This is a genomic window from Comamonas squillarum (genome assembly GCF_025309455.1).
Lineage (GTDB): Bacteria > Pseudomonadota > Gammaproteobacteria > Burkholderiales > Burkholderiaceae_C > Comamonas > Comamonas squillarum.
In genome coordinates this window covers 228,248-284,741 of sequence record NZ_CP104377.1, presented here as the reverse complement: position 1 = coordinate 284,741, position 56,494 = coordinate 228,248, and the positions used below count along the sequence as shown (strand labels likewise).

Sequence of the window (56,494 nt, the reverse complement as noted above, 5' to 3'; positions counted from 1 at the left end):
AAGCACGCGGCGCGCGTCGGTCAATGGATGGATGACAACCGTCGTGTCCTGCCTGGCCTCCACCACCTCATCGAGGTAGCAGATGGCACCGTAGCGCACGGCCATGGTGAGCGGCCCGTCGTGCCAGGCCGTGCCATCGGCATCGAGCAGGTAGCGGCCTACCAGGTCAGAGGCGGTCATGTCTTCGTTGCAGGCCAGCGTGATGAGCGGGCGCCGAAGCGCCCAGGCCATGCGCTCGACAAAGCGCGTCTTGCCGCAGCCCGTGGGGCCTTTCAGAATCAGCGGCATGCGGTGGCGGTAGGCCTGCTCGTACAGCGCGATCTCATTGCGGGCGGGCCGGTAAAACGGCTCTTGGGCCAGGCGGTACCCGGCCAGCGGGTCGTCGCCGCGAGCGGCTAGCAGAGGGTCTTTTGCGTTCATCATGTTCACCATTTCCCCATCAACAACATCAAGCCTGGAATCCAGCAGGTCACGATGCCCACCAGCACCGTGTAGGCCGGCAGAAAGCGCAGCTGCCTGCCGAGCCCCAGCGCAAGAAAGAAGAAAAACCACAGGCTCGACCAGACCAGCCACATGGCGATGACGCGGACATCTGCTGCGGCTGCGGCAAAGGCCAGCGCACTGAGCGCTACAAACAGGCAGTACCAGCCCAAGCCCACGCCTTTGAGCGCCCACCACTGCACCACCGCCAAATACAGGTAGGTGAAAGCAAAAAGCAGGCCGCCTGCGGCAGCGAAATAACCAGCGTCCGTATCTGCACGAAGCATGCCCATGGCATTGAGGAACAAGGCCAGCAAACCCACGAGCAGATTGAAAGGCGCAGAGTCCCGCGCGTCGATGCGGCCGCTCAGGCCCACACCGTTGACGATCAGCACCGCGCCAATGAAAAAAAGTGCAATACCCAGCATGTTGTCTCCTTGTTTTTTATCGGATGGCATGGCTGCGCGCTACCGGGCGGCCATGCCCACTGGGGTTGCGGCTTTAGCGGTGCTGGGGCGCTTCGTGAGGAATCCCTTCTATCGGGCATTCAGGGGTGCCCACCGTCGTGCGGGTGAAGGACTCGACCATCTCCCGCGTCCCTTCGGGGTCGTTGACCCACTGGCTGTAGAAGCTGTAGGGGCAGGCGGCAACGCCCTTGTCGCCATCGCCAGAATTGATGGTGCCGGTGTAGCCGCGGTGCACCAGTTTGAAGAGGTGGTTTTGTGACTGGCCGTTCTTGCGTGCATCGCGGATCAGCGATTTGGACAGCTCCGCGTACTGGATGCCCATCTCCTCTTCGCCGGTCTCGCCCAAGGTGCGGCCGTCAAAACCGATGATGGCGGAGTGGCCAAAATAGGAGTAGACGCCATCAAAGCCTGCCGCATTGGCCACGGCCACATAGGTGTTGTTCATGAACGCCATGGCCTTGGACACCAGGATTTGCTGCTCCTTGGCCGGGTACATATAGCCTTGGCAGCGGACGATCAGCTCGGCGCCACGCATCGCGCAGTCGCGCCAGATCTCCGGGTAGTTGCCATCGTCGCAGATGATCAGGCTGATCTTCATCCCCTTGGGGCCTTCGCTCACGTAAGTGCAGTCGCCCGGATACCAGCCTTCGATGGGTACCCAGGGCATGATCTTGCGGTATTTCTGCACGATCTCGCCCTGGTTGTTCATGAGGACCAGGGTGTTGTAGGGCGCCTTGTTGGGGTGCTCCTCATGGCGCTCGCCGGTGAGCGAGAAAATCCCCCAGACATTGGCCTTGCGGCAGGCATCGGCAAAGATGGCCGTCTCTTCACCGGGAATGGCAGAGGCGGTCTCGTACATCTCCTTGGAGTCGTACATGATGCCGTGCGTGGAGTACTCGGGAAACACCACCAGGTCCATGCCCGGCAGTCCTCGCTTCATGCCCACCACCATGTCGGCGATCTTGCGACAGTTGTCCAGTACCTCGGCCTTGGTATGCAGGCGTGGCATCTTGTAATTCACCACCGCTACGCCTACGCAATCATTGCTGCTCGAAATATCTCCGTGTCTCATGGCTGTGCTCCAAGTTAATGAGAAAAAAGTGCGACCTGTCCGGCTGGCAGCCGCAGCGCAGGGGTTTCAAAGCAGCGTAGGCAAAGCTCCGCCAGCGAACCAAAGGCCTGGTCCGAAAAACGGGAATACCAAAAAACGAACAAAAAAAAGCCCGAATCGACTCTGGAATGAATCGATTCGGGCTTTATTGCCGGACATCTGCGCTGGCAACCTTGGCAGCTGATGTCAATATCTGCAACGAAATCTGCGTGGCGTTTGTCCGCCGCCAGACCATGTTAGAGCGATTGTGGCCATGGCTGCCTAGAACATCTACCGGTTGCAGCGTTTGAGCGATGGTGGTAGTTGGCGAGCCGCGCAGCGAGAAAATGGGCAAGAACCATGCGAGCCTGGAACAAATCCGTGGCGCATCTTCGTGCAACGGCCCGCATCGAGCCCATCGGACTTCTTGTTTATCGGCTACATTCGCGATCGTGACCAGCAGCAGTTGGCCAACCATCTGCCGATAGCACCATCCCTCCATAGCATCGCAAGGGAATCTCTTCCACCATGAGCCTTGTCACCGATCTTCTCGCCGGCGTTGCGGAGTTCTTCGCCGATGTGTTGGTGCTCAGGCGCCAGCGCGAAAAGCGAGGCCATGTCAGCCGCGACATCGCCGATGACGCCATGGCGGTCGCGCATTTTGATGTCGTCAGCTTGCTGTGGATTGCCCTGGTCTGCGTTGGTTTGATGTTTCTGCTGATCTTCGGCTTGGGGGTGCCTGTGGGTTGGGGCGTCGGCATTGGCGTGGTCGTTGCAGCGGCGTGGGGATACAGAAAATATTCTCAGATGCTCCGCGAGCCTTGATGGCTTGGGTACTCAGAGCCCAGCCCATCTGCTGCCAGCGCTGATTGGCCAAAAAACCGCCCTTCCCTCACAAACGCAGAACCCGGCGTTTTGCCCGCCAACCTTAGGGCAAGCCGGGAATTTCCACCCAAGGTCGCAGGGCTAAATAGCAACCATTTACAAAGCCGTTACAATCGCGGCTCTCTCCTCCCCAGCAACAGATCCGCCCCGGCGGTCTCAGCCAAGCCAGGAGTTCTCTTCTTGTCTTCCGGCTGAGGTGTGTCCGTGCCCGAGCGCTACTACAGAGAACTGCTGCGGTATTTCACACGCAGCGCAGGTGACGGTGATGTCGCCGCCGACTTGGTGCAAAGTGCCTATACCCGCATTTATGCAATGCAGCGTTCTGGTGGAACGGTGCTGGATGCGCGCGCCCTGCTCTACAAGACGGCGCGCAACCTGGCAGCCAGCGGGGCCAACCGCAGGCTGGCCGAGCAGCGCGTGCTGGATGCACTGAGCCTGGTCGCACCGACCAGTGCACCCTCCGCAGAAAGCACGGCCATGGCCCGTGAGCAGCTGAACCTGTTTTTGCAGCGGCTCGAAGCCATGCCGCGCAAACGCCGCGATGTGTTCATCCTGGTACGCATCTACGGCTTCAGCTACCGGGAAGCCGGCGAGCACCTGGGCATGACCGAAACCAATATTGAAAGGCATGTCATGCGCGGCATCCTGGATTGCGCAGCATATGCGCCCTCTCGCGCCTGAGAACGCAAGCATTGCAAGACCATGGCATCTTCTGAACCCCCTCGCAAACTGGTGGAAGCAGCCTTGCTGCTGGTGGGCCGCGTCCATAAGGGCAACAGCGATGCAGCGCTGGCGGCCGAGCAGGAATTGGCAGCGCACTGGCGTACCGGCTCCCCCGAATGCCAGGCCGCACTGGAGACCGCCGAGCGCCTGTGGGCCAGCACCGATGGCAGCCATCTGCAAGCCAATGTGCCGCCCCCTTCGCGCCAGGATTCCCGTCGCGCCCGGCGTAATACCTTGGGGCTGCTGAGCCTGGGCGGCTTGACGGCGGTGCTCTGGGGCGGTGGCCGCTGGGCCTGGCAGCGGCCAGTTTTTGAACAAGAGTTGCAGACCGCACATGCGCAGCAGCGCGACCTCAGCCTGCCCGATGGCTCCGAACTGAGCCTCGCGCCGAACACCCACACGCGGATCGCCATCTACCGCGATCGCCGCGAGGTGCAACTGCTGCGCGGTGAAATGCGCTTCCGCGTGGCCCCGGACACGGACCGCCCCTTCAGCGTGACGACCGACTGGGGTGGCGTGCGCGTGCTGGGCACGGTGTTCAGCGTCAGCGTGCGAGAGCAGCAAATGCGGGTGGCGGTGGCAGAAGGCCGGGTGGCGGTATGGCCTGCCGAGCGCCCTGGTGCAGCCGTGGACATGAAGGCCGCGCCGCCGGTCACGCTGACAGCCGGCGACGCGATTGCGGCCGACCAGCGCGGCCTGGGACCGCGCTTGCAGGTACCTGCGGACAGCGTGGGCGCCTGGCGCAGCGGCTGGCTGGTGTTCCACAACACGCCGCTGGACGAGGTGCTGGACCAATGGAACGACTACCTGGCACGCCCGCTGCGGCTGGGCAGCCATCCGCAGCTGCGGCAATTGCGGCTGTCAGGGAGCTTCCCTTTGCGCCAGCCCCAGGCCTTTTTGACGGGCCTGCCCGACATGCTGCCGGTGCGCGTGCTGCGCAATGGCGCGGGTGATGTCAGCGTGGAGTTGCGCTGACTGCGCCCTCGCGCAGCGCCATTTGGCGCAGTTACAAATATTTTTTGGGATTTTTGTCAGGGTTGAAGCCCTTCGTTGGTCTTCTGCTGGAAACCCTCCACTGGAAGCAGCTTCTCATGACCCGACCCTCTCTGCCAGCGCGCAGCGCGCGATTCTTTGCTCTATCCCCGTTGGCCTTCGCAGCGCTGACGGCTGCCGCGACCTTGACCGTGTTTGGCATGGCTCCCACCGCCTGGGCCCAGGCGCCTGCTAGCGAGCAAAGCCTGCAGACCGCTGTACCGGCCCAGTCCCTGGCGCTGACGCTCAACGCCATCTCTCGGCAAACGGGCATCGCCATTGGGGCCGATGCCGCGCTGCTGCAGGGCAAAACCGCACCCGCAGTGCCCAGCGGCCTCAGCCTGCAGCAGGCCATCGACCGCGCCCTGGCGGGCAGCGGCCTGGTGTCCGTGCGCAGCGGGCCGGGCACGATCTCCATCCGCCCCCAACCGCCGGTGGCGCAGGACACCGTCACCTTGCCAGCGGTGACGGTCACCGCTGCAATGGATACAGAACGTGCGAACGGCCCCGTGTCGGGTTATGTGGCGCGGCGCGCCACGGCGGGCAGCAAGACGGACACGGCCATCATCGATACGCCGCAGTCGGTATCGGTCATCACGAATGACGAACTGCGCAGCCGCCAGGCCGAGACCTTGTCGCAGGCACTGAACTACACCCCGGGCGTAACCACCCAGCCCACCAGCTTCAGCCGCACGGCCGACCGTTTCCGCATCCGTGGCATGGATGTGGAGTCCGCCAACAGCGGCTCGATGCGCGATGGCTTGCGCTTGCAAAGCAACTCCTACGACGGCATCCAGGAACCCTATGGCCTGGAACGGGTAGAGGTGCTGCGCGGCGCGGCCTCGGTGCTTTATGGGCAGCTGTCGCCCGGTGGGGTGGTGAACGCGGTCAGCAAGCGCCCCACGTCCGAGCCCATCCGGGAGCTGGGCTTGCAGCTGGGCAACCACAACCGCCGCCAGCTGACGGCAGACTTCAGCGGCCCCGTGGGCAGCAGTGACACGCTGGACTACCGGCTGACCATGCTCGGCCGCGACAGCGGTACCGCCAACCGCTACATCCCGGACGACAAGCTCTACATCGCGCCCGCCCTCACCTGGCGGCCCAGCGCGGACACCTCGCTCACCTTGCTGTCCTTCTACCAAAAGACCAATACGCGCTTCTCTGCACCCTTGCCCTACCAACTGGTGGAGGGCGTGGGCAAGGGCCCCTATTTCATTGGCCGGGGCGACTTCATTGGCGAGCCCGACTACGACAAGATGAAGGGCGAGATGTTCACGTTGGGCTATGAGCTGAGCCATGCACTGAACGCGGACACCCGCCTGCACCACAGCCTGCGCTTCTTCGAATCCAAGGTCACCTGGAACTACCTGCAGGCCCAAACGAGTGCGGCAGCCATTGCCGAGGCCGCCTCCACCGGTGTGCTGCGCCGCCAGTACAGTGACCGGCGCGAGCATGCCAAGGGCCTGGTCTCGGACTCCCGCATGGAGTTCAACCGCCCACTGCTGGGTGCCGACCACAAGCTGCTGGTCGGCCTGGACCTCTACCGCATGGACTATGACTCGGAGAACTTCCGCGCCAATACCTCGTCCATCAACCTCGGCAGCTACAACTATGGCCAGCCCGTCACCGTGAACCGCGATTCGGCGTTGGACCGTGGCTCGCGCCGCAAAACCACGCAAGCCGGCCTCTACCTGCAAGACCAGGTCAGCCTGAACGACCGCTGGACCGTGCTGGCAGGCCTGCGCCGCGACTGGGCACAGCAGGACCAGACCGCACACCGCGACGGCAGCCAGGCCAAGCAAAAAGATGGCGCCAACACCTGGCGGCTGGGTGTCGTCTACAAGGCGCCCAACGGGCTGGCACCGTACCTGAGCTACAGCGAATCCTTCTTCCCGGTGTCGGTGTCTGAAGTCTCGGGCATGAGCTTCCGGCCCACCACGGGCAAGCAGTACGAAGCCGGCCTGCGCTACCAGCCCGAGGGCAGCCGCACCCTGCTCAGCGCAGCCATCTACGAGCTGGTGCAAGACAATGTACTGAAGTTCGATGCTGGCGAGAACAGCTACCGCCAGACGGGACAGGTCCGCTCACGCGGCCTGGAGCTGGAAGCCAAAACCGAAGTCTCGCGGGCGCTCAGCGTGATCGCCTCCTATGCCTATACCGATGCCAAGATCACGCGCAGCACCATTGCCAGCGAGATCGGCCAGCGCAGCGAAGACACGCCCTACCACCAAGCCGCTCTTTGGGCCGACTACAACTTTGCCTCCTGGGGCCTGCCACAGCTGCGCCTGGCCGCCGGCGCACGCTACAAGGGCAGCACCCGCGCATCAGGCATTGCCACCGGCATGCCCGCGTACACCGTGGTTGATGCGCTGCTGGGCTACCGCTTTGACGCGCATTGGGATCTCAGCGTCAATGTGAGCAACCTGATGGACAAGAAGTTCACCCAATGCGAGTTCGCCATCTGCCACTATGGTGACGACCGCCAGGCCAGCGCCAATCTGACCTACCGCTGGTGATGCCACGGCATAAAGCCACGCTGCGGGGCTGGCTGGTCGTGGCCCACCGGCTTGCCGGCCTGAGCCTGGCGGCCTTCTTGGTCATGGCCGGGCTGACCGGCAGCCTTCTGGTGTGGAACGGCGAGCTGGATGCGGCGCTGAACCCGCACTGGTTCCGGACCACGGCCCAGGACGCCAGCCCCCAGCCCATCGATGCGCTGGCGCTGCGAGACAAGGTGCAGGCGCAGCACCCCCATGCCCTGGCCGTGCGTGTGCCACTGGCGCAGGAGCCCGGCCAGGCCATGGTTTTTATGCTGCGCCCACTGCCAGGCAAGGGGCCGCTGGAGAACGACCAGGTCTTTGTCGATCCCACCAGCGGCAAGATCCTGGGCGAACGGCGCTGGGGCGACATCACCCAGACCTGGCGCAACCTGATGCCGTTTCTGTACCGCCTGCACTATTCGCTGGCGCTCGGAGCGGTAGGGACCTGGGTGCTGGGCCTGGTGTCCTTGCTCTGGATGGTCGATAGCGTCATTGGCTTTTGGCTGACCTTGCCGGTTAACGCGAAGAGCACGCAGCGCCCCTGGCTGGGACGCTGGGCGCGGGCCTGGAAGCTGGACATGCAAAGCCGCTGGCGTGCCACCTTCGACCTGCACCGCGCGGGCGGCCTGTGGCTGTGGCCGCTGCTGCTCGTGCTGGCCTGGAGCAGCTTTGCCCTCAACCTGCCGCAGTGGCACGACCCGGTCCTGCGGGCCTTCAGCGCGCAGCAACCAAGCACCGCCGAACTGCCCCGACGCAAAACGCCGCTGTGGCAACCCGCGCTGGATTGGCAGGCCGCCCACGCGCAGGCCCACAGCCTCATGCAGCAACTGGCCCAGCAACAACAATTCCAAGTGCTGGCAGAAAGCTCCTTCGCCTATGACCCCCGACTGGGCCTGTACCGCTACGACGTGCGCAGCAGCCTGGACATCAAGGACGAAGGCGGCAGCACCCGCTTGTTTATGGACGGCGACAGCGGAGTCCTGGTCGCCACCTGGTTCCCGACCGGCACGGCGGGCGCGGACACCTTGATCACCTGGATCAGCAACCTGCATATGGCCAGCGTCGGCGGCTTGGCCTACAAGCTGCTGATTAGCTTGACAGGCGTGGGGGTGGCGATGCTCAGTGTGACGGGGGTGTTGATCTGGTTGCGCAAACGCGCCGCGCGTAAAAAGAGCTGAGCTTGGCTTAGTCAGCCACGGACAAATGCACTCAAAAGTTCCTATGCAGCAATGGCCCCACCAGGCGCGGGTCACGCAGCTTGTCCACCCACCACTGCAGCGCGGGCCCCGCGCGGTGCGAATGCCAGCCGACAAACAGCAGGTTGGGTTCGCGCGGGTCTTGCGTGGCCAGGGCCACCAGGCTGCCTTGGGCCAGGTGATCGCGCACTTTCTCCAGCGGTAGCCAGCCAACGCCCAGGCCCGCGACCTGCGCGGCGATCTTGGCGCGCATGCTGGGCATGGCCAGGCGCTCCTGGTGCGTCTGCACGCCATAGCTGCGCGCGACCGCCAGGCGCGAGGTATCGGCCACCACGACCGAGCGGTACGCGGCAATGGCCTCCACCGACAGGGGCCGCCCGTCTTGTGCCTTGCGTGCCAGCGGGTGGCGCGGCGAGACGGCAAACACCCATTCGAGCTGCGCCAGCTCAAACCATTGCAGATGCGCCATCGCGGGCGGCTCGTTGGTGGCAGCCACCACCAGATCGGCGCGCTGGTCCAGCAGGGCCTCCCAGGTGCCGCCCAGCACCTCTTGAGCAATGCGCAGGCGCACGCCGCTGTTGAGCGCATCAAAGTCGGCGATCAGCGGCAGCAGTGCCTCGGTATTGGCCAGCTCGTCGGTCACGATGCGCAGCTCCGACTCCCAGCCCCGCGCCACCTGCTTGACCCGCTCCGTCAGCCGCCGCGCCTGGGCATGCAGCTGCGCGCCCTGCTCCACCAGCAGCAAGCCAGCTGGCGTGAGCGCGATGCGGTAGCCCGCACGGTCAAACAGCAGAGCATCCAGCCGCTCTTCCAGCTGGCGCGCGGCATAGGACACGGTGGACGCAGCCTTGCCCAGGCGCTCAGCCGCGCGCGACAGGCTGCCCGTGGCACGCACCGCTTCGAGAAGCTGCAAATCTTCGAGACTCAACATGTTCGATATTTTTGCACGAGTTCATCGAAATGCTGGTGTCTGTAGCGCCACCCATCGTCAGATACTTCATTCATCGGCTCTACAACTGGGCTGATAACCCAGCAAGATATCAACGAAACAACCGAAGGAAATACCATGAACCGCTTTGAAGGAAAGAATATTTTGGTCACCGGTGGCAGCAGTGGCATTGGCGCCGCATCCGCCATCGCCTTTGCCCGTGAAGGCGCCCGCGTAGCGATCACCGGCCGCGATGCCGAGAGCCTCGCCCGCGTCAAGGCCGAGCTGGGCCCCAACGCGCTGGCCTTGGTCAGCGAAGCCGGTGATGTATCAGCCCAAGCCGAGCTGGTCGCCGAATTACAAACGCAGATGGGCGTGATCGATGGCGTGTTCATCAACGCCGGCGTGGCCAAGTTCGGCCCGCTGCCGCAGATCGATGAAGCGCTGTGGGACAGCAGCTTTGACACCAATGTCAAAGGCCCCTACTTTCTGATCCAGCGCCTCGCTCCGCTGATGACGCGTGGTGGATCCCTCGTGCTGAATGGCTCGATCAACGCCCACATCGGCATGCCCAACTCCAGCGTCTACGCCGCCAGCAAGGCCGCGCTGATCTCCCTGGCCAAGACCTTGTCGGCCGAGCTGCTGCCACAGGGCGTGCGCGTGAATGTGGTGAGCCCCGGCCCCGTCAGCACGCCGCTCTACGGCAAGCTGGGCCTGGCACCCGACCAGGCCAAGTCCATGGCCGCCGACATCCAGGCGCAGATCCCGCTGGGCCGTTTTGGCACGCCGGAAGAAATCGCCGCCACCGTGCTGCACCTGGTGTCCAAGGAGTCCGGGTTTATTGTGGGCACCGAGATCATTGCGGATGGGGGCATGAGCCAGATGTGAAGCGGGGGGCAGCGGGTTCCAGAGCGATGGTTTGGAGCTGCTGCGTCGCAAGAACTACCTTGAGCCAGAGGTTGCAGTTATAGTTTTTGCGGCCAGTGACAGCTTCTGGCTGCGAATTCAACCGATCGACGCAACCCGCGCTACGTGGATCGTTGGTGTCCGCCACTCTGAACTCCAGCCTTGCTGGACGCTCCGCTGAAAGAAGTGGATTCACTTCGGAAAAGACCCATGCACGCGAAACTGTATGAATAAACAGTAAAATTCTGACCTTGGTAGTTTTCACAAAGGTCCAGAAATGTCCGAAGAGCTCCAACAAGAAGCTGCATCAGTCTTCGAAGATCGCCTTTGGCATCACAACGGCTGGGAGGCCCGCGTCATCAAGAATGAAGACGACGATGGCTGGGCGGTTGCCATGACCCAGGACGGCCAGGCCGAGCCCAGCCTGGTCGGCCCATGGACGATGGGCCGTGACAAGAAGAACCCCAAGCCACTTGACGTCTCTGCCTTCAACACCCTCGTCAAGACTGCCCACGAAGTCATGCGGCGGCATGAGCAGCACCTGGCGGCCCAGCTGCACAAGGACATCCAGATCCTGGTGAATGGATCGCGCGTGACCATCTCTCTCGATATTGAGCCCGACGAGGACAATCCCTCCGCGACCCTTACCGCCACCGCAGAGGATGGCAGTGAGTTGGCCAAGGTTCGCGTCAGGCCGGACCATAGCCTCAGCCGAGCGTCTGCGCAACGTTGGGCAGAAGCAGGCTATCCACCTCCTGGCGAGGAATGAGCTTCAGGCCGCGCCGACTTGCGCGGATGCTTGGGTCGGCAGCGCCTATTCATCGGCCGCCATAGCGGACTTCTAGGCGTTTACTGGATCTCTGTCGGTGACTCACGCCGGCCGAGCTGCTGCCCCAACGCGTGCCCTGAGATAGCGAAAGTTCGTCCGACCTCTTTCGAATAGCGTGGACTACTTCAGAAAAACAGGCGCCCCATGTGCATGGAACGCCTGGCTTGCTACTCAAGAAAGCCCTCACCGCTCCCCAAAAATCCCACCTCAGCCCACCGCCCCCTGGCTAGGCTGCCCATCCACCAACCGCCACAGCCCCAGCGCATTGTCGTTTTGCAAAGCCACCGGTCGCAGCGCATCGGGCAGGTCCTGGTAGCAGACCGGGCGCAGGAAGCGGTCGATCGCGCTGGCGCCAACGGAGGTGTACATGGCGTTGGAGGTGGCCGGGAACGGGCCGCCGTGGACCATCGCGTGGCTCACTTCCACGCCGGTCGGGAAGCCATTGACGAGGATGCGGCCACATTGGCGCTCCAGCACCGGCAGCAGGGCGCGGGCGCTGTCGTGGTCGCCCTGCTCCAAGTGCAAGGTGGCGGTGAGCTGGCCTTCCAGGTGCTGGGCGACCTGCAGCAACTCCTCCACACTGCTGGCTTTGACGACGATGGAGGCGGGGCCAAACATCTCCGACTGCAAGGCTTCATTCGCCAACAAGGTTTGCGCGCTGGTCACATACAGCGCGGCCTGGGCTGCGTTGTCATGGTCTGCGGCCACGCCGGCGGCCAGCTGCTCCACACCAGCGGCGGCTTGCACCTGCGCACGGCCGGCCTCATAGGCTTGGTGGATGCCGGCGGTCAGCATGGTTTGCGCGCCCTTGGCACGGATGGCCGTAGCTGCCGCACTGATGAAGGTCGTGAGCGCAGGGCTGTCGACGGCCAGCACCAGGCCGGGGTTGGTGCAGAACTGCCCTGCCCCCATCGCCAGCGAATCGGCAAAGCCCTGGGCCAGGGCCTCGGGCCGCGCGGCCAGCGCCTGGGGCAGCAAGAAGACGGGGTTGATGCTGCTCATCTCGGCATACACAGGGATGGGCTCGGCGCGGCTGTTGGCGATGCGCAAGAGCGCCAGCCCGCCTTGGCGCGAGCCGGTAAAGCCAACGGCCTTGATCTCGGGGTGAGCCACCAGCGCCTCGCCCAGCTCACGGCCTGCGCCCACCAGCAGCGAGAAAACGCCCTCGGGCATGCCTTGGCGCTGCGCGGCCTTTTGCACCGCCCGCGCCACCATTTCGGAGGTGCCCAGATGCGCGCTGTGCGCCTTGACGATCACCGGCGCGCCAGCGGCCAGTGCCGATGCGGTATCGCCACCGGCCACCGAAAACGCCAGCGGGAAATTGCTGGCGCCAAACACCGCCACCGGGCCCAGCGGGATCTTGGCCAGGCGCAGATCGGCACGGGGCAGCGGTTGGCGCTCGGGCTGGGCGGTGTCGATGGTGGCGCGCAGAAAATGGCCATCGCGCACCACCTGGGCAAACAGGCGCAACTGGCCCACCGTGCGGCCGCGCTCGCCCGTCAGCCGGGCAATCGGCAGGCCGCTTTCCGCATGGGCGCGCTCGATCAGCGCATCGCCCAGCTGCAGGATTTCTTCGGCAATCGCCTCCAAAAAGGCAGCGCGCTGCGCTAGCGGCAGGTTGCGGAAAGGGTCGAAAGCGGCAGCGGCCAGGCTGGCCGCCCGCTCGACTTCGTTTTTGCCACCCAGGCCGAACTCGGGCTCGGCAATGGGGGCATTCAGTGTGGGGTTGAAGGCGCGCTGGCTGCCTGCGGTGCCGCGCACGGTGCGGTAGCCAATGACCATGTCTCCAGTGATCTGCATGGAGGGTTTCCTCAAGAAGTTGTTTTGGGGGGAATAGATGAATGGGGGCGCTAAGGCCGCCCGGAATGGCTAGACCCACCGCAGGCCAGCAGCGCTGCGGCAGGTCCGGCCAGCATTCAGGCCATCACTCGTCCAGCGGCAGGCCGCTGCGGTCGCGGGCAATGCCCACGGCGACGATGGAGACCAGCGCACAGAGCACCAGGAAGATGACGACCGGCACATAGCTGCCGCTGTAGTAGGCGATCAGCGCGGTGGCGATCAGCGGCATCGGGCCGCCCACCAGGGCCGCACCAATCTGGTAGCCCAGCGACATGCCGGTGTAGCGGATGTCAGGCGGGAAGGCTTCGGCCAGCAAGGTGCCGATCATCGCGCCATAGCTGGACCAGATGATGCCCAGGCCCACGCCGACAGCCAGCGCCGCGGCCCAGACGGATTTTTGATCGAGCAGCCAGAAGTACGGGAAGATCCAGAGCATGAAGGCGATGCTGCCGCCGATAAAGACTTTCTTGCGGCCGATCTTGTCCGACAGGTGCCCGAAGAACAGCATGCAGGGGAAGGCGATCAGCGCGCAGACCAGCACGATATTGAGGATCGTCGCGCGGGCAAAACCGTGGTCCATCATGTACGAGATGGTGAAGGTGGCGTAGAGGAAGAAGGTCGAGGTCTCCACCACCTTGGCGCCGATGGCGATCAGCACTTCGCGCCAGTGGAACTGCAGGGTCTGCTTGATCGGAATGGGCGCGCTGCTGCGGCTGGCCTGGATTTTCTTGAACGATGGCGTCTCGCCCACTGCATTGCGGATCCACATGCCCACCATCACCAGCACGATGGAGCCCACAAACGGAATGCGCCAGCCCCAGGACAGGAAGGCCTCTTCGCTCATGCTCGCGCTCAGCAGCGAGGTGATGATATTGCCCATCGCCAGGCCCAGCACTGCGCCAGTCTGCGGCACCGCGCCGTAAAAGCCGCGCTTTTTGCGGGGCGAGTATTCGACCGCCAGCAGCACGCCACCGCCCCACTCGCCACCCAGCGCCAGGCCTTGCATCAGACGCAAAACGGTCAGCAGGATGGGAGCCAATAGGCCGATTTGCGCATAGTTGGGCAGCAGGCCCATCAGCACGGTTGACAGGCCCATCATCGACAAGGTCATCGCCAAGGTCTTCTTGCGGCCAATGCGGTCGCCGATGTGGGAGAAGATCACGCCGCCAATCGGGCGGATCAGGAAGGCCAGCGCAAACGTGGCCAGCGACAGCATCTGGCTGACCAGCGCGTTGTCGCTGGGGAAGAACTGCTTGGCAAAAATGATGGACGACATGGTTCCGTAGAGGAAGTAGTCGTACCACTCGATGGTGCTGCCCACGGCGCTGCCAATCAGCGCGCGCTTGCGTTCCGCATCCGGAACCATGGTTTCCTTGTCGGCCATCGTGGCCGTGTGATTCAGAGAGCTGCTGCCCATGTCTCCACCTCGGGTTGTTGATTTATGAATGTCTGCCTGTGCGCAAGCCTGCGGCCTGCCGGCCGTTGCGGCGGCGGGCCGGGCTTGCGTCTGTTTTGTAGAAAAAGCCGGATTACATTGACTGGCGCAGCATCTCGACGTAGTCGTCTGCGCTGGCCTCACGCGGGTTGGTGCGGTGGCTGTGGTCGGCCAGTGCGCCCTTGACGATGCGCTCAAACAGGTCCTCGCTCACACCCAGCTCGGCCAGGCCCGTGGGCAGCTGCAGCGCGCGGGATTTGGTGACCAGGGCTTCCTCCACCGACACGCCCTCGGCCAAGCCCATGGCCTGTGCCAGGCGGGCGATCTTGTCTTCACGCACCACCGACTCTGCACCCCGGTTGAAGCGGATCACCGCCGGCAGCAGGATGGCGTTGAGGGTGCCGTGGTGCAGCTTGGGGTTGATGCCGCCCAGCGAATGGCTGAGGCTGTGCACGCAGCCCAGGCCCTTCTGGAAGGCCAGCGCGCCTTGCAGCGAGGCACTCATCATGTTGGTACGCGCCTCCACGTCGGCGGGATCGCGGAAGGCCACCTCGATATGGCGCCAGGCGCGCCAGAGGCCATCGAGCGCAATGCCATCGGCCGGCGGGTTGAAGGACGGCGCCAGAAAGGTTTCGATGCAGTGTGCAATCGCATCCATGCCGGTGGCGGCCGTCAGGCCTGCGGGCAGGCCCAGGGTCAGGTTGGGGTCGCAGATGGCAACCTTGGGAATCACATGGGGCGAAAGGATGCCGACCTTGCGGCCATCGTCCAGGATGATGATGGCGCCACGCCCTACCTCGCTGCCGGTGCCCGCCGTGGTGGGCACGGCAATGATGGGCAAGGTGGCCGCGGTGATCTTGAGTGCGCCGCCCTCGATCAGCGCAAACTGGCGCAGCGGGCCTTCATGGCGGGCCGATACTGCCACGGCCTTGGCCAGGTCAATCGACGAGCCGCCGCCCACGGCGATGATGCCGTCGCAGGCGCTGCTGTTAAGCGCTTCGACGCCAGCGCGCACGGCCGTCTCCGACGGGTTGGGCGGCGTGCCATTGAACACGCCGAACCGGGCCGTGCCCAGCGCCTGCTTGACCTGGTCGATGATGCCGGCCGCCTCCACACCCTTGTCGGTCACGATCAAAGGATTGGTAATACCCAGCTTCTCGCACACTTCCTTCAGTTCCGCCAGCACACCGGCGCCAAAGCGCACTTCAGTCACATAGTTGATCAGAGCCATAACGTTTTAACAGTTATATCCATTGCTATCAGAAGGCCCGAAGTCTAGGCAGCACGGCCCATTCGGTACACTGACGGCTTCCCATACCGATATAACTTTTATTCATGGCCAGCAGCATCCCCAGCCTCAATTCCGTCATGTCGCGCCTGCATGCCAAGCAGCTGCGCCTGCTCATCGCCATCGAGGAAAGCGGCTCCCTGCTTGGCGCTGCGGACAGAGTCGGCCTCACCCAGCCGGGCGCCAGCAAGGCGCTGCGCGAGCTGGAATCGACCTTGCAGGTGGACCTGTTCGAGCGCACCAACCGAGGGTTAATCCCGACGGAGGCCGGGCACTGCGCGCTGCGTTTTGCCCGCCTGATCCAGTCGGACATCAACCAGCTGCGCTTTGAGCTCGATGCCATCGCCAGCGGCGTGGGCGGCCACCTGGCGATTGGCACCATCATGGGCGCGGTGCCGCTGCTGTCCGACGCGCTGTCGAACGTGCTGGCGCGCCAGCCGCATATGTCGGTGGAGATCATCGAGGACACCAGCGAGACCTTGCTGGGCATGATCGAGCGCGGCCAGATCCATGCCGCCATCTGCCGCTCCTCGGTCAGCCGCACGCCCGAGGTCTATGAGTCGCTGTTCATCAAGCAGGAGTCGCTGTCGGTGATCGCCAGCGTGCGCCACCCTGCGATGGGCGCCAAGGCCGTGCAGTTGCAGGACCTGCAGGACAGCCGCTGGCTGGTCTACCGCGCCCGCATGCCCATGCGACGCTTGCTCGAGCGCGAGTTCCACGAAGCGGGGCTGCACTTCCCCTCGCACCTGATCGAGACCACGTCGGCCCTGGCCACCGTCACCATGCTCGGCCGCAACAACGACCTGGTGGCCCTGGTCTCCGACGACATCGCGACCTATTTCTCGCGCAATGGCCTGGTCGGCACCATCGATCTGACCCTGCAATCGCGCAGCGAGCCCTATGAGCTGGTGCTGCGCAAAGGCGCCCCCCAAAGTGCCGCGCTGGGGCTGTTGGTGGAGGCGCTGTGCGGCGGCGCGGCAGAGGCGTGACGGACGCCTAAGCCTGTGGGCCAAACCATGAGACAGCGCGACCCCGCCCCTATCGATGGGGTCTTACAGAGATTGCCTGTGTACAGGAGATTGCTGGCGCATGTGCACTTAATACACTTATTAGCTTCACTAATGAGTTGCAGCGATGGCTTCGTTGAGAATTGAGCAGAAGAAACCCCCTGTGGTGCGCCATGCATCGCGCCCACCTGATGAAAGAGCTGCCTGTGCCTCCGCATGATTTCAACGCTCCGCGCTGGGCCGGGAGGCTGGCCGTCAGCCCCCCGCCCAGGCCACGCAGATATGCAGCGGTCTAGCCAAATGCTGCAACCCCTCCGCCCCACGGTCCTTGTTTTGGCCGCAGGCCAAGGACGGCGCTTTGCGCGTTCGGGCGGCACCACGCACAAGCTCGACGCGATGCTCGGCGACGTGACGGTGCTGGAACAGGTGCTGCGCAGCGTCGTTGCATCGGGGCTTGCCTACTATGTCGTGCGCCCCGCTGCGGCCCCGCCGGCTGCCCACATCGATGGCATGGGCCACTCCATCGCGCGCGGCGTGGCAGCGACTGCCGACGCCAATGGCTGGCTTATCCTGCCCGGCGACCTGCCCCTGGTTCGCACGCAGAGCCTGATGGCGGTAGCGCTGAGCCTGGCCACCTATCCAGTGGTGGTGCCGCAATGCGGACAGCAGCAAGGTCACCCGGTCGGCTTTGACAGAACATGCCGTGAGGCATTGCTGCAGCTGAAGGGCGACACGGGGGCCAGCGCCGTTGTGCGCAGCCATCGGCAAGCGGGAACGGCGCACACCTTGCAGCTCGATGATCCCGGCATCGCCATCGATATCGACACCTGCGATGACCTGGCGCGGGCACAAGCGCTGCTGACCAGCGGAAACTTTGGGCAGGAGGCCAGCCTTGGAAAACGTTGATGCACGGGTGTTGCGCAGTGCGCGCGACTGGCTGGCCAGCGGGCACCGCGTGATGCTGGTCACGGTGGTCAAAACCTGGGGGTCATCACCCCGTCCGGTGGGCTCGATGATGGCCCTGCGCGAAGACGGACCGTGTGTCGGCTCGGTGTCAGGCGGCTGCATTGAGGACGACCTGGTCCATCGCTACACCAGTGCCTATGGTGACGCCTGCATGCGGCAGTCCAGGCCCGAGCTCGTGCGTTACGGCGTAACGGCAGACGAGGCCCACCGCTTTGGCCTGCCTTGCGGCGGCACCCTGGAATTGCTGCTCGAGTTTGCGCCTGCGCTCTCGGTGATGGACGACCTCGTGCAGCGCCTCGATGCCGGGCAACTGGTGCAGCGCACGGTGGACTGCCACTCTGGTCTGGTCCGCCTGGCAGAGACCTCATCGCCGGCGGCTGTGCATTTTGATGGTGCGAGCCTGTCGGTCACGCTCGGGCCCCAGTACCGCATGCTGCTCATCGGCGCGGGCGCGCTGGCAGAGTATGTTGCCGTGATGGCGCTGTTCAACCATTTTGAGGTGACGGTCTGCGATCCGCGCATCGAGCACCACGACACCTGGTCGGTGGCAGGCGCCAAGCTCAGCACCGAGATGCCGGACGACGCCGTGCGCAGCATGCAGCCGGACACGCGCAGCTGCATTCTGGCGCTGAGCCACGACCCCAAGCTCGATGACCTTGCGCTGCTTGAAGCGCTGTACAGCCCTGCCTTTTATGTGGGTGCCATCGGATCGCGGCGCAACGCACACAGCCGCAAGCAGCGCTTCAGCGAGCATTTTGACGCGACAGAGGATGCGCTGCAGCGACTGCACTCTCCCGTAGGCCTGCATATTGGCAGCAAAACCCCCGCCGAGATCGCGGTGAGCGCCATGGCAGAGGTGTTGGCAGTCAAGAACGGCATCTTGCGACACAGCGCCTGACTGCGCCCAGGTTGGCCGCAGCGAGCCGGTGCACGGCCCGACCCTCTGCGCTTACAGCAGTTTTTCCGGGGTGATCGGAAGACTGCGGATGCGCTTGCCGGTGGCGTGGTAGACGGCATTGGCGATGGCCGCCGGGATGCCGACCATGCCAAGCTCGCCCATGCCTTTGACACCCAGCGGGTTGACGATGGTGTCGTCTTCCTCCACAAAAACGGTCTCGATCGCATGGATGTCCGCATTGACCGGCACATGGTAGTGCTGCAAATTGGCGGTCATCAAGCGCCCCGTGCGGTGGTCCACCTCGGTGGCCTCTTCCAGCGCCATGCCGATGCCCCAGACCACGCCTCCGATTTCCTGGCTGTGCGAGGCGAGCGGATTGAGGATCTTGCCGCAGGCGGTGATCTCGATGACCCGGGTGACCTTGACGGTCCCCAGATCGGGATCCACCTTCACCTCGACAAACTGTGCGCCATGGGCGAGCGATGCGTACTTGTCACGCTCGGGCGACGGTGTTGACTTGTAGACCTCGGTGATTTCGCTCGTACCGGTGCTGCGCATGACATCGGCGATCTCCACCCCGCGCGCAGCATCGCTTTTGAGCCGCAAGCGGCCGTCGAGCATCTCCACGTCGTCAGCGCTGGCACCCCGCAATGGCGAGCTGGCATCGCGGTTGGCCAAATCCAGCAGCTTGGCGGTGATCGTCAGCGCCGCACCGCGCACGGCCGATCCGACACTGGAGGTGGTCCAGGAGCCGCCCTGCGCCGGTGCCTGGGGCTGGCGCGTGTCACCCAGCTCAAAGGTCACCTGGTCCAGCTTCAGGCCCAGAAACTCTGCAGCGATCATGCTCATCACGGTGTAGGTGCCCGGGCCGATATCGCTGGTCGCGCTGGACACGGTGGCCGTCCCATCCTGGCGGAAGGTGATCTTGGCGCTCGCGGGCATCTGCATGGCCCCCCACACGCTCGATGCCATGCCCCAGCCGACCAACAGCTTGCCGTCGCGCATCGAGCGGGGCTCGGGCTTGCGGTTCTTCCAGCCGAACTTCTCGGCGCCCAGGCGGTAGCACTCGCGCAGCGCCTTGCTGGAAAACGGCTTGCCGCTGACCGGGTCCACCTCGGCATAGTTGACCAGGCGCAGCTCCATCGGGTCCATCTTCAGCGCATACGCCAGCTCGTCCATGGCGCTCTCCAGCGCAAACATTCCGCTGACAGCGCCGGGCGCACGCATCCAGGTGGGGGTGGCCAGATCGGTGGCGGCCACCTTCAGCGGCATGTCCAGGTTCTCGCAGGCATACACCTGCTTGAGAAAGCCGGTGGTGTTGTCCGAGAACACCTCGAACGAGGAGGTGTTATGGAAGGCCTCCTGAATGATGGCTTGCAGCTTGCCGTTAGCGTCCGCACCCAGCCTGACTTTCTGGATCGTCTGTGGCCGGTAGCCGTGGCCGGTGAACATCTGCGTGCGCGTCAGCACCAGCTTCACTGGCCGCTTGAGTTCGCGGGCCGCCATCGCTGTCAGTGAGGGGTAGTAATTGGGCTTGAGCGATGAACCAAAGGCGCCGCCGACAAACGGTGACACCACGCGGATGTTCTCTGCGGGCACGCCCAGCCCTTCGGCCAGGTGCTTTTGCACGCCATACACGTTCTGGGTCTTGTCAAAGACGGTGAGCTTGTCACCCTCCCAAAATGCGATCGCGGCATGCGGCTCGATCGGATTGTGGTGGTTGATGGGGATGTGGTACTCGGCGTTGACCTGAACCGCCGCTGCCTGCAGTGCCTTTGACGGATCTCCGCGTGGGGGTGTGTTGTCCGACGAGGGCTTGGCCTGGTCCAGCACCGTCTCCAACGCGGTGGTAGGGGGCTCGCTCTGGTAGCTGGCCTGGACCAGCCGCGCCGCATAGCGCGCCTGCTCGTAGCTCTCGGCCACCACCAGCGCGATCGGCTGGCCGTTGAAGAACACCTGGTCCGACTGCAGCGGCCAGGCCCATTGCGGAGCGGCATCGGCAGCGGGCGCCTTGCCCAGCCGCCCGGCATTGAGGTGGGTAAAAACGCGCACCACGCCTGCGGCCTGCTCGGCGGCGCGGGTGTCAATCGCGGTGATGCGCCCCTTGGCCACCGTGCTGAGCACAACAAAGCCATAGGCGACATGCGGCACCTGGAACTCAGCTGCGTACTTGGCCTTGCCGGTGACTTTGGCGACCCCGTCCACGCGGGTCGTCTCTTTACCTAGATAACGTGCCATGGTGATTCTCCTTCGCCCTTAACCGAGTTTGGCAGCACGCATCAGCGCGCGCACCACGGAACGTTGAGCCAGCTCCACCTTGTAGCCGTTGTGGGCCAGCGGTTTGGCACCGCTCAGCGCCGCCTGGGCCGCCTTGGCGAAGGTCGCCTCGTTGGCACGCTGGCCCACCAAGGCCGCCTCGGCCTCCGCGCTGCGCCAGGGCTTGTGGGCAACACTGCCCAGCACCACGCGCGCCTGGCCGATGGTGCCGCCCTCCAGTTGCAGCGCTGCAGCCACCGACACCATTGCGAAGGCGTAGGAGCTGCGATCACGCACCTTGAGGTAGTGCGAATGCTGGGCAAATTGCGCAGCCGCGACCGGCAACTCAATGGCCAAAATCAGCTCGCCATGCTCCAGGTTGTTGTCCCGCTGGGGTGTATCGCCTGGCAGACGGTGGAACTCCGTGATCGGGATCAAGCGCTCGCGCCCGTCGGTCGCCCGCACCCGAACACTGGCATCCAGCGCAACCAGCGCATTGGCCATATCGCCGGGATAGGTGGCAACGCAGGCATCGCTCCATCCGAGCACGGCATGGATCTTGTTGAGCCCTTCGCGCGCGCCGCAGCCTGTGCCAGGCTCGCGCTTGTTGCAAGGCGTGGCGGTGTCGTAGAAATAGTTGCAGCGCGTGCGCTGCAGCAGATTGCCGCCATTGGTCGCCATATTGCGCAACTGCCCCGAGGCGCCAGCCACGATGGCCTGGGTCAGCAGCGGGTAGTTCTCGCGGACCAGCGGATGGTTGGCCGTCTCGGTATTGGTCGCCAACGCACCCAGAGACAGACCCGCGCGGCTGCGCTGAATCTGCCGAAGCGGTAGCTGGCGGATGTCGACCAGGCGCGTGGGCCGCTCCACATCTTCCTTCATCAGATCGACCAGATTGGAACCGCCAGCGAGAAACCTGGCTCCCGGCACGCCCACCATCGCGGAGGCAACAGCGGCAGCATCGGCCACCCGCAGATATTCAAACGGTCGCATGGCCATCCTCCTTGCCTGCCGAGGCAGTTTGCGTCTCCGTGGCATAGCCCCAGGTCTTGGCAGCTTGCCTGCCTGAATGGACCTCTTGCACGGCAGCGACGATGCCCGGGTAGGCACCGCAGCGGCAGATGTTGCCACTCATGCGCTCCTTGATCTCGTCGTTCGTCAGGCGGGTCGTGGTTTTGCGCACATCACCTGTGACATGGCTGACATGGCCGCGTTGGGCCTCCGCGAGCACGCCAACGGCCGAGCAGATCTGCCCTGGCGTGCAGTAGCCACACTGAAAGCCGTCATGCTTGATGAAGGCCGCTTGCACTGGGTGCAGTTGATCGCCTTGGGCCAGGCCCTCGATCGTGGTCACCTCGCGCCCTTCCAGCGTCGCCGCCAAGGTCAGGCAGGACAGCACCCTCTGTCCGTCTACCAGCACCGTGCAGGCGCCGCATTGCCCTTGGTCACAGCCTTTCTTGGAGCCCGTCAACGCGAGCCGCTCACGCAACGCATCCAGCAGCACTACCCGCGAATCGAGCTCCAGCGTTTGCGGCACGCCATTGACCTGGAAAGCCACCTTGACGACGTTCTGCGCTTTGATGGGCGCCACCGCCGCGCCTTCGGCCAGCGGCATCTGCGCCAGGGCGGCCTCCTGCGCCAGCAGATCTGCGGCAAACAGCCCCACACTGCCTGCAGCCGAATGGATCATGAAGCTGCGCCTTGCCTGGCCCACCCCCTGGAGTTGCGGCATTTCTTGGAGCAAGGCTGCTTCGTCGGCGCTCAGCTCGACGGGGAAATCAGCATCATCGGAATGTGTCATCGTGGTTTCCTTGATTGCGCGCCGGGAGGCGCTTGCGATTCGGCAGGGCGGGCCCCAAGCGGCTACGTTCTTGGCGACGCATGCGGGCTTGGCGTGCTGCGGGGCAACGGATGTCAGAAGCGGTACCTCCGGTCTCCAGTGCCCCAAGCGGCACATGGAGCTGGAGTCCGACCTGGGCTTGCGCGACGCCACTGCCCAGCAACAGACAACCTGCAGCGCAAGCCGTTAGATCCTAGTGCTGGATGCTGGGCGCGCCAGTCAGACAGCAGCGCAGCTTGTGCGGCGGGTGGTCGTACACGGGCGCCGGTGCTTCCAGACCTGGCCATGGGCCTATCTTGAGATCCTCTGGCCTCTTTGACTAGCTAATGAAACCTTCTAGACCTTATTAGCCTTGCTAATCAATTGCCCGTGCGACACTTTCGCGATGGTCAAACGCAACCTCAACGATCTGCTGTACTTTGTCACGGTCGCCCGTGAGGGGAGCTTCACGCGCGCGGCCTCGGTGCTGGGAGTGACCCAATCGGCACTCAGCCAGGCCGTCAGCAGTCTGGAGGCGAGGCTTCATATTCGCCTGCTCACACGCACCACGCGCAGCGTGTCGGTCACGGCCGCCGGCGATCGGCTGCTGAGCGCGATTGGCCATCGCTTTGACGAAATCGACGCCGAGCTGCACCAGCTCACCGAAATGCGCGACAAGCCCAGCGGCTTGGTGCGCATCACCTGTGGCGAGCATGTCGCGCGCGCCACACTGGTGCCAAAGCTGGCGCCCTTGCTGCTGCAGTACCCTGACATCAAGGTCGAATTCGACGTCAACTACGGATTGCGCGACATCGTTGCGGACCGCTTCGATGCAGGGGTGCGCTTTGGCAACACCATCGACAAGGACATGATCGCTGTGCCCATCGGACCGACATTGCGCATGGCGGCCGCCGCATCGCCGGCCTACTTCCAACGCCATCCGCTGCCCAAGACGCCAGGCGATCTGATCACACACAACTGCATCAACATGCGTATGCAGACAGCAGGAGGCTTGTGGACCTGGGATTTTGAGCGCCGGGGCAAGCCGCTGAGCGTTCGGGTGGACGGGCAGGTCATCTTCAATACCTCTCCCAGCATCGTCGATGCAGCACTGGCCGGCATGGGCATAGCGCATTTGCCCGAAGACGAGTTTGCCCCCCACCTGGAGCAAGGCCGCTTGATACGGGTGCTGGACGACTGGTGCCCACCCTTCCCCGGATACTACTTGTACTACCCCAGCCGACGACAGCCTTCACTCGCCTTTTCTTTGGTGCTCAATGCGCTGCGGGTCACACCGCTGCCCCTTGCCATCGCTGCGGGTTCAGCATAGCGGGGGCGATGGTCTGCACGCAGTCGCCAGCCACATCTGGCGCAGCACCCCTTCGCGCCCCGATCCCCCGCCAATCTTGACCTGGTGCCGACCGCTGGCAGTCCCGCCTATAGTCAAGAGCGCGTCAACAACGCTAGACTGCCGGCTTGCGAGGCGGTCCTGCCGCAACGCACGTTCTGATGATCACAACGGAGGAAAAGAGATGTTTGACCATATCGGCATCGGTGTCAGCAACCTGAATGTGAGCCAATCCTTTTTTCTCCCATCGCTGCTCCCTTTGGGCGTTGGGCTTGCGATGGAGGGGCCCGGCAGCATCGGTCTGGGCCGCAACGGCAAGCCTTCGCTTTGGTTGACGGAGTCTTCGCAGAAGCCGACCCCTGTGCACATCGCCATCACCGCCCAGACCCGAGCGGAGGTGGATGCCTTTTATGCAGCAGCGCTGGCGGCCGGTGGGCGTGACCACGGCGCTCCCGGCTTGCGGCCGCACTACCACGCCAACTACTACGCGGCCTTTGTGCTTGACCCCGACGGCCATAACATCGAGGCAGTGTGCCATCAGCCCGTGCTCTGAATACGCTGCGCTGGGCGCCTGTCACAGGCTGGGGCGCAGCCTGATGCCCATGGCAAAGGCCAGAGCACATTCAGCCCCCCAGCACACCATCACATGCTGCGTGGACTTGGCCAGCGCCGCCTATATTGAACGCCCCACCATCTCGGCACCGACAAACTGGCTAAAGACGGTATCGCCAAAGCGGCTGGCGATGCCGGGACTGTGGAAGTGGCCCAGCCCGGCCTTTTCGCCAGGCCACCCGGGCTGCCCATCGGCACGCGGGTCATCGATTCGACGCCGGCTGCAATGACCATGTCCATCGCGCCCGACATTACCGCCTGCGCGGCAAAGTGTATGGCCTGCTGCGAGGAGCCGCATTGGCGGTCAATGCTGGTGCCGGGCACCGATTCGGGCAGCCTGGAGGCCAGCACCACATTGCGCGCCACATTGCTGGACTGCTCGCCCACCTGGCTGACGCAGCCCAGAAACACATCGTCCACAGCGGCCGGGTCGGCATCGACGCCCTCGACCACCGCATTGATGACCTGTGCGGCAAGTCCACCGGATGCCAGCCGGCCAGTTGGCCACCCCGGCGGCCACCGGCCGTGCGTTGTGCCGCCACGATAAAAGCTTCGGACATGGGTCTCCTTTGTCTCGTCATTGTGTAGAAGATGATCGGGAAGAGTTTAGGCGCGCAGCCAGATCACCCACCCCCCCATAACGGGTGGCCGGCGAAGTTTGGCGGCAGCGTGCAGCCCCCTCGTCCTACAGACGGCCCGGCGGCGATTGGCGAAGATGGCGACCCATAATTACCGGGGAACCGCATGGATAGCATCAACAACAACACAGCGGCCGATCCGACGCCTCCTTCGCCGCCGCTGATCCCGACCCAAAGCGGCACCTTGGAGCTGCATGACATCACCATCGTCGACAAGGTCAAGCTCAGAAAGGCGATTTCTGCCGCTGCGCTGGGCAATGCCATGGAGTGGTTTGACTTTGGCGTCTATGGCTTTGTCGCCTTTGCGCTGGGCAAGGTGTTCTTCCCCGATGCATCGCCCAGTGTGCAGATGATTGCCGCGCTGGGCACTTTCTCGATTCCCTTTCTCATTCGGCCGCTGGGTGGCCTGTTCTTTGGCGTGATGGGTGACAAGTTCGGGCGCCAGAAGGTGCTGTCGATCACCATCATCATCATGGCGGCCAGCACCTTCTGTATTGGCCTGATACCGTCCTACGCGAGCATCGGCATCTGGGCGCCGATCCTTCTGCTGCTGTGCAAGCTGGCGCAGGGCTTCTCGGTCGGCGGTGAATACACCGGCGCCGCCATCTTTGTCGCCGAGTTTGCGCCCGACCGCAAGCGTGGCTTTCTGGGCAGTTTTCTGGACTTTGGCTCCATCGTCGGTTTTGTCACGGGCGCGGGTGTCGTCGTCTTGCTGCAAAGCCTGCTGAGCGAGGCGCGCTTTCTCGACTGGGGCTGGCGCGTGCCCTTCTTCCTGGCAGCGCCCCTGGGCCTGGTAGGCCTGTACCTGCGCCATGCGGCGGAAGAAACGCCTGCCTTCCAGCAGCAGCTCGACCAGATGGAAAAGGACGACCAGGAGGATGTGGAGAACCGCCCGCGCATCTCCTTCAAGGAAATCGCGACGCGCTACTGGCGCCCCTTGCTGGTGTCGGTGGGCCTGGTGCTGACCACCAATATCACCTACTACATGCTGCTGACCTACATGCCCAGCTACCTGTCGCACAACCTGCACTACTCCGAAGACCATGGCGTGCTGATCATCATCGCGGTGATGATCGGCATGCTCTTTGTGCAGCCGGTGATTGGCCTGGCCAGTGACCGCTTTGGCCGCAAACCCTTTGTGATCGTTGGCTCGATCGGCCTCTTGGTGCTGGCGATTCCCGCATTCCGGCTGATCATCAACGGCCAGATCGCGCTGATCTTTGTCGGCCTGTTCATGCTGGCCATTGTGCTGAACTGCTTTACCGGCGTGATGGCCTCCACCTTGCCTGCGATGTTCCCGACCCGCATCCGCTACAGCGCGCTGGCCGCCTCGTTCAACATCGCCATCATCGTCGCCGGCCTCACGCCCACCATCACCGCTGCGCTGGTCGACTCCACCGGCAGCCTCTACCTGCCTGCCTACTACCTGATGTTTGTCGCAGTCGTCGGCATCATCACCGGCATCTTCATGAAGGAAACCGCCAACCGCCCCTTGCGCGGCGCCACGCCAGCGGCATCCAGCAGGCAAGAGGCCAAGGAGCTGCTGATCCAGACACTGGACCATATCGAGCAAAGCGTGGACGACATCGACGCCGAGATCGCCAAGCTGCAAGAGCAGATCGCGGCGCTGGAGCTGCGCAAGCAGAAGTATGTTGATTTGCATCCTCGGCTGGATTGAGGAGCGTACCGCTTAGGCACTACCAACATCGCACCACAAGGCCCTGCAAATTGCCTATTTGCAGGGCCTTGTTTCTTCTGAACCCGCTCACCATGCTTTCACCGCTCACCCGGGCTCCAGTGCGACACCAGAGCTGGGTACTTGCCACCCAGATCCGGCGAGCACTACCATTCGCCAAGATGACACCGCCGCCGGCGCAATACTGCTGTCACCCGTGTTGGGGGTACGGAGGGGTGGCGTCGCTAGACTGCAGTGCAAACAAGCTTTCGTGCAAGGAGACAACCATGCAACGCCGTACTTTTGCCGCTGTCGCAGTCAGCATTGCCGTTGTAGGCGCTGCGGGTTTTGCCGCGCCCGCCATGGCACAAGCTGACTACCCTAACCGGCCTATTGTGCTGATCGTGCCCTATGGGGCGGGTGGTGTGAGCGATGTGGTGGCGCGGGCGCTGGCTCTGTCGATGGGCAAGCAGTTGGGCCAGTCCATCATCATCGAGAACAAGCCGGGTGCCGGGGCGTCGATGGGGGTGATGGATATGAAGAATGCCAAGCCCGATGGCTACCGGCTGACTTTGAGCCCGGTGGCTATCTTTCGGCAGCCCCATATCCAGAAGGTGGCCTACGATCCAATTGCCGACCTGACCTATGTGGCGGCCTATATGTCATACGACTTTCTGCTGGCCGTGGCGCAGGATTCGCCATTCAAATCGGTCAAGGACATTGTGGATCAGTCTAAGAAGCAGCCCGGCTCGGTTGACTACGGCACACCCGGCAAGTTTTCGGCCAATCACGTGCTGATGGCCTTGCTGGAGAAGAAGGCGGGTGTACAGTTCACCCACGTGCCGTACAAGGGCGATGCCGAGGCGGTGAATGCCTTAATTGCGGGCCACACCAAGACGGGGGTGTTTGGCAATACGGTGCTACCGCATATGCAGTCAGGCAAGCTGCGTGCGCTGGCCATTGCGTCAGAAACGCGCCCGCCAGCCTTTGCCAATGTGCCGACCTTCCGTGAACAGGGCTATGACGTAGTGACGCCATCGCCGTTGGGCATTGCCGGGCCCAGGGGCCTGCCGCCCGAAATCGTGCGCAAGCTCGAAGCCGCCGTGAAGTCTGCCATGGACGACCCCGCCTTTCAGCAGGCGGCGGCAAACTATGGCGTACGGCTGGAGTACCGCAATGCCCAAGATTACAGCGCCTTCGCGAAGAAGGCCTTCGCCGAAGAAGGCGCGACTGTGCAGAGCATCGGGTTGGATTAAAGCGTCGCCGGTAGATTGACAGGTGCCGGGGTGAGTGCCGGATCAGTAATCAGCTTTTTTGCAGACTGACCATGTTGGCCCCATCCCACCACACTCCAACAAGAAGCGATTCAGCGATGCGTGAAGAGCATCCCACCCAGACGAAGAAAAACCCCTGAGTGCGAACACTCAGGGGTTTGATTCTTGGCGGAAACGGAGGGATTCGAACCCTCGATGAGGCTCTACACCCCATACTCCCTTAGCAGGGGAGCACCTTCGGCCACTCGGTCACGTTTCCAATACAGCTATTCTAACCTGAAAATTTAGGCCGATTTGGAAACTTCTTCAGAATCCAGACCAAAAGCAGTGTGCAGGGCGCGAACGGCCAGTTCCAGGTACTTCTCATCGATCACGACCGAGGTCTTGATTTCGGAGGTGGAGATCATCTGGATGTTGATGCCCTCTTCAGCCAGCGCGCGGAACATGGTCGATGCCACGCCCACGTGGCTGCGCATGCCGATACCGACGATGCTCACCTTGCAGATGTTGGGGTTGCCGATGACTTCGTCAGCGCCGAGCTTGGGCACCACTTCTTCGCGCAACAACTCGACCGTGCGGTTGAAGTCGCCTTGGTTGACGGTGAAGCTGAAGTCAGTCTTGCCGTCCTTGCCGATGTTTTGCAGGATCACGTCCACATCGATGTTGGCGTCGGCCACCGGGCCCAGGATCTGGTAGGCAATGCCGGGGGTGTCAGGCACGCCACGGACAGAGATTTTGGCTTCGCTGCGGTTGAAAGCGATGCCCGATACGAGGGCCTTTTCCATCTTTTCGTCTTCCTCAAATGTGATCAGAGTGCCCGATTTGGCCTCTTCATCCAATGCAATATCCCAGGGCGTGAAGCTCGACAGCACACGCATTGGCACTTTGTACTTGCCGGCAAATTCCACCGAGCGGATCTGCAGCACCTTGGAGCCCAGGCTCGCCATCTCCAGCATTTCCTCAAAGCTCACGGTCTTGAGGCGCTGTGCGGCCGAGACCACGCGCGGGTCCGTGGTGTAGACACCGTCGACGTCGGTATAGATCAGGCACTCGGCGGCCTTCATGGCGGCTGCCACGGCCACGGCCGAGGTGTCCGAGCCGCCACGGCCCAAGGTGGTGATGTTGCCGTTCGGGTCAATGCCCTGGAAACCGGTCACGATCACCACGCGGCCCGCGTCCAGATCGGCCCGCACGCGCTGGTCGTCGATCGATTCAATGCGCGCCTTGGTGTAGCTGTCGTCGGTGCGCACCGGCACCTGCCAGCCGGTGTAGCTCACCGAGGGCACGCCTTCGGCCTGCAGCGCAATGGCCAGCAAGGCCGACGAGGCCTGCTCGCCGGTGGCGGCCAGCATGTCCAGCTCACGGTAATAGGACTTGTCTGCGCGGCTGGGTGCCAGCTCGCTGGCCAGGCCCAACAGACGGTTGGTTTCGCCACTCATGGCGCTGGGCACCACCACCATCTGGTGGCCAGCCCTTGCCCACTTGGCGACGCGTTTGGCGACATTGCGGATGCGCTCGGAAGAGCCCATCGACGTGCCGCCGTACTTATGAACGATCAGTGCCATTGAATATCACGATGACGAAACACGAAGCTCGGCGTTGATGCAAAGTGTTTTGGCACGCCGTCGGAATCGTACATTAGTCAGACCAAAACTGGCGGATTGTACCAATCGATGACATCTCTGTGGCGCTGTATATACCCACGGCCCACTTTTATATGGATTTGGTGGCCCCGCGTGGTGCAGCGCTGCAGCTGCTGCTGCAGTTGCGCCAGCTGTGCAGCGCTCGGCGTCTGGCCATGGGCCGTGCGCAGCCAGTAGCGCAGCACATTGGCCATGCGCGCCTCGCTCAGCGCCTGCAGCGCGCCGATGCGCGGCGGCGCGCCGGTGGCCTGCAGGTCGATCTGCGCCAGGTCATCGAGCAGCTCGGCCGCCTGCGCCGCGTTTGCGCTGCTGCGCGCCACCGTATGCGCGATCTGCGGAAAGGCCTGCGCCAGGCCGGGCATCACCTGCTGGCGGATGCGGTTGCGTGTGTAGCGGGTGTCGGTATTGCTCGGGTCTTCCACCCAGGCGATGCCCAGCGCAGCCAGGTCAGCGCGGATCTGCGCACTGCCCAGGCCCAGATAAGGCCGCGCCCACTGAAGACCGGCGCGCTGCCACTGCGGGCGCATGCCCGCCAGGCCGGCCACCCCAGCGCCGCGCGACAGCGCCAGCACCACGGTTTCGACCTGGTCATCGGCATGCTGGGCCAGTGCGATGGTCTGGATACGGCCCTGCCCTGCATCGGCGCAAGCCAGCACGGCCTGGGTCAGCGCCTGGTAGCGCGCAATGCGGGCCGCGTCCTCCGGGCTTTGGCCGGGCTGCGCATGGGCATTCACTGCCACCACCTGCAGCGGCACCCCCCAGGCCGCGCACTGGGCGCGGCAATGCGATTCAAACACCGCGGCTGCGGCCTGCAGCCCATGGTTGATGTGGAGGGCATACACCTGGCCGGGAAAGCGCTGCAGGCAGGCCCAGAGCAAGGCGGTGGAATCGGCTCCACCGCTGTAGGCCACAGCCAGCGGCAGTGCGGGCTGCCAGCCGTTCAGCGCAGCAACAATAGCGGGCTCAGCCATGGCCCGCGCCCCACAGCAAAAAGCCTCCGCTAAGGGAGGCTTGGCAGCAACGGCGCAGCATCAGCGGCGGCCGGCAGCGCGTATCAGTGCTCAGCCTTGGTGTCCGAGAAACGGCCATAGCTTTGCAGGCGCTCGTAGCGGCGGTCCAGCAGCTCAGCGGGTTTCAAATCAGCCAGCTGGCGGAAGGCATCGCTCAGGCCGCGCTTGAGCAGCGCCGCCATTTGCTTGTGGTCACGGTGGGCGCCACCGACGGGCTCGTGGATGATCTTGTCGATCAGGCCCAGGGCCTTGAGGCGGTGGGCGGTGATACCCATGGCGTCCGCCGCTTCCTGGGCCTTGTCGCTGGTCTTCCACAGGATGGAGGCGCAGCCTTCGGGGCTGATGGTCGAGTACACCGAGTACTGCAGCATCAGCACCTGGTCGGCCACCGAGATACCCAGCGCGCCGCCCGAGCCACCTTCACCGATGATGGTGGAGATGATCGGCACTTCCAGCTGCGCCATTTCATAGATGTTGCGGCCAATGGCTTCGGACTGGCCGCGCTCTTCGGCATCGATGCCGGGGTAGGCACCGGGTGTGTCGACAAAGGTGAACACCGGCAGCTTGAACTTCTCGGCGGTCTTCATCAGGCGCAGCGCCTTGCGGTAGCCCTCGGGCTTGCTCATGCCAAAGTTGCGCAAGGTGCGCTCCTTGGTGTCACGGCCCTTTTGGTGACCCACTACCATGCAGGGGTTGCCATTGAAACGTGCCAAGCCGCCCACGATGGACAGGTCGTCGGCAAAGTGGCGGTCGCCATGCATTTCGACGAAATCGGTGAAGATCTCGTTCACATAGTCCAGGGTGTAGGGACGCTCGGGGTGGCGTGCGATCTTGGTGATCTGCCAGGGGGAAAGCTCGCTGTAGATGTCCTTGGTCAGCTGCTGGCTTTTCTTGCTGAGCTGATCAATCTCTTCAGAGATATCCACTGCGCTTTCGCTTTGCACATAGCGCAGTTCATCAATTTTGGTTTCCAGCTCCGCAATCGGTTGCTCGAAATCCAGGAATGTTCTTTTCGCCAAAATGATTCTCCTCGAGAAAAGCCGCAGGCAGCCTTCTCATAACGACCGACAGTGTAACCGCATGCGGCCAAACCAGATCAATCTGCATCCTGCCCCAGTGGCATGGCATTCTGGGAGCGCCAGATCAGCCAGGCCGCGACACTCGCCCAGGGTTGCCAGGCCTGCGCCACCTCGCGCGCATCGCTGCGGCTGACGGCCTCGCCCGAAAAATAATGGTCGCTGATGCCCTGCAGGAGCGCCGCATCATCAATGGCCAGCACATTGGGCCGGCCCAGATGAAACAGCAAAAACATCTCCGCACCCCAGCGCGCCAGCCCGCGCTGCGCCATCAGCTGCTCGATGACTGCGTCGTCATCGACATGCACCCAGGACAGCGCGTCCTTGGGCTCCTGCACAAACCATGCAGCCAGATCACGCAGATAGCCCAGCTTGCGCTGCGGCAGGCGGATGGCCTTGGCCGCCTCGTCCGTCAGGGCCAGCATGGCCTTGGGGCTAGCCGACCCAAGCGCCGCCACCAGCCGCTTCCACAGCTGGCGCGCCGAGTGGTCCGACAGCTGCTGCCAGACCACCGAGCGCACCAGCAGCGCAAAGCCGTCTGCTTCGCGGCGCAGCATCTCGCCGGCATACAGCGGGGTGAGCCGGCGCATCACCCGGTCCTTGCGGGCCAGGTGCTTGCAGGCCACGGCCCAATCCTCCGCTGACAGCGGCTTGTTGCTGATACCAGGCATACGGCTAGACGCTCGGCTTCAATGCCAATGCCGGGTTCACACCACCCAGAGCGCGCATCAGGCGCCCGCCTGGACTACCGTCCAGGTCGTGCCTTGCGCAGAGTCCTTGAGCTCCACCCCCTGGGCCAGCAGCTCGGCGCGGATGCGGTCCGATTCCGCATAGTTCTTGGCCGCCTTGGCAGCGGCGCGCAGCGCAATCTGCGCCTCCACATAGGCCGCATCCACGCTGGCGCCCGCTTGCAGGTAGGCGGCAGGTTCGGCCTGCAGCAGGCCCAGCGTGGCCGCCAGCGCCTTGAGCAGGCCAGCCACCGCAGGCGACTTGCTGCGGTTGACCTCGGCAGCCAGCTCAAACAGGACCGCCACCGCTTCGGGCGTGCCAAAGTCCTCGTCCATCGCCGCCTTGAAGCGCGCCGCACTCGGGTGGCTCCAGTCGATGGCCACCGGCTCGGCGGCGACCAAGCTCAGCGCGGTATAGAGGCGCTTCAACGCATTGCGGGCGTCGTCCAGGTGCACATCGCTGTAGTTGAGCGGGCTGCGGTAGTGGGTGCGCACGACAAAGAAGCGGATGGTCTCGGCGTCGTAGCGCTTGAGCACATCGCGGATCGTGAAGAAATTGCCCAGCGACTTGGACATCTTCTCGTTGTCCACATTGATGAAGCCGTTGTGCATCCACATCTTGGCCAGCGGCTGGCCGTGCGCGCCCTCACTCTGGGCAATCTCGTTTTCGTGGTGGGGGAACTGCAGGTCAGCGCCGCCGCCATGGATGTCGAAGGTCTCGCCCAGCAGCGCGCAGCTCATCGCCGAGCACTCGATGTGCCAGCCCGGCCGGCCCGTGCCATAGCTGCTTTGCCACTTGGCCTCGTCGGGCTCAGTCGGCTTGGCGCTCTTCCACAGCACAAAATCCAGCGGGTCGTCCTTGCCGTCCTGCACGGCCACGCGCTCACCGGCATTGAGCTCGTCGAGCGACTTGCCCGACAGCTTGCCGTAACCGGGGAACTTGCGCACGGCATAGTTCACATCGCCGCCTTCGGTGCGGTAGGCCAGGCCTTTTTCTTCCAGCTGCGAGATGATGGACAGCATCTGCGGCACGTATTCGGTGGCACGGGGCTCATGCGTGGGCCGCTCGATGCCCAGCGCATCGGCATCCTGGTGCAGGGCCTCGATCATGCGGTCGGTCAGGCTGCGGATGGTCTCGCCGTTTTCCACGGCGCGGCGGATGATCTTGTCCTCAATGTCGGTGACATTGCGCACATAGGTCACCTTCAGGCCGCTGACGCGCAACCAGCGCTGCACCACATCAAACGCCAGCATCGAGCGCGCATGTCCCAGGTGACAGAGGTCATAGACCGTCATGCCGCATACATACATGCGGACATGGCCCTGCTCAATCGGAACAAATGACTCCAGCGCACGCGAAAGCGTGTTGTAGATGCGCAAACTCATGAAAAATTAGCGTGGTTGTGGTTGAGAGAGGGAAAGGCGCCTGGCGCCCTACCCCGGTCCGCCCCCGTCCCCCTGGGAGATGCTTGGGCGCAGGTTGTGCAGCGCCTGCCTGGGCACCGCCGCCCGGCAGGAACCGCCGAACCGTGTATGGTAGCTGATGCCCGAGACCATGCCCTGCAAACCATGGCCGCCCGTCGTTCCGGGGCGCCAGCCCCCTCAGCTACAATGCGCTGCAGTATAAGCCTGCAGGCCACTTGCACGCGCCCAGCGCGCCCGAACCCTATGAAGTTAGTCAGTTGCCTTTTCTCCCCCCTGATGCCCCGTGCCGCCTTGCTGGCGCTTGCGCTGAGCTGCGGCGCCGCCTATGCGGACGATTACTCGGCCGTGGAAAAGCTGATCCAGTCGGGCCAAAATGCCCTGGCACTGGAGCAGTTGGAGCCCAAGATCCAGCAAGCCCCGCGTGACCCGCAATGGCGCTTTTTGCAGGGTGTGGCCCAGATGAATGCAGGCCAGCGTGACGAGGCCACGGCAACGTTCGAGAAGCTGGTGCAGGAATACCCCGAACTGCCCGAGCCCTACAACAACTTGGCCGTGCTCTACGCCCAGAACAACCAGCTGGAAAAAGCCAGCCGCGCGCTGCAAGATGCGGTGCGGGCCAACCCCGGCTATGCCACCGCCTATGAAAACCTGGGCGATATCTATATTCGCCTGGCCGAGCAGTCGCTGAGCAAGGCCAGCACGCTGGCGCCGGCCCAGCAAGCCAGGCTGCAGCCCAAGATCAGCAGCCTGCGCCTCTTGGTAACCCGGGCCCAGCCTGCCGCTGCTGCAGCACCCGCTGCCGCCGCACCGGCTGCCCCGGCAGCGGCGCCCGACGCAAAATAGTAAGGGCCTTGCCTTGAATCTTGCACCGTTGGCCCTCAACTCGGTGCAAACGCACACCGTGCAACGCACACGATGCAACGCACACCGTGCACCGCCCAAGATTTGCGCGCAGCGCAGGATGCCTTGCGGACCCCGCAGCGCCCTGCACTGGACATCTACCGTATACAACGACAGAGGAAACCGATGCCTTCCAAACGACACACTCTTTCCATTCTGGGCGGCCTGGCACTGGCCGGCGGCATGTTGCTGACCAGCGCCGCACAAGCAGCGGACCAGCCCCGCGTGAAGCTGGCGACCTCGATGGGCGACATCGTGGTCGAGCTCAATCCAGAAAAAGCGCCCAAGACGGTGGCCAACTTCCTGCAGTACGTGAACGACAAGTTCTATGACGGCACGATCTTCCACCGCGTGATCGGCAACTTCATGATCCAGGGCGGCGGCTTCACCCCCGATATGCAGCAAAAGCCTGCACGCTCGCCGATCCCGCTGGAGGCCAACAATGGCCTCAAGAACAACACCTATACCATCGCGATGGCCCGCACGGCGGTTCCCGACTCGGCCACCGCGCAGTTCTTCATCAATGTGCAGAACAACGATTCGCTGAACGCCCCCAACCCCGATGGCCACGGCTATGCGGTGTTTGGCAAGGTCGTCAGCGGCAATGATGTGGTCGACAAGATCAAGGCCGTGCAAACCGGCAATGCCGGCCCGCACCAGAACGTGCCCAAGACCCCTGTCATCATCAAGTCGGCTACCGTCGTCAAGTAAATGGCCCTGCCGCTGGCCCCCAACCGGGCTGCGGCGCCCTTCCCACCTTTCTCAACAGGAAACACACCATGAGCAATCCACAAGTTGAACTGCATATCAAAGACTACGGCGTCATCACGCTGGAACTCGACGCAGACAAAGCCCCCAAGTCCACCGAGAACTTCCTGAGCTACGTCAAGAGCGGCCACTATGACGGCACGATCTTCCACCGCGTGATCAACAGCTTCATGATCCAGGGCGGCGGCTTTGCATCGGGCATGGACCAGAAGTCCACCCAGGCGCCGATCCAGAACGAAGCGCAAAACGGTCTGAAGAACGACCAGTACACCGTGGCCATGGCCCGCACCAGCGATCCCCATTCGGCCACCGCCCAGTTCTTCATCAACGTCGCCAAGAACGACTTCCTCAACCACACCTCGCCCACCCCTAGCGGCTGGGGCTATGCCGTGTTCGGCAAGGTGGTCAAGGGCAACGACGTGATCGACAAGATCAAGGCTGTGAAGACCGGCTCCAAGGGCATGCACCAAGACGTGCCCAAGGAAGAAGTGCTGATCGAAAAGGCTGTGGCCCTGTAATAGGCGCCTCCATTGGCATGGACAGCCCGACCGACACCCGCGCCGCAGACCCCCATGAGGCGCTGCGCGCCCAGTTGGCCACCACGGCAGTCCATGCCTTCGCTGCGCCCCCCGCCTGGCGCAGCATCGAATTCATCTCCGATCTGCATCTGCAACCCCAGCTACCACAGACCTGGCACAGCTGGCAGCAGTACCTGCAAGCCAGTACGGCAGATGCGATCTTCATGCTGGGCGATTTGTTTGAAGCCTGGGTCGGCGACGATGCGCTTGACGAGGCCGGCAGCTTTGAAGCGGCCTGCGCCCGGAGCCTGCGCGAGGCCAGTGGCCAGCGCGCCCTCTTCTTCATGCACGGCAACCGCGACTTTCTCATCGGCGCGCAGTTTGCCGAGCGCAGCGGCATGCAATCGCTGCCCGATCCCAGTTGCCTCACTTTTCTCGGCCAGCGCTGGCTGCTCAGCCATGGCGATGCGCTGTGCGTGGAAGATACCGAATACCAGCGTTTTCGTGCGGTGGCACGCAGCCCCGCCTGGCAGCAGCAGATTCTGGCCCAGCCGCTGGCCCAGCGCCGCCAGCTCGCTGGCGCCATGCGCAGCCAGAGCGAGGCGCGCCGCATGCGCGAAGTGATCACCGCCGATGTGGATACCCAGGCCGCCCTCGCCTGGTTGCAACAGGCCCAGGCGCCTACGCTGATCCACGGCCACACCCACCGCCCTGCCCGCCACGCGCTGGATGCGGGCCACGAGCGCCTGGTGCTGAGCGACTGGGACACCGACCTGGAACCCGCCCGCGCCGAAGTGCTGCGCATCAACGCCACCGGCCAGCAGCGCATCGCGCTGGCCGATTACCTGGCCCGGCCTCCACAGCCCGGCGCGCACTGATCCCATGGCTTGGCTGCACCGCACCTGGTCACGCCTGCGCGCGCTGGCGCGCCCCGTGCCCGAAATCCCTGCCGCCCTGTGGTTGCAGGTGCTGCAAAAATACCCGTTCCTCGAGGCGCTGTCGCTGGAAGAAAAAGCCAAGCTGCGCGCCTTGAGCGCACTGTTTCTGCGCCAAAAGCAGTTCTCCGGCGCCCATGGCCTGGTGGTGAGCGATGCGATGGCGCTGACCATTGCGGCACAGGCCTGCGTGCCGCTGCTGCACCGAGGCGATGCAGAACAGGCCATCGCCCTCTATGATGATTTTGTCGGCATTGTCGTGCACCCGGGCACGATGGTGGCTGCGCGCGACATGCATGACGAGGCGGGCCTGGTATCGCACCGGCGCATGATGCTCGAAGGCGAAGCGATGCAGCATGGCCCCGTCACGCTCAGTTGGGCAGCCATTGCGCAAGATCCGCTGCAGCAAAACGCGCGCGGCACCAGCGTCGTCATCCACGAGTTCTGCCACAAGATCGATATGCGCAATGGCGGTGCCGATGGCTACCCCTCGCTGCCCGGCCATTTTCTGGGCCTGGCGAACGCCGCCGAAGCACGCCAGACCTGGGAGCGCACCTGGGCATCGGCCTTTGCGGCCTTTGGCCATGCGATTGCCAAATCCCAGCGCTTTGGCGAGCCCGCGCCCTGGCTGGACAGCTATGGCGCCACGGCCCCGGCCGAGTTCTTTGCGGTGGCGTGCGAGGCCTTCTTTGTCAACCGCAGCCAGTTCGCACAGGAATGGCCGCAGCTCGACCGCATGCTGGCCGGGCTGTTCCGGCCGGACGCTGGCTAAATACTGACCTTAGCCGCGCTGCGCCTGCGTCAGAGCCTGCAGCCAGGCCATGCTGTCCTGCAGCTCTTGCGGGTGCAGCTCATGGCGGCAGGGGTACTCGTGGTACGCCAAGTCAACAGGCGTAGCTTGCAGCGCCGCGCGAATCGCATGGGCCTGCGCCAGTGGAATCACATTGTCGGCGGTGCCATGGCTGATCCAGGCTTGGTGGCCAGCCAGTTGCGCGGGCGCGACCTGCTCGGCCGCAATCTCGGGCAACAGGCGGCTGTGCCACACCATGATGGCCTGCAGCAGCTGCGGCTGGGTCAATAGCGCCGAGAGCGACATGATGCCGCCCTGGCTGAAACCACCCACCACCAGCCGCTGGGCCGGTATCTGCAAGGCCTGTGCCGCCTCGGCGCAGGTCTGGGCGACGAGCGCGCGGCTGGCTTTCTCCTGCGCGGTATCGATGGTGCGGCTGCCGTCGGGGTTCACGCCAAACTGGAACCAGGCATAGCTGCTGGGCCCCAAGGTGTAGGGCGCGCGCAGGCTCAGCACATGGAAAGCCGGCGGCACCATGCCCGCCAGGCCAAACAGATCCTGCTCATTGCTGCCCACGCCATGCATCAGCACCAGCAGCCAAGGTGCTGGGGTATCCACCGCAGCGGCGCGGTACAGGTGGTGAAGGGGAAGGTTCAACATGGCAGCCCTGGTCAAAAAAAATTTGGCTGCATCGTACCGCAGCCCTGGCAACCATGGTGGCAACCACAGCAAAACGCGTTGCGGTGGGCGCCATTGCCAGCGACGGCAGCCCCCTACCCAGCGCTGATGGCTTATTTCTTCGGGTGCAGAGCCACCCAGGCCAGAAAGCGCTCCATGTAGCTGCGCAAAAACTTTTCGCTGGCCTCGGCCACCTTGCCATCGGCACTGATCAGGCCATCGGTCCAGCGGATAAAGCCCTCGGGCTGCGCCATCGCCGGCATGTCCAGAAACACCAGAATATTGCGCAAATGCTGCTGGGCCATCGAGGTGGCCGGACCACCGGTCGAGGTGCCTATGATGCCGGCGGGGATGCCGTTCCATGCGCCACTGCCATAGGGGCGGCTGGCGCCGTCCAACGCGTTTTTCAGGTAGGCCGGCACCGAGCGGTTGTGCTCGGGCGTCACAAACAGGATGCCGTTCTTGCTGCGCACCTTGTCTTTGAAAGCGGTAAATGCCGCCGGATAGGCGTCGGCATCGTCGTCGCGGTTGTAGAACGGCAGCGCGCTCAGGTCCAGGAACTCGAAGTCCGCCTGGTTCTGCACCAGGTTGACCAGGCCATGCGCCAGTTGCTTGTTGATCGAGGTCTTGCTGTTGCTGCCAACGATCACGCCGATTTGGGGTTTTGCCACAGTCATTCTCACTTTCAGGACATGCAGAGGATAGAAAAGCCTCTGGTTATACCCCTGCTTGGTGACAACCGATGTAGGCCAACGCGAACAGCGCGGCCATGGCCGCGCTGTGACTCAACGGCCCGTGCCTCGGTCGCAGGCCTGGCCCGCCTGCAATTGCCAGACCTGGGTGCTGCCCAAATGCAGGGCCGCTGCGGCAGTGGCCAGCGCCGGCATCTGGCGCTGGGCCGCCTCGGCGCTGCCAACGACCCACAGGCGCTGCTGCGGATGCGCGCAGGCATAGGCTTGCAAGCTCTGCGCATCCAGCAAGACACGGCTGCCCAGCTGCGGCGCAAACTGCGCAGCATCGCTCAGCTCCTTCTTCCAGTTGTCGGCCTGCTGGTCCTCGGTGCTCCAGTCGTCCACCACCAGCGGATCGGCCATGGCGGGCAGGTAAAAAGGCACTTCGTAGTACAGGTGCTCAAGCATCACCACGCGGTCCGCCGACTGCACCGGCAGGCTGCGCAGTGCGCGCCATTGGGCCTTGGCAGGCACAGCCACCGTGCCCAGCGCCACGGCCAGCGCCACACACAACAGCGCGGCCAACGCCGCCGTATGCCGGCCCCAGCGCTGCCAGCCAGCGGCTTGCACCAGCCGCACCACCGCATAGGCCAGCGGTGGCAGCGCAGGCAGCACATAGCCCACGATCTTGCTGTGCGGCACCGAGAAGAACAGCACAATGACGGCAAACCAGACCAGCATCAGCCGGTCCAGGCTTTGCACGAAGGCCTGCGTTGCTGGCAGTGATACCGATGCGGCACGTTGTTTGCGCCTCCAGCTGCGCCAGCCAGCAGCCAGCGCCCAGCCCGTCCAAGGCAAGGCGGCCAGTGCGATCACCGCACCATAGAACCACCAGGGCTGGGGGTTGTTGAAGCTGCTGCCGGTGTAGCGCTGAAAGTGCTGGGTGACAAAAAAGTAGTGGAAAAAGCCGCTGTGGCGCTCTTGCGCCATGAACACCCAGGGGCCGGCAATCAGCAGCACCGGCAGCCATGCCGCGGCATGCAAAGGCAGCCACCATTGGCGCCAGCGCCGGTCCCAGACCAGCCAGAGGGCCCAGACCATGCCGGGCAGCACCAGCGCAATCAGGCCCTTGGCCAAAAAGCCCAGCCCGGCCCAGGCACCGGCCGCAGCCAGCCAGCCCATCCACGCCATGCCCCGGATGCGGCCCGACGCCTGGCGCGCCTCCAGGGTCGCCATCGCAGCGCTGCAGATGCAGGCCGTCAGGCAGCCGGCCAGCAGCATGTCCATATTGGCGTACTGCGCGGCCAGGTAGGTGTAGGGCATGGTCACCAGCACCACGGCAGCAGCCACGGCTACCGACTGGCTGGCATAGCGTTTGAGCAGGGCGAACAAGGACATTGCCGCCAGCCATGCGCCCAGCAGCGACGGCAGGCGCGCCACCCATTCATGGACGCCCGCGACCTGCAAGCCCGTAGCAGCGAGCCAGTAGTACAGCGGCGGCTTGTGGAAAAACGGCAGGCCGTTGAGCGCAGGCGTCACCCAGTCGCCGCTGCGCAGCATCTGCAAGGCAGCCACAGCGTACCTGCCCTCATCCGGATCGCTGAGCGGCCGCAGCCAGGCCAGCGCCAGCAGCCACAGCGCTAGCAAGAGTGCCATGCGGACCTGGATCGACCAAGCAACGCGGGCAGGCACGGCCCGCGCAGAAGCGAGACTGTTCATGCCTTATTCCACCGATGCGGGTAGCGGCGATGGGCGTGGTGCTGCAGCGCCCTGCAGAGCTAGGTCAGCAGGATCTTGCACCACCGGCCCGGCATGCCGCCACAGCCAGCCGAACAACAGCGCGATCACCCCGCCCAGCGCAGCGCCGGCTGCAATATCGAGTGGAAAATGCACGCCGCAATACACCCGGCCCCAGCTCACCGCCAGCGCCACGGCCACGATGGCCGCGCCGCCCAGGCGCAACTGCCGCAACCACAGCAGGCAAAATCCCAGGGTAAAGAGTGCGCTGGCATGCGCGCTGGGCAGTGAGCCCCGGGCGGCATGGTCAATATAGGCGGGGCTCAGCCCCATCACAAAGGGGCGGGGATGCCCCAGCCAGACGGCGAGCCGGTGCGCCAGCAACACGGCAGCGGCGCAGCACAGCATGCTGCCCAGCAGGTACAGGCGGTCCGCCGGCCGCTTCCACCACAGCCACAGCAGCGCCGCCCCGGCCAGCGCCACGCCGTCCATGCCCAGCCAGCGGGCCAGCGCCAACACCCAGGCGGTGGGCCCAAAGCCCCCAGCCATCCATGCAAACCATTGCAGATTCAATGCATCCATCGCAAGCCCCTCGCGCAGAAGGCCGCTCTGGATGGGAGTTCACCCGGCAACAGCGCAATCTGTAGGTGGGCACTGTGGCGGGCGGAGCTTACCGATGTCTTAATGCATAAAAAATGACGATAAAGAATTTAAATGCGGCTGTCTTGCACGACGGCGCCGGCGGCGATAGTGATCACGCGCTGGCACTGGGCGGCAATGGCGCGGTCGTGCGTGACCATGATCAGGGTCGTGCCCGCCTCGCGGTTCAGGTCCATCACCAGCTGCATCACCGCTTCGCCGGTGGCAAAGTCCAGGCTGCCGGTGGGCTCGTCGGCCAGCAGCACAGCGGGCTGCACGACAAAGGCGCGGGCCAGTGCCACGCGCTGCTGCTCGCCACCCGACAGCAGCTTGGGGTAGTGGGCGAGGCGCTGGCCCAGGCCCACACGCTCAAGCATGGCAGTCGCCTGCTTGCGGGCATCGCGCTGGCCAGCCAACTCGAGGGGCAGCATCACGTTTTCCAGCGCCGTTAAATTGCCCATCAATTGAAAGTTCTGAAACACAAATCCCATCGTGCGCGCACGCAGCGCTGCCCGGTCGTCTTCGCTCAGCGCAAACAGGTCCTGGCCAGCAATCCGCACCGTGCCCACGCTGGGGGTATCGAGGCCCGCCAGGATCGACAGCAAGGTGCTTTTGCCCGAGCCCGATGCACCGACAATCGCCACGGTTTCCCCCTGCGCGATGCTAAAGTCCACATCACGCAGAATGGTCAAACTGCCGGTCGAATCCGAGACCGATTTACCCAGGCCCTGGGCCACCAACACCGCCTCAGGCGCCTGCGATTGAGAAAGCACTGCATCTGTCATGACAACCAATCTTTCCTCCAATGATCGAACACCCGTCACGCGACGCCGGTGTCTGCGCAGCATCGTAGCGTTGTCAATGATGACCTCCATCGCTATAGGTTTTACAGCACAGGCTGCTGCACCACAGGCGCCTGCCACGATTTTGGTCGTGGGCGACTCGATCAGCGCCGAATACGGCATTGCTCGCGGCACCGGCTGGGTGGCGTTGCTGCAGGACAAGCTCGAACAAAGCAAAAACGCAGGCGCCTACCAGGTGCACAACGCCAGCATCAGCGGCGACACCACCGCCGGCGGCCGGGCCCGCTTTGGCCAGCTGCTGACGCAGCACAAGCCCGGCATCGTCGTGCTGGAGCTGGGGGCCAACGATGCGCTGCGCGGCCTGCCGCTGGCCAGCACCCGGGCCAACCTGGCGGCGATGGTGGACAGCGCCCAAAAGGCTGGCGCCCAGGTGCTGCTGCTGGGCATGCAGGTGCCGCCCAACTACGGCAGCAAGTACACCACGGACTTTGCCCAGATCTTCACCAGCCTGGCGCGCGAGAAGAAAACCGCTGTCGTGCCCTTCTTGCTGCACGGCGTGGCCGATGTGCCCAACGCGGAAAAGAACTTCCAGGCCGACCGCATCCACCCACTGGCCAGCGCCCACCCGCAGCTGCTGGCCAATGTCTGGCCCGAGCTGCAAAAGCTGATGAAATAAAAATGCCGCTAGCGCGGTGCTGGCGGCATTTATGCGGCTAGCCCTACCCCTTAGAACAGGTTCTTAGCCAAAGGCTTTTTGCAGCGCTTGCGCCAGATCCTGCTGCAGGTCGTTGGCATCTTCGAGCCCGATCGAAAAGCGCACTACCGTACCCGGCTGCAGCTGGGACTCGCCCAGCGCGCGCATGCTGCTGATCTTGTAGGGCACCACCAGACTGATCGGGCCGCCCCAGCTGTAGGCCAACTTGAACAGGCGCAGGCTCTCGCAGAACAGGTCGATCTGCTGCTGGCTGTAGCGCGGATCGATCACCACGCTAAAGAGTCCTGCGGCTGCGCCCTGCTTGCCCGCCACGCTGCCCGCGCCACAGAGCTGCTGCCAATGCGCATGGCCGGGCGAGCCGGCAAAGGCTGGGTGCAGCAGCTGCACCACGGCGGGCTGCTCGGCCATGAAGGCGGCCAACTGCCGGGCTGCCGCATCTTGCGCGTGGTAGCGCAGCGCCAGGCTGGGCAGGCTGCGCAGCACGGTTTCGATATCGTTCACTCCCACGCCCAGGCCCAGGTGCATATGCGTGGCCTGCACCTTGCGGTGCACGGCTGCATCCCGCGACACGATGGAGCCCATCAGCACATCGCCGCCGCCGCTGGGGTACTTGGTGAGCGAATGCGCCGACACATCCACGCCCAGGCGGTAGCTGCCGTCGCCATCCAGGTCAAAGCAGTTGAAGGCCAGGCCCGCGCCCCAGGTGTTGTCCAGCGCCGTGGCAATGCCTTTTTCCTTGCACAGGCGCACAAGACCCAGCAAATCGGGGAATTCCATGCTGACCGAGCCGGCCGCCTCCAGCCACACCAGGCGGGTGTTGTCCTGGATCAGGCTGGCGCAATGGTCCACCCGCATCGGGTCGTAGTAGCCGATGCTGACGCCAAAGCGCTGCAGCTCGCTCTCGGCAAAGCCCTTGCTCGGGCCATAGACGTTGTCGGGCAGCAGCACATGGTCGCCGCTCTTGAGCAACGCCAGGCCAATCACCGAGATCGATGCCAGGCCGCTGGGCACCAGCACGCAGTGGCTGCCGCCTTCCAAGGTGGCAATGCGCTCTTCCAGAATGTAGGTGGTGGGCGTCCCGTGCAGGCCGTAGGTGAAGGCGCTCTTGTCCTTCCAGTCCCAGCTGCGCATTGCCGCCACGTTGGGAAAGAACACGCTCGATGCCTTGAACACGCCGGGCTGCGGCGCTGCAAAGGGCGCATCGGCGGTGTAGGGGTGGTGGATGATGCCGGTGATCGGTGCCTGGTGTTTGGGGGTGGAGCTCATAGCAAAAAAAGTCGGTCAGAAAACGGAACAGCTGCGGGCTATTGTGCAGCAGATAGGCTCAGCGCCAAGCCGCCGCCACCAAGCCCAGCGCTGCGGCCTCGGCACCCGCATCAAAGAAGCGGCTGGCCTGCAGCAGTGCCGCGCTGTTTTGCAGCGGCAGCCAGTCACCGCCTGCGCAGCGCTGCCAGGCCAGCGGCCCGGCGCCGCCTGCCGCTGTAGCGACTGCTGCCAGCCAGGCCTCCAGTCCCTGCGCAGGTGCCGGCCACCAGCGGGCTTGCTCGCCCAGGCTGACCAGCACAGGAAGCGCTGGCGCTGATGCGCTTGGCATCACAACGGGCGCATCCAGCGCCGCCAAGGCATCGCGTGCCCAGGCGCGCAGCCCTGCGCGGTAGCCCTTGTCGGGGAACTGCGCCGCCCATTGCTGGCGGTCCGCATCCATCGCAGCATCGACCGCGCTGGTGCCCAGCGCAGCGGCAATGCCCAGCGCCGGTTTGCGCGCCAATTGCTCCAGCCAGAGGCGGTAGTCGGCGCTCGGCGCTGCGGGATTCGGCGGGTTGATCAGCCATAGCCCCTGCACCGGCTTGCCCAGCGCAGCCTGCTGTGCCACCAACGCCTGGGCCAGGCGCGCGGCATCGCCATGGGCAACGACGACCAGGCCCTGTTCGCCCTCCAGATGCAACTGGTAGACAAGGTCTTGCAGCATCGCCAGTTGCTGGGCATCGCCCAGGCGATTGTCCTTTTTGGGCTTGTCGCTGCGCCCCAGGCCCAGCCAATCGGGTGCCACCACGCGGTCACCGCGCGCGGCCAGGCCAGCGGCCAGTTCGCGAAACAGCCCTTGCTGCGCCGGCAGGCCGGGCAGCAGCAGCCATTGCCGGGCAGCGGCGGCTGGCGGTGGGTTTTGGCCCGCGCTGTCTTTGGTATGCAGGCGCAGGCCGCCCAAAGCCGGCCACTCGCTGTAAAAGCAGCTGGGGCAGGCGCAGTCCAATGCGGGCGCAAACAGCGCATCGGGCGTGCGCAGTGCGTCGTCACGCAGCGGGTGGCTGGCCAGCGCCTGCTGCTTTTGCTGCACGCGGCGCTTGCCAAAAAATTCGGTGAGCAGGGCTGCAGCCTCGTGCGCCAGCACACCCGCGGTCACCGCCGTGTGGTGGTTCAGTGCAGCCTGCGCAAACAGGTCCAGCACCGATCCCCCGGCACCGGTACGCGGCTCGGCAGCGCCCCAGACCACGCGGTCCAGGCGCGCATGCAAGATGGCACCGGCGCACATCGCGCAAGGCTCCAAAGTGACATACAAGGCACAGCCATCGAGCCGGTAATTGCCCAGGCGCTTGGCCGCATCGCGCAGGGCCTCGATCTCGGCATGGGCGCTGGGGTCATGCACGCCAATCGGGTGGTTAAAACCCCGGCCGACGATCTGGCCGTCACGCACCACCACGGCACCCACGGGCACTTCGCCTGCCTCGGCGGCGGCACGTGCCTGCTCCAGCGCAGCGCGCATCCAGTGCGCGTCAACAGGCTGGGGGGGCAACTGGCCGCCGGTGCTGGCAGGGACGAGGCTGTCGGCCATCGCCGTCACTCTTCGGCTTGTTTCAGGCGCTGCGCATCCTGCTGCACCGCCTGGTTCAGCTGGTCCTGCACCTGCTGCTGGATCTGCCGGCTTTGTGCATTCACATCTTTGCTGGTGTCAATCTGCGGCACGCGCACGCCTTCGACGGCGGCGGGCGCGGGCGCCTTCGTCACGCCCATGTTCTGCTTCATCAGCAGCGCCACAATCGCCATCACCACCAGTAAGCCTGCCAAACCCAATACCGCACGCATAGCATCCTCCCTCCATACCGTATGCGGTCTGATTATCGCGCGGCATCGCAGCCAGTGGCAGGCAAGCCCTGGTTGGCCTGCCACAGCTGCACAGCCAGCGCCCGGATCTCATCGGCCAGGTGCAGGCGCTGCAGCCAGTGGCGCGGTATGCCCTGCTCGCCCCAAAAAGCGCCCGCGATCTGGCCGGTGATGGCCGCCGTGGTGTCGGCATCGTCGCCCAGATTCGCGGCCTCCAGCACCGCGTCCTCCAAGCAGTCATGCCTGGCAAAGCACCACAGCGCCGCTTCGAGGCTACGCACCACATAGCCCGAACCGTGGATGTCGTCCCGGCTTTTGGCCAGGTAATGGCCCTGTGCAATCTGCTGCAGCTGGGGGCTGGCCAGCGGCAGATCCGACAATGCCAGCACCTCGTGTTTGGGCCGCCCCTGCAACGCGCGGGCGATGGCGACCGCCAGCAGGCTGCAGGCATCCAGGCACTCGGCCGCGCCATGCGTGGTTTGCGAGCTGAGCGCTGCCTTGACTTGCAGATGCTGCGCATCACCGCTAAAGCGCAGCGCCACAGGTGCTAGCCGCATGATCGAGCCATTGCCAGCGCTGTGCGGGTCGGTGCTGCCAGCCAGGGGCTCGCCAGTCAACAAAAACCGCTGCACCGCTTCTCGCGTGGTCATGCCAATGTCAAAGCAATGGCCGGTGGAACTCCAGTAGCCCCACTGGTACCAGTTGGCATAGCGCGCCATCTGGTCGGCCGGGTCGCAATCACCTTTGGTGACCAGGCTCTCGGCCAGGCACAGCGCCATCGAGGTGTCATCGGTCCACTGGCCCGCGCGCAGCGAGAACGGGCCCCCGCCCAGCATGTCCGTCAGCGGCACAAAGCTACCGCGCGGCTGAAACTCGACCGTGGTGCCCACCGCGTCACCGCAGGCCAGCCCCAGCAGTGCGCCTTGAAAACGGTCCTGAGTTGGCGTCATCACTGGCCTCCGTTGGGCAGCTGCGCGCGCGCCAACATGACGAACGCATCTACGCTATCTGCGCGCCGCGCCAACGCAGGCAGTTGGACGTGGTTGGTGTGTTTCATATCAGTTCTCTTGTCTCTGAGCCAGCCACGAGTGCGCAAACGCGGCCAGGCTGGCATGGGTGGAATGCAGTTGTTGCAGTGCCGGTCCGCAGTTGGGGCTGCCATCGGGTTCGCGCAGTACCAGTGCGCCATGGATGCCTTCGGGCAACCCTGCAAAGTTCGGTAGATAGTCATCCACCAAGGCCAGCGGCTTAAGCTGGGCCAGCGCTGCGGCTTTGGGGCTGCCGCCACTGGCATCGCTACCAGTCGCAATCACCCGCCCAATCGGAAAGCCGAGGGCCTGCAGGTTGCCAAGCCGTGCCTGGGCAAAATGGGGCTGCAGAGCAGTCAGGCACACCAGCTCAAAGCCGGCGGCCTCCAGTTGCTGGCATGCCGCGAGCGCACCGGGTACGGCAGGCAGGGCGGACCAGAACTGCGCATCAAAGCCTGCGCGAAACCGGTGCAGCGCCTCGCCGCTCAACCGCTCCACATCCCAGCGGTCTGCCGCCCAGTAGGCATGGGGGTTGCGCAAGTCAGGGTAGCGGCCAAAAGCACGCCGCCAGGCAGTGGCATAGGCCAGGTTGTAGTCGAGCAGCACGCCATCGGCATCCAGCGCCAATACGCGATGGCCGCTCATTCGTCCAGCCTCTGCAGGTAGGTCACGGGCACGGCGTCGGTCAACCAGACACCATTGTCCGAGCAATAGAACACATGGCCATTGGCGACCATGCCCGCCGCATCCACCCGCAGCAAGGCCAGCTTGCCGTGGCGCCGCCCAACTGCGCCAGCCGTCTCGATGCTGGCGGACAGGTGAACATGGTGGCGCTTTTGGCGTTGCAAGCCTTGCGCCAGGATCGCGTCAAGAAAACGGGTTGCCGTGCCGTGGTAGAGCGCATCCGGTGGGGTGCTGGGGACCAATTGCAGCTCGATGGTTACCGAATGCCCCTGGTTGGCACGGATGCGCTTGCCGTCCTCGCTGAAGGCAAAGCGCTGCTTGGCGCAGCTTGCCACCACTGCCTGCAATTGCACCGGGCTCATGGCTTTGCCACTGCGGGCCAGGCAGGCGAGCAGTTCGTCCGTATGCGCCCAGCCGGCCTCGTCAAGCTCAAGGCCAATGGTCTGCGGGCTGTGGCGCAGCACCAGGCTGAGCAGCTTGCTGCGGCGGGTCACGGTGGTGGACTGCTCGCCGACCGGGGTGTCTTTGGTTGGTTGTTCAAAAGTCATCATCTATCCTTTTTGTAGTTATGCATCTATTAGAGTGCAGTCGTCCCGCCTGCACCACACCTTCAGACTGTAAGTTGTATTGAGCAACTTACATGAGTTGTACAATACAACTCGCTTTCCTATCCGTCAAGGTTTTTTATGGCCTCCAGCGCTGCCAGCCACCAACCCGTTGATTTTGTACGGCCCTATACCACCGTGGATGTGGTGATTTTCAGCGTGGTGGACGGGGCCTTGAAGGTCTTGCTGGTGCAGCGGCCGGTCTCGGGCTCCGAGCCCTTCCCCGGGCGGTGGGCGCTGCCTGGGGGCTTTGTCGACGTGGCGCAGGACAGCGATCTGCAGGCCTGCGCCAACCGCAAGCTGCGCGAGAAGACCAATGTCGCCAGCCCCTACCTGGAGCAGCTGGGCAGCTGGGGCGGGCGCAGCCGGGACCCGCGTGGCTGGTCGGCCACCCATGTCTACTTTGCGTTGATAGCTGCGCAGCCCTTGACCTTGGCCAAGGGCGCTAATGCGGCCGATGTGGCCTGGTTCGAGGTCGATGCCATCTGCGATGGCCCCCCTCTCGCCTTTGACCACAGCGAGATCCTGCGCGCTGCCGCCGAGCGGCTGCGCGGCAAGGTCGAGTACACCTCTCTGCCCGCCTTTTTGCTGCCCGAGCCCTTTACCCTGCCCCAGCTCCAACAGGTGTACGAGACAGTGCTGGGACGGCCGGTAGACAAGAGCGGCTTTCGCACCCGCATGCTGGCAGCGCAATTTTTGCAGGAGGCCGGGCATGTCGAGGGGCCCTCCAACCGCCCGGCCATGGGCTACCGCCTGGCCGACCGCAGCGCGCCGGTGGTGTTTCCGCGCACCTTCAGCCCGCGCGGCTGAACCGGGCTGACCCAAGGACTAAACCGGGTCTGCATGGTGCTTGGGCTGGCACTGCAGTCAGCTTATCTCCGAGCGCAGCGGCCCTCCTGCAGCGACCTGAGATAATCCTGCCCCTATGTCCCTCCTGCCCCACCAGCTCGAACTGCTCTCCCCGGCCCGCGATGCCGATATCGGGATTGAAGCGATCAACCATGGCGCCGATGCCGTCTATATCGGAGGGCCGGCCTTTGGCGCGCGCGCCACGGCGGGCAATGACATCCGCGACCTGGAGCGCCTGATCAAACATGCGCACCGCTTTGGCAGCCGCATCTTCATCACGCTCAACACCATCTTGCGCGACGATGAGTTGGAAGGCGCGCGCCAGATGGCCTGGCAGGTCTACGAGGCCGGGGCGGACGCGCTGATCATCCAGGACATGGGCCTGCTGGAGCTGGACCTGCCCCCGATCCAGCTGCATGCCTCGACCCAAAGCGATATCCGCACACCCGAGAAAGCCCGCTTTCTGCAGGATGCCGGCCTGTCGCAGATCGTGGTGGCGCGTGAGCTGGATCTGCAACAGATCGCCGCCGTGCGCGCCGCCACCGACCCGGCCCGCACGACGATTGAGTTCTTTGTGCATGGCGCCTTGTGCGTGGCCTACTCGGGCCAGTGCTACATCACCCACGCCCACACCGGCCGCAGCGCCAACCGGGGCGATTGCAACCAGGCCTGCCGCCTGCCCTATGAGGTGCTGGACGCCCAGGGCCGCATCATTGCGCATGAAAAGCATGTGCTGTCGATGAAGGACAACAACCAGAGCGACAACCTGCGCGCACTGATCGATGCAGGGGTGCGCAGCTTCAAGATCGAGGGGCGCTACAAGGACATGGGCTATGTGAAGAACATCACCGCCCACTACCGCAAGCTGCTCGACGAGATCATCGAAGAGCGCGAGTTCTCCGAGGCGCCACTGGCGCGCTCGTCCTCGGGCCGGACCAACTTCAGCTTCACGCCCGATCCGGACCAGAACTTCAACCGCGAGTTCACCGATTACTTTGTCAACGGCCGCAAGGACGATATTGGCGCCTTTGACACCCCCAAGACCCCGGGCCGCGCGATCGGCTGGGTCACGAAGGTGGGGGAGAACTTTGTCGAGCTCGAAGCCTCCAGCGGCGACACCGTGCTGCACAACGGCGACGGCCTGTGCTACTACGACCTGCAAAAAGAACTGGTTGGCATGCAGATCAACCGCGCCGAGTCCGTAGATGCAAAGAAATCGCTGTGGCGTGTGTTCCCCAAGGACCCGATCGCCGGCTTCAAGGACCTGCGCAAGGGCCTGGAAGTGAACCGCAACCGCGACATGGCCTGGGTGCGCACCCTGGACAAAAAATCCAGCGAGCGCCGCATTGGCCTGTGGGCCCAGCTGAGCCAAACCCCGGACGGCTTTGCATTGACCTTGACCGATGACGACGGCTTTGTCGGCAGCGCGAGCCTGGTGCAGCCGCACCAAGCCGCCACCGACAGCGAGCGGGCCGAGGCCACCCTGCGCGACCAGCTGGGCCGCTTTGGCGCCACCATTTTCTCGGTGCACGACATCAGCCTGAAACTGGACCAGCCCTGGTTCATCCCGGCATCCGCACTGAACCAGCTGCGCCGCGATGCCGTGGCTGCGCTCGAAGCCGCCCGCGAGGCCGGCTTTGTGCGCCTGCCGCGCGCGCTACCGGTGGAGCCACCCGCGCCCTTCCCGGAGGACACGCTGACCTATCTGTCCAATGTGTTCAACCAGAAGGCGCATGACTTCTATGTGAAGCATGGCGTCAAGGTGATCGACGCGGCCTACGAGAGCAAGGAAGAGGAAGGCGAAGTCTCGCTGATGATCACCAAGCACTGCGTGCGCTTCTCGATGAGCCTGTGCCCCAAGCAGGCCAAGGGCGTCATCGGCGTCAAGGGCACCATCAAGGCCGAGCCCCTGCAGCTGATCAATGGCAAGGAAAAGCTGACCCTGCGCTTTGACTGCAAGCCCTGCGAGATGCATGTGGTCGGCAAGATGAAGCGCTCGGTCATCAACCAGCATGCCAAGGAGATGCAGGAGTTCCCAATGCAGTTCTACCGCACCAGGCCTGCGGTGGTGCGTACTTGAGCAGGCCAACCGCCCGCATCAAGAAAAAAGCTGCAGAAGCCAAGCTTTGCAGCTTTTTTTTCACCAAGGCCCAGGAGCTCAGGTCAATCCTTCGTCCCGGCTGTCCGCAATGGGCAGTCCCTTGATAAAACCGGTCAGGTGCTGGCCTCGGCGCTTTCGCGCGACTCCAGTGCACGGTTGATGCCCAGGGCCGCCAAGGTACAGACGGCACCCGACAGCAGATAAAGGCACACAGCGATCAGGCCGAACTTGGCTGACAAGCCCAGCGCCACCAGCGGTGCAAAGGCCGCGCCCACCAGCCAGGCCATGTCGGTAGACAGTGCCGCGCCGGTGTAACGATAGCGCGCCGAGAAGTTGGCGGTGACCGTGCCGGACGACTGGCCGTAGGACAGGCCCAGCAGCACAAAGCCGACGATGATGAAGATATTGTTACCGGTCACGCCACTGGACAGCAGCTTGGGCGTCGCCAGGCTGAATAGCGCAATCAGCACCGCCATCGCGCCCAGGGTATTGCGCCGGCCAAAACTGTCTGCCAGCTTGCCCGAGGCCACAATGGCCAGCGCCGCGCAGAAGGCCCCCAGAATCTGCACCCCCAGCACATGGGTGATGGGCTGGTCCGAATAGAGCGAAATCCAGGACAGCGGAAACACGGTGACCAGGTGGAACAGCGCAAAGCTGGCCAGCGCGGCAAAAGCGCCGATCGCCACATGGCTGCCCTCCTCGTCGATCAGGCGGGTGACGCTGACGGGTTCCAGCTCGCGCTCCTGCATCGCCTGGGTGTAGGTCTGGCCCAGCACCAGTTGCAGCCGGGCAAACAGGGCCACCACGTTCACCGCAAAAGCGACATAGAACGGATAGCGCCAGCCAAAGCTGAGGAACTCGGCCTTCGACAGCGCGCTGTACAAGTAGGCGAACAGGCCGGCAGCCAGCACAAAGCCCAGTGGCGCGCCCAGCTGGCCGATCATCGCGTACCAGCCTCGGCGGTTGCTCGGCGCGTTCATCGCCAGCAGCGACGGCAGCCCATCCCAGGAGCCGCCCAGCGCCAGACCCTGGGCAAAGCGGAACAGCGCCAGCAGCCAGATGGCGGTGCGGCCCAGTACGTCATACCCGGGTAAAAAGGCGATACCAACCGTGGAAACGCCCAGTAAAAACAGGGCCACTGTCATTTTGGCGGCACGTCCCCAGCGGCGCTGAATGGCCATCGAGATGGCGGTGCCGACCGGTCTGGCGACAAAAGCGATGGAAAACACCGCAAATGACAGCAACGTGCCATTGAGCTGAGAAAAGTTGGGAAAAAAGACGCTTGGAAAGACCAAGACCGCCGCTATGCCAAATACGAAAAAATCAAAATACTCTGACGAACGGCCGATAATCACCCCGACCGCGATCTCGCCAGGTGTTACATCTTCTTCAGAATGGGCACGGGGACGGGGATCAGCACCGGGGGTGCCGCCGACAGGAGATGCTGTGTAACCGAGACTACTCATACAAAAGCTCCTTCCTCAAGCTGTTACCGGCCTGCTGAGACCGTACCTTTACCAGGAGCCTAGCTGGGTACTTTCTGAGAGGGCGTAGGACAAAATGTCCAATCGACAGGCCTGCCTCTAGCATTTACATTTGGGGGGATTTTGCAATCCATGTTTATACCTAAGCGCGCTAGCCGTGCCCTTTCGCATGCCTGATCTCAACAAACTTCGCGGGCCCTCACGGCTCGTTGCGGCGTTACTGGTTGCCGCCAGCCTTGCAGGCTGTAATACCGTCGTTCTCAACCCTGCGGGTGACGTGGCGGCGCAGTCCGGCAATCTGGTGATCATCGCCACGTTGCTGATGCTGATCATCATCGTTCCGGTGATCGTGCTGATCCTCTTGTTCGCGTTCAAGTACCGCGAAAGCAATGAGCCCGCCGACTACGATCCCGAGTGGCACCACTCGACGGTGCTGGAGTTGGTGATCTGGTCCGTTCCTCTGCTGATCATCATCGCGCTGGGCGCCCTGACCTGGATCTACACCCACAAGCTCGACCCCTACCGTCCTCTGGACCGCATTGACGCCAACCGCCCACTGGCTGCAGACGTCAAGCCGCTGGAGGTCGAAGTCGTGGCCATGGACTGGAAGTGGCTGTTCATCTACCCCGAGCAAGGCATTGCCACCATCAACGAGCTGGCTGCGCCCGTGGACCGTCCGATCCGCTTCAAGCTGACCGCCACCACCACGATGAACGCGTTCTACGTGCCTGACCTGGCCGGCATGATCTATGCCATGCCATCGATGCAGACGCAGTTGAACGCCGTGATCAACAAGCCTGGCGTGTACAAGGGCATGAGCTCGCACTACAGCGGCTCGGGCTTTGCCGGCATGACCTTCAAGTTCCACGGCCTGAGCAATGGTGACTTCGACGCCTGGGTGCAAAAGGCCAAGACCGAAGGCGCTACCTTGGACCGTGCTGAATACGTGAAGCTGGAAAAGCCCAGCGAGCGCGATCCTGTGCGCCTGTTCAGCACCGTCGACAGCACCCTGTACCACGCCGTGCTCAACCGCTGCGTTGAAGCGGGCAAGATGTGCATGGACGAGATCATGGCCAAGGATGCGATGGCCAACATGAAGGCCCGTGCAGCTGCAGGCAAGAGTGTTTCGCTGATCCCTGAGGACGACGTGTGCACGGTGGCCAACGCCCCTGCCGTGGTCGCCTCCCTGGGCGAGCCAGCGCCTGGCACCCCCGTGGCGCAGTAACCCCATCGAGAATTTTCAAAGAGACTCAATATGTCCGTAGCTACAAACGTAAGCCATGACCCGCTCCTCGGGCGGCTGACATGGAATGACATACCGATGGTGCATGAGCCCATCGTGTTGTGGACCTTCATCGCCGTGGTCCTGGGCGGCCTCGTGGTCGTCGCCGGTATCACCAAGTTCAAGCTTTGGGGTCCGCTGTGGAAGAACTGGATCTGCTCCATCGACCACAAGAACATCGGGATCATGTACATGATCCTGGGCCTGGTCATGTTCCTGCGCGGCTTTGCCGACGCGATCATGATGCGTGGCCAGCAGGCGCTGGCCGCCGGTGAATCGATGGGCTACCTGCCCCCGCACCACTATGACCAGATCTTCACCGCCCACGGCGTGATCATGATCTTCTTCGTGGCCATGCCTTTTGTGACCGGCCTGATGAACTATCTGGTGCCGCTGCAAATCGGTGCGCGTGACGTGGCCTTCCCGTTCCTGAACAACTTCAGCTTCTGGATGACCACCTCCGGCGCCGTGCTGGTGATGGCCTCGCTGTTCGTCGGTGAGTTCTCCACGCTGGGCTGGCTGGCCCTGTCGGGTCTGGGCGAATACCACCCGGGCGTGGGTCTGGATTACTACATCTGGGCGCTGCAGATTGCCGGGGTCGGGACGACCTTGTCCGGTATCAACCTGATTGTGACCATCATCAAGATGCGCGCGCCTGGCATGAACCTGATGAAGATGCCTATCTTCACCTGGACCTCGCTGTGCACCAACGCGCTGATCGTGGCTTCGTTCCCGATCCTGACCGCTGTGCTGGTGCTGATGACCTTGGACCGCTACGTCGGCACCAACTTCTTCACCAACGAGCTGGGCGGGAACCCCATGCTGTATGTGAACCTGATCTGGATCTGGGGCCACCCAGAGGTCTACATCCTGATCCTGCCTGCGTTCGGTGTGTTCTCTGAAATCGTTGCGACCTTCTCGCGCAAGCGCCTGTTCGGCTACACCTCGATGGTGTATGCGACCGTGTGTATCACCATCCTGTCCTGGCTGGTGTGGCTGCACCACTTCTTCACCATGGGGTCCGGTGCCAGCGTGAACTCGTTCTTCGGCATCACGACGATGATCATCTCGATCCCGACCGGCGCCAAGATCTTCAACTGGCTGTTCACGATGTACCGTGGCCGCATCAAGTTCACCGTGCCCATGCTGTGGACCGTGGGCTTCATGCTGACCTTCACCATCGGTGGTATGACCGGTGTGCTGCTGGCCGTGCCGCCTGCTGACTTCGTGCTGCACAACTCGCTGTTCCTGATCGCCCACTTCCACAACGTGATCATTGGTGGCGTCGTGTTTGCCGTGTTCGCCGGTATCAACTACTGGTACCCCAAGGCCTTCGGCTACCGCCTCGACGAGTTCTGGGGCAAGGCATCGTTCTGGTTCTGGTTCTTCGGCTTCTGGGTTGCGTTCACCCCGCTGTACGTGCTGGGTCTGATGGGTGTGACCCGCCGCGTCAACCACTACGAAGACACCTCGCTGCAGATCTATTTCATCATCGCTGCCTTCGGTGCCGTGCTGATCGCGCTGGGTATCGCCTGCTTCTTCATCCAGTTGTTCGTCAGCTACCTCAAGCGCGACCAGCTGCGTGATGTGACCGGTGACTGCTGGAACGGCCGTACCCTGGAATGGGCAACCTCGTCGCCTCCTCCCCAGTACAACTTCGCCTTCACGCCAGCCGTGCATGACAGCGACGCCTGGTGGGACATGAAGAAGCACAGCTACAAGCGCAAGCTCGACGGTTTCGTGGAAATCCACATGCCCAAGAACACCGGCGCCGGCTTCGTGATCTCGATGATCGCCCTGGTCTTCGGCTTCGCGATGATCTGGCACATGTGGTGGATCGCAGGCATCAGCTTTGCCGGCATCGTGTTGGCTTCGATCATCCACACCTTCAACTACAAGCGTGACTACTACATCCCTGCAAGCGAAGTAGCAGCCACCGAAGAAGAACGTACCCAACTGTTGGCCCGCCATGTCTAATCACAACACCCTCGCCGGCGCGACCGGTACCCGTGACTACTTCCTCAAGGAAGAACCGCACGTTGAAAATGGCACCGCTCTGGGCTTCTGGCTCTACCTGATGAGCGACTGCCTGATCTTTGCTGCCCTCTTCGCCACCTATGGCGCGCTGGGCCGCAACTATGCAGGCGGTGCAGGTGGCGCCGAGCTGTTCGACCTGAGCCTGGTGGCCATCAACACCG

At 63.8% G+C, this 56,494-nt stretch carries 52 protein-coding genes, 1 tRNA gene and 1 pseudogene (2 of these 54 cut by a window edge); 25 read left to right on the top strand and 29 right to left on the bottom strand.

Annotated features, from left to right (window positions below; genetic code table 11):
• From N4T19_RS01305 to N4T19_RS01295, 3 genes are all read right to left on the bottom strand, one after another.
• Positions 1-420, bottom strand: the beginning of a protein-coding gene (locus N4T19_RS01305; RefSeq protein WP_260719232.1) for a CbbQ/NirQ/NorQ/GpvN family protein. It extends 423 nt beyond the left edge of the window; only the first 420 of its 843 coding nucleotides appear in the window; its start codon is at positions 418-420; the stop codon falls past the left edge of the window.
• Between the two features lie 5 nt (positions 421-425).
• On the bottom strand, positions 426-908 hold the full coding sequence (locus tag N4T19_RS01300) for an AmiS/UreI family transporter (protein ID WP_260719231.1): 483 nt from the start codon (positions 906-908) through the stop codon (positions 426-428).
• Positions 909-981: 73 nt separating this feature from the next.
• Positions 982-2,019, bottom strand: coding sequence for an aliphatic amidase (locus N4T19_RS01295; RefSeq protein WP_116925108.1), 1,038 nt, complete (start codon positions 2,017-2,019; stop codon positions 982-984).
• 546 nt (positions 2,020-2,565) lie between these two features.
• Between N4T19_RS01295 and N4T19_RS01290 the strand changes: the two genes are divergently transcribed.
• The 5 genes from N4T19_RS01290 (at position 2,566) to N4T19_RS01270 (ending at position 8,392) form a co-directional block, all read left to right on the top strand.
• The gene (locus N4T19_RS01290) at positions 2,566-2,862 is read left to right on the top strand and encodes a hypothetical protein (protein WP_260719230.1); all 297 of its coding nucleotides are present in this window, start codon (positions 2,566-2,568) and stop codon (positions 2,860-2,862) included.
• A gap of 264 nt (positions 2,863-3,126) precedes the next feature.
• Entirely contained in the window at positions 3,127-3,603 is a 477-nt protein-coding gene (locus tag N4T19_RS01285) for an RNA polymerase sigma factor (protein ID WP_116925272.1), read from the top strand.
• Between the two features lie 21 nt (positions 3,604-3,624).
• Positions 3,625-4,620: a FecR family protein gene (locus N4T19_RS01280; protein WP_116925106.1), complete on the top strand. Its 996-nt coding sequence runs from the start codon at positions 3,625-3,627 to the stop codon at positions 4,618-4,620.
• Positions 4,621-4,736: 116 nt separating this feature from the next.
• The gene (locus tag N4T19_RS01275; protein WP_207788052.1) at positions 4,737-7,193 is read left to right on the top strand and encodes a TonB-dependent siderophore receptor; all 2,457 of its coding nucleotides are present in this window, start codon (positions 4,737-4,739) and stop codon (positions 7,191-7,193) included.
• On the top strand, positions 7,193-8,392 hold the full coding sequence (locus N4T19_RS01270; protein ID WP_116925105.1) for a PepSY-associated TM helix domain-containing protein: 1,200 nt from the start codon (positions 7,193-7,195) through the stop codon (positions 8,390-8,392). The genes N4T19_RS01275 and N4T19_RS01270 overlap by 1 nt, the downstream gene beginning before the upstream one ends.
• Before the next feature lie 31 nt (positions 8,393-8,423).
• On the opposite strand, the gene N4T19_RS01265 is transcribed toward N4T19_RS01270, so the two are convergent.
• Positions 8,424-9,341, bottom strand: a complete 918-nt coding sequence (locus N4T19_RS01265) for a LysR family transcriptional regulator (protein ID WP_260719229.1) — start codon at positions 9,339-9,341, stop codon at positions 8,424-8,426.
• A gap of 135 nt (positions 9,342-9,476) precedes the next feature.
• Between N4T19_RS01265 and N4T19_RS01260 the strand changes: the two genes are divergently transcribed.
• Both N4T19_RS01260 and N4T19_RS01255 read left to right on the top strand, forming a co-directional pair.
• Positions 9,477-10,226 carry an SDR family oxidoreductase gene (locus N4T19_RS01260; protein WP_260719228.1) on the top strand — a complete coding sequence of 250 codons (750 nt, stop codon included), beginning with the start codon at positions 9,477-9,479 and terminating at the stop codon, positions 10,224-10,226.
• A gap of 295 nt (positions 10,227-10,521) precedes the next feature.
• Entirely contained in the window at positions 10,522-11,013 is a 492-nt protein-coding gene (locus N4T19_RS01255; RefSeq protein ID WP_260719227.1) for a hypothetical protein, read from the top strand.
• 267 nt (positions 11,014-11,280) lie between these two features.
• Here N4T19_RS01255 and N4T19_RS01250 read toward each other — a convergent pair whose 3' ends face one another.
• The 3 genes from N4T19_RS01250 to N4T19_RS01240 form a co-directional block, all read right to left on the bottom strand.
• The gene (locus N4T19_RS01250; protein WP_260719226.1) at positions 11,281-12,873 is read right to left on the bottom strand and encodes an aldehyde dehydrogenase (NADP(+)); all 1,593 of its coding nucleotides are present in this window, start codon (positions 12,871-12,873) and stop codon (positions 11,281-11,283) included.
• Between the two features lie 124 nt (positions 12,874-12,997).
• On the bottom strand, positions 12,998-14,329 hold the full coding sequence (locus N4T19_RS01245) for an MFS transporter (RefSeq protein ID WP_260719225.1): 1,332 nt from the start codon (positions 14,327-14,329) through the stop codon (positions 12,998-13,000).
• Positions 14,330-14,441: 112 nt separating this feature from the next.
• Positions 14,442-15,578 (bottom strand): iron-containing alcohol dehydrogenase, encoded by a 1,137-nt coding sequence (locus tag N4T19_RS01240; protein ID WP_182345370.1) that lies wholly within the window; start codon positions 15,576-15,578, stop codon positions 14,442-14,444.
• 104 nt (positions 15,579-15,682) lie between these two features.
• Here N4T19_RS01240 and N4T19_RS01235 point away from each other — a divergent pair, with 104 nt between their 5' ends.
• From N4T19_RS01235 to N4T19_RS01225, 3 genes are all read left to right on the top strand, one after another.
• Positions 15,683-16,624, top strand: coding sequence for a LysR family transcriptional regulator (locus tag N4T19_RS01235; protein WP_409935144.1), 942 nt, complete (start codon positions 15,683-15,685; stop codon positions 16,622-16,624).
• Positions 16,625-16,942: 318 nt separating this feature from the next.
• Entirely contained in the window at positions 16,943-17,548 is a 606-nt protein-coding gene (locus N4T19_RS01230) for a nucleotidyltransferase family protein (RefSeq protein ID WP_182345369.1), read from the top strand.
• A complete protein-coding gene (locus N4T19_RS01225) occupies positions 17,535-18,506 on the top strand; it encodes an XdhC family protein (protein ID WP_182345368.1) in 972 nt (323 codons plus the stop codon). Before N4T19_RS01230 ends, N4T19_RS01225 begins: the two co-directional genes overlap by 14 nt.
• A 51-nt stretch (positions 18,507-18,557) precedes the next feature.
• Here the strand turns inward: N4T19_RS01225 and N4T19_RS01220 are convergent, their stop codons facing one another.
• Genes N4T19_RS01220 through N4T19_RS01210 form a run of 3 tightly spaced genes read right to left on the bottom strand, consistent with a single transcriptional unit; the run spans position 18,558 to position 22,494 of the window.
• A complete protein-coding gene (locus N4T19_RS01220; RefSeq protein ID WP_260719224.1) occupies positions 18,558-20,744 on the bottom strand; it encodes a xanthine dehydrogenase family protein molybdopterin-binding subunit in 2,187 nt (728 codons plus the stop codon).
• Between the two features lie 18 nt (positions 20,745-20,762).
• Positions 20,763-21,755, bottom strand: a complete 993-nt coding sequence (locus N4T19_RS01215; protein ID WP_116925268.1) for an FAD binding domain-containing protein — start codon at positions 21,753-21,755, stop codon at positions 20,763-20,765.
• The gene (locus tag N4T19_RS01210; RefSeq protein ID WP_198424367.1) at positions 21,742-22,494 is read right to left on the bottom strand and encodes a 2Fe-2S iron-sulfur cluster-binding protein; all 753 of its coding nucleotides are present in this window, start codon (positions 22,492-22,494) and stop codon (positions 21,742-21,744) included. Before N4T19_RS01210 ends, N4T19_RS01215 begins: the two co-directional genes overlap by 14 nt.
• Before the next feature lie 493 nt (positions 22,495-22,987).
• Between N4T19_RS01210 and N4T19_RS01205 the strand changes: the two genes are divergently transcribed.
• Positions 22,988-23,911 carry a LysR family transcriptional regulator gene (locus N4T19_RS01205; protein WP_182345364.1) on the top strand — a complete coding sequence of 308 codons (924 nt, stop codon included), beginning with the start codon at positions 22,988-22,990 and terminating at the stop codon, positions 23,909-23,911.
• A 202-nt stretch (positions 23,912-24,113) separates the two neighbouring features.
• Entirely contained in the window at positions 24,114-24,482 is a 369-nt protein-coding gene (locus N4T19_RS01200) for a VOC family protein (protein ID WP_182345363.1), read from the top strand.
• Between the two features lie 129 nt (positions 24,483-24,611).
• On the opposite strand, the pseudogene N4T19_RS01195 reads toward N4T19_RS01200, so the two are convergent.
• Positions 24,612-25,101, bottom strand: a pseudogene (locus N4T19_RS01195) (thiolase family protein); the annotation flags it as partial.
• Between the two features lie 184 nt (positions 25,102-25,285).
• On the opposite strand from N4T19_RS01195, the gene proP reads away from it, so the two are divergent.
• On the top strand, positions 25,286-26,857 hold the full coding sequence (proP, locus tag N4T19_RS01190) for a glycine betaine/L-proline transporter ProP (protein ID WP_260719223.1): 1,572 nt from the start codon (positions 25,286-25,288) through the stop codon (positions 26,855-26,857).
• Positions 26,858-27,141: 284 nt separating this feature from the next.
• Positions 27,142-28,110 (top strand): tripartite tricarboxylate transporter substrate binding protein, encoded by a 969-nt coding sequence (locus N4T19_RS01185; RefSeq protein ID WP_260719222.1) that lies wholly within the window; start codon positions 27,142-27,144, stop codon positions 28,108-28,110.
• A gap of 184 nt (positions 28,111-28,294) precedes the next feature.
• Here the strand turns inward: N4T19_RS01185 and N4T19_RS01180 are convergent.
• From N4T19_RS01180 to cysS, 6 genes are all read right to left on the bottom strand, one after another.
• Positions 28,295-28,387: transfer RNA gene (locus tag N4T19_RS01180), tRNA-Ser, on the bottom strand.
• Between the two features lie 25 nt (positions 28,388-28,412).
• Positions 28,413-29,693 (bottom strand): aspartate kinase, encoded by a 1,281-nt coding sequence (locus tag N4T19_RS01175; RefSeq protein WP_116925084.1) that lies wholly within the window; start codon positions 29,691-29,693, stop codon positions 28,413-28,415.
• 77 nt (positions 29,694-29,770) lie between these two features.
• Positions 29,771-30,742, bottom strand: a complete 972-nt coding sequence (gene tilS / locus N4T19_RS01170; protein ID WP_260719221.1) for a tRNA lysidine(34) synthetase TilS — start codon at positions 30,740-30,742, stop codon at positions 29,771-29,773.
• Between the two features lie 83 nt (positions 30,743-30,825).
• Complete coding sequence (locus tag N4T19_RS01165; protein WP_116925082.1) at positions 30,826-31,800, bottom strand: acetyl-CoA carboxylase carboxyltransferase subunit alpha; 975 nt, start codon at positions 31,798-31,800, stop codon at positions 30,826-30,828.
• Between the two features lie 77 nt (positions 31,801-31,877).
• On the bottom strand, positions 31,878-32,528 hold the full coding sequence (locus N4T19_RS01160) for a DNA-3-methyladenine glycosylase family protein (protein WP_260719220.1): 651 nt from the start codon (positions 32,526-32,528) through the stop codon (positions 31,878-31,880).
• Between the two features lie 57 nt (positions 32,529-32,585).
• The gene (gene cysS / locus N4T19_RS01155) at positions 32,586-33,971 is read right to left on the bottom strand and encodes a cysteine--tRNA ligase (RefSeq protein WP_260719219.1); all 1,386 of its coding nucleotides are present in this window, start codon (positions 33,969-33,971) and stop codon (positions 32,586-32,588) included.
• Between the two features lie 315 nt (positions 33,972-34,286).
• On the opposite strand from cysS, the gene N4T19_RS01150 reads away from it, so the two are divergent.
• The 5 genes from N4T19_RS01150 to N4T19_RS01130 all read left to right on the top strand — a co-directional run bounded on the left by N4T19_RS01150 (position 34,287) and on the right by N4T19_RS01130 (position 37,903).
• The gene (locus N4T19_RS01150; protein WP_243419265.1) at positions 34,287-34,853 is read left to right on the top strand and encodes a tetratricopeptide repeat protein; all 567 of its coding nucleotides are present in this window, start codon (positions 34,287-34,289) and stop codon (positions 34,851-34,853) included.
• A 183-nt stretch (positions 34,854-35,036) separates the two neighbouring features.
• Complete coding sequence (locus N4T19_RS01145; RefSeq protein ID WP_116925078.1) at positions 35,037-35,621, top strand: peptidylprolyl isomerase; 585 nt, start codon at positions 35,037-35,039, stop codon at positions 35,619-35,621.
• A gap of 68 nt (positions 35,622-35,689) precedes the next feature.
• Positions 35,690-36,196, top strand: a complete 507-nt coding sequence (locus N4T19_RS01140; protein WP_182345356.1) for a peptidylprolyl isomerase — start codon at positions 35,690-35,692, stop codon at positions 36,194-36,196.
• Between the two features lie 17 nt (positions 36,197-36,213).
• The gene (locus tag N4T19_RS01135; RefSeq protein ID WP_260719218.1) at positions 36,214-37,074 is read left to right on the top strand and encodes a UDP-2,3-diacylglucosamine diphosphatase; all 861 of its coding nucleotides are present in this window, start codon (positions 36,214-36,216) and stop codon (positions 37,072-37,074) included.
• Positions 37,075-37,078: 4 nt separating this feature from the next.
• Entirely contained in the window at positions 37,079-37,903 is an 825-nt protein-coding gene (locus N4T19_RS01130) for a M90 family metallopeptidase (protein ID WP_260719217.1), read from the top strand.
• Positions 37,904-37,912: 9 nt separating this feature from the next.
• Here the strand turns inward: N4T19_RS01130 and N4T19_RS01125 are convergent, their stop codons facing one another.
• The 5 genes from N4T19_RS01125 to N4T19_RS01105 form a co-directional block, all read right to left on the bottom strand.
• A complete protein-coding gene (locus N4T19_RS01125; protein ID WP_116925074.1) occupies positions 37,913-38,581 on the bottom strand; it encodes an alpha/beta hydrolase in 669 nt (222 codons plus the stop codon).
• Positions 38,582-38,712: 131 nt separating this feature from the next.
• Positions 38,713-39,270, bottom strand: coding sequence for an NADPH-dependent FMN reductase (locus N4T19_RS01120; RefSeq protein WP_116925263.1), 558 nt, complete (start codon positions 39,268-39,270; stop codon positions 38,713-38,715).
• Positions 39,271-39,384: 114 nt separating this feature from the next.
• Positions 39,385-40,989, bottom strand: a complete 1,605-nt coding sequence (locus N4T19_RS01115; protein WP_260719216.1) for an ArnT family glycosyltransferase — start codon at positions 40,987-40,989, stop codon at positions 39,385-39,387.
• A 3-nt stretch (positions 40,990-40,992) separates the two neighbouring features.
• A complete protein-coding gene (locus N4T19_RS01110; RefSeq protein ID WP_260719215.1) occupies positions 40,993-41,589 on the bottom strand; it encodes a phosphatase PAP2 family protein in 597 nt (198 codons plus the stop codon).
• A 128-nt stretch (positions 41,590-41,717) separates the two neighbouring features.
• The gene (locus N4T19_RS01105; protein ID WP_116925071.1) at positions 41,718-42,431 is read right to left on the bottom strand and encodes an ABC transporter ATP-binding protein; all 714 of its coding nucleotides are present in this window, start codon (positions 42,429-42,431) and stop codon (positions 41,718-41,720) included.
• A 79-nt stretch (positions 42,432-42,510) separates the two neighbouring features.
• Here N4T19_RS01105 and N4T19_RS01100 point away from each other — a divergent pair, with 79 nt between their 5' ends.
• The gene (locus N4T19_RS01100; RefSeq protein WP_260719214.1) at positions 42,511-43,125 is read left to right on the top strand and encodes an arylesterase; all 615 of its coding nucleotides are present in this window, start codon (positions 42,511-42,513) and stop codon (positions 43,123-43,125) included.
• Positions 43,126-43,188: 63 nt separating this feature from the next.
• Here N4T19_RS01100 and N4T19_RS01095 read toward each other — a convergent pair whose 3' ends face one another.
• The 6 genes from N4T19_RS01095 to N4T19_RS01070 form a co-directional block, all read right to left on the bottom strand.
• Positions 43,189-44,430: a PLP-dependent transferase gene (locus N4T19_RS01095; protein ID WP_116925069.1), complete on the bottom strand. Its 1,242-nt coding sequence runs from the start codon at positions 44,428-44,430 to the stop codon at positions 43,189-43,191.
• A gap of 58 nt (positions 44,431-44,488) precedes the next feature.
• Positions 44,489-45,994 carry a tRNA adenosine(34) deaminase TadA gene (gene tadA, locus N4T19_RS01090; RefSeq protein ID WP_165841131.1) on the bottom strand — a complete coding sequence of 502 codons (1,506 nt, stop codon included), beginning with the start codon at positions 45,992-45,994 and terminating at the stop codon, positions 44,489-44,491.
• A gap of 5 nt (positions 45,995-45,999) precedes the next feature.
• Positions 46,000-46,245: a hypothetical protein gene (locus N4T19_RS01085; protein ID WP_182345351.1), complete on the bottom strand. Its 246-nt coding sequence runs from the start codon at positions 46,243-46,245 to the stop codon at positions 46,000-46,002.
• 32 nt (positions 46,246-46,277) lie between these two features.
• Positions 46,278-47,213, bottom strand: a complete 936-nt coding sequence (locus tag N4T19_RS01080; RefSeq protein ID WP_260719213.1) for an ADP-ribosylglycohydrolase family protein — start codon at positions 47,211-47,213, stop codon at positions 46,278-46,280.
• Between the two features lie 108 nt (positions 47,214-47,321).
• On the bottom strand, positions 47,322-47,936 hold the full coding sequence (locus N4T19_RS01075) for an HAD family hydrolase (RefSeq protein WP_116925066.1): 615 nt from the start codon (positions 47,934-47,936) through the stop codon (positions 47,322-47,324).
• On the bottom strand, positions 47,933-48,523 hold the full coding sequence (locus N4T19_RS01070; protein ID WP_260719212.1) for an RNA 2'-phosphotransferase: 591 nt from the start codon (positions 48,521-48,523) through the stop codon (positions 47,933-47,935). The genes N4T19_RS01075 and N4T19_RS01070 overlap by 4 nt, the downstream gene beginning before the upstream one ends.
• Before the next feature lie 138 nt (positions 48,524-48,661).
• Here N4T19_RS01070 and N4T19_RS01065 point away from each other — a divergent pair, with 138 nt between their 5' ends.
• Positions 48,662-49,390, top strand: a complete 729-nt coding sequence (locus N4T19_RS01065) for an NUDIX hydrolase (protein WP_260719211.1) — start codon at positions 48,662-48,664, stop codon at positions 49,388-49,390.
• A gap of 115 nt (positions 49,391-49,505) precedes the next feature.
• On the top strand, positions 49,506-51,509 hold the full coding sequence (locus N4T19_RS01060) for a peptidase U32 family protein (RefSeq protein ID WP_182345348.1): 2,004 nt from the start codon (positions 49,506-49,508) through the stop codon (positions 51,507-51,509).
• A 134-nt stretch (positions 51,510-51,643) separates the two neighbouring features.
• Here the strand turns inward: N4T19_RS01060 and N4T19_RS01055 are convergent, their stop codons facing one another.
• A complete protein-coding gene (locus tag N4T19_RS01055) occupies positions 51,644-52,996 on the bottom strand; it encodes an MFS transporter (RefSeq protein ID WP_182345347.1) in 1,353 nt (450 codons plus the stop codon).
• Positions 52,997-53,183: 187 nt separating this feature from the next.
• Here N4T19_RS01055 and cyoA point away from each other — a divergent pair, with 187 nt between their 5' ends.
• The 3 genes in view from cyoA to cyoC are tightly spaced (at most 30 nt apart) and all read left to right on the top strand, a layout consistent with a single transcriptional unit that may run on beyond the window.
• On the top strand, positions 53,184-54,239 hold the full coding sequence (gene cyoA / locus N4T19_RS01050) for a ubiquinol oxidase subunit II (RefSeq protein WP_116925062.1): 1,056 nt from the start codon (positions 53,184-53,186) through the stop codon (positions 54,237-54,239).
• A 30-nt stretch (positions 54,240-54,269) separates the two neighbouring features.
• Positions 54,270-56,273 carry a cytochrome o ubiquinol oxidase subunit I gene (cyoB, locus tag N4T19_RS01045; protein WP_116925061.1) on the top strand — a complete coding sequence of 668 codons (2,004 nt, stop codon included), beginning with the start codon at positions 54,270-54,272 and terminating at the stop codon, positions 56,271-56,273.
• Positions 56,266-56,494, top strand: partial view of a cytochrome o ubiquinol oxidase subunit III gene (gene cyoC, locus N4T19_RS01040; RefSeq protein WP_021026722.1) — the 5' end (the start) only. Its footprint extends 395 nt past the window's final position; only the first 229 of its 624 coding nucleotides appear in the window; it begins with the start codon at positions 56,266-56,268; the stop codon falls past the right edge of the window. The genes cyoB and cyoC overlap by 8 nt, the downstream gene beginning before the upstream one ends.

Bases quoted from the DNA above. Each gene is read 5' to 3' on its own strand.
- N4T19_RS01300 (WP_260719231.1), bottom strand. From the start codon at position 908: ATGCTGGGTATTGCACTTTTTTTCATTGGCGCGGTGCTGATCGTCAAC.
- N4T19_RS01295 (WP_116925108.1), bottom strand. From the start codon at position 2,019: ATGAGACACGGAGATATTTCGAGCAGCAATGATTGCGTAGGCGTAGCG.
- N4T19_RS01290 (WP_260719230.1), top strand. From the start codon at position 2,566: ATGAGCCTTGTCACCGATCTTCTCGCCGGCGTTGCGGAGTTCTTCGCC.
- N4T19_RS01280 (WP_116925106.1), top strand. From the start codon at position 3,625: ATGGCATCTTCTGAACCCCCTCGCAAACTGGTGGAAGCAGCCTTGCTG.
- N4T19_RS01275 (WP_207788052.1), top strand. From the start codon at position 4,737: ATGACCCGACCCTCTCTGCCAGCGCGCAGCGCGCGATTCTTTGCTCTA.
- N4T19_RS01270 (WP_116925105.1), top strand. From the start codon at position 7,193: ATGCCACGGCATAAAGCCACGCTGCGGGGCTGGCTGGTCGTGGCCCAC.
- N4T19_RS01265 (WP_260719229.1), bottom strand. From the start codon at position 9,341: ATGTTGAGTCTCGAAGATTTGCAGCTTCTCGAAGCGGTGCGTGCCACG.
- N4T19_RS01260 (WP_260719228.1), top strand. From the start codon at position 9,477: ATGAACCGCTTTGAAGGAAAGAATATTTTGGTCACCGGTGGCAGCAGT.
- N4T19_RS01255 (WP_260719227.1), top strand. From the start codon at position 10,522: ATGTCCGAAGAGCTCCAACAAGAAGCTGCATCAGTCTTCGAAGATCGC.
- N4T19_RS01250 (WP_260719226.1), bottom strand. From the start codon at position 12,873: ATGCAGATCACTGGAGACATGGTCATTGGCTACCGCACCGTGCGCGGC.
- N4T19_RS01245 (WP_260719225.1), bottom strand. From the start codon at position 14,329: ATGGGCAGCAGCTCTCTGAATCACACGGCCACGATGGCCGACAAGGAA.
- N4T19_RS01240 (WP_182345370.1), bottom strand. From the start codon at position 15,578: ATGGCTCTGATCAACTATGTGACTGAAGTGCGCTTTGGCGCCGGTGTG.
- N4T19_RS01235 (WP_409935144.1), top strand. From the start codon at position 15,683: ATGGCCAGCAGCATCCCCAGCCTCAATTCCGTCATGTCGCGCCTGCAT.
- N4T19_RS01230 (WP_182345369.1), top strand. From the start codon at position 16,943: ATGCTGCAACCCCTCCGCCCCACGGTCCTTGTTTTGGCCGCAGGCCAA.
- N4T19_RS01220 (WP_260719224.1), bottom strand. From the start codon at position 20,744: ATGGCACGTTATCTAGGTAAAGAGACGACCCGCGTGGACGGGGTCGCC.
- N4T19_RS01215 (WP_116925268.1), bottom strand. From the start codon at position 21,755: ATGCGACCGTTTGAATATCTGCGGGTGGCCGATGCTGCCGCTGTTGCC.
- N4T19_RS01210 (WP_198424367.1), bottom strand. From the start codon at position 22,494: ATGCCGCAACTCCAGGGGGTGGGCCAGGCAAGGCGCAGCTTCATGATC.
- N4T19_RS01205 (WP_182345364.1), top strand. From the start codon at position 22,988: ATGGTCAAACGCAACCTCAACGATCTGCTGTACTTTGTCACGGTCGCC.
- N4T19_RS01200 (WP_182345363.1), top strand. From the start codon at position 24,114: ATGTTTGACCATATCGGCATCGGTGTCAGCAACCTGAATGTGAGCCAA.
- proP (WP_260719223.1), top strand. From the start codon at position 25,286: ATGGATAGCATCAACAACAACACAGCGGCCGATCCGACGCCTCCTTCG.
- N4T19_RS01185 (WP_260719222.1), top strand. From the start codon at position 27,142: ATGCAACGCCGTACTTTTGCCGCTGTCGCAGTCAGCATTGCCGTTGTA.
- N4T19_RS01175 (WP_116925084.1), bottom strand. From the start codon at position 29,693: ATGGCACTGATCGTTCATAAGTACGGCGGCACGTCGATGGGCTCTTCC.
- tilS (WP_260719221.1), bottom strand. From the start codon at position 30,742: ATGGCTGAGCCCGCTATTGTTGCTGCGCTGAACGGCTGGCAGCCCGCA.
- N4T19_RS01160 (WP_260719220.1), bottom strand. From the start codon at position 32,528: ATGCCTGGTATCAGCAACAAGCCGCTGTCAGCGGAGGATTGGGCCGTG.
- cysS (WP_260719219.1), bottom strand. From the start codon at position 33,971: ATGAGTTTGCGCATCTACAACACGCTTTCGCGTGCGCTGGAGTCATTT.
- N4T19_RS01150 (WP_243419265.1), top strand. From the start codon at position 34,287: ATGCCCCGTGCCGCCTTGCTGGCGCTTGCGCTGAGCTGCGGCGCCGCC.
- N4T19_RS01145 (WP_116925078.1), top strand. From the start codon at position 35,037: ATGCCTTCCAAACGACACACTCTTTCCATTCTGGGCGGCCTGGCACTG.
- N4T19_RS01140 (WP_182345356.1), top strand. From the start codon at position 35,690: ATGAGCAATCCACAAGTTGAACTGCATATCAAAGACTACGGCGTCATC.
- N4T19_RS01135 (WP_260719218.1), top strand. From the start codon at position 36,214: ATGGACAGCCCGACCGACACCCGCGCCGCAGACCCCCATGAGGCGCTG.
- N4T19_RS01130 (WP_260719217.1), top strand. From the start codon at position 37,079: ATGGCTTGGCTGCACCGCACCTGGTCACGCCTGCGCGCGCTGGCGCGC.
- N4T19_RS01125 (WP_116925074.1), bottom strand. From the start codon at position 38,581: ATGTTGAACCTTCCCCTTCACCACCTGTACCGCGCCGCTGCGGTGGAT.
- N4T19_RS01115 (WP_260719216.1), bottom strand. From the start codon at position 40,989: ATGAACAGTCTCGCTTCTGCGCGGGCCGTGCCTGCCCGCGTTGCTTGG.
- N4T19_RS01110 (WP_260719215.1), bottom strand. From the start codon at position 41,589: ATGGATGCATTGAATCTGCAATGGTTTGCATGGATGGCTGGGGGCTTT.
- N4T19_RS01105 (WP_116925071.1), bottom strand. From the start codon at position 42,431: ATGACAGATGCAGTGCTTTCTCAATCGCAGGCGCCTGAGGCGGTGTTG.
- N4T19_RS01100 (WP_260719214.1), top strand. From the start codon at position 42,511: ATGACCTCCATCGCTATAGGTTTTACAGCACAGGCTGCTGCACCACAG.
- N4T19_RS01095 (WP_116925069.1), bottom strand. From the start codon at position 44,430: ATGAGCTCCACCCCCAAACACCAGGCACCGATCACCGGCATCATCCAC.
- tadA (WP_165841131.1), bottom strand. From the start codon at position 45,994: ATGGCCGACAGCCTCGTCCCTGCCAGCACCGGCGGCCAGTTGCCCCCC.
- N4T19_RS01085 (WP_182345351.1), bottom strand. From the start codon at position 46,245: ATGCGTGCGGTATTGGGTTTGGCAGGCTTACTGGTGGTGATGGCGATT.
- N4T19_RS01080 (WP_260719213.1), bottom strand. From the start codon at position 47,213: ATGACGCCAACTCAGGACCGTTTTCAAGGCGCACTGCTGGGGCTGGCC.
- N4T19_RS01075 (WP_116925066.1), bottom strand. From the start codon at position 47,936: ATGAGCGGCCATCGCGTATTGGCGCTGGATGCCGATGGCGTGCTGCTC.
- N4T19_RS01070 (WP_260719212.1), bottom strand. From the start codon at position 48,523: ATGACTTTTGAACAACCAACCAAAGACACCCCGGTCGGCGAGCAGTCC.
- N4T19_RS01065 (WP_260719211.1), top strand. From the start codon at position 48,662: ATGGCCTCCAGCGCTGCCAGCCACCAACCCGTTGATTTTGTACGGCCC.
- N4T19_RS01060 (WP_182345348.1), top strand. From the start codon at position 49,506: ATGTCCCTCCTGCCCCACCAGCTCGAACTGCTCTCCCCGGCCCGCGAT.
- N4T19_RS01055 (WP_182345347.1), bottom strand. From the start codon at position 52,996: ATGAGTAGTCTCGGTTACACAGCATCTCCTGTCGGCGGCACCCCCGGT.
- cyoA (WP_116925062.1), top strand. From the start codon at position 53,184: ATGCCTGATCTCAACAAACTTCGCGGGCCCTCACGGCTCGTTGCGGCG.
- cyoB (WP_116925061.1), top strand. From the start codon at position 54,270: ATGTCCGTAGCTACAAACGTAAGCCATGACCCGCTCCTCGGGCGGCTG.